The organism is Paenibacillus amylolyticus (assembly GCF_051136285.1).
GTDB classification, from domain to species: domain Bacteria; phylum Bacillota; class Bacilli; order Paenibacillales; family Paenibacillaceae; genus Paenibacillus; species Paenibacillus amylolyticus_F.
The window spans coordinates 5,014,598-5,072,268 of sequence record NZ_CP194938.1 but is presented as its reverse complement, the minus strand read 5'-3'; the positions used below and the strand labels follow the sequence as shown (position 1 = coordinate 5,072,268).

General features: G+C 45.3%; 57 protein-coding genes, 1 riboswitch and 1 other annotated feature (1 of these 59 cut by a window edge). Of the genes, 17 read left to right on the top strand and 40 right to left on the bottom strand.

Annotation, left to right across the window (positions count from 1 at the left end; translation table 11 throughout):
• Positions 1-274 precede the first annotated feature (274 nt).
• From ACR8BL_RS22085 to ACR8BL_RS22055, 7 genes are all read right to left on the bottom strand, one after another.
• A complete protein-coding gene (locus ACR8BL_RS22085) occupies positions 275-637 on the bottom strand; it encodes a hypothetical protein (protein ID WP_434749537.1) in 363 nt (120 codons plus the stop codon).
• 295 nt (positions 638-932) lie between these two features.
• Entirely contained in the window at positions 933-1,811 is an 879-nt protein-coding gene (gene rarD / locus ACR8BL_RS22080) for an EamA family transporter RarD (RefSeq protein ID WP_434749536.1), read from the bottom strand.
• Between the two features lie 62 nt (positions 1,812-1,873).
• Positions 1,874-2,800: a response regulator gene (locus ACR8BL_RS22075; protein ID WP_434749535.1), complete on the bottom strand. Its 927-nt coding sequence runs from the start codon at positions 2,798-2,800 to the stop codon at positions 1,874-1,876.
• A gap of 2 nt (positions 2,801-2,802) precedes the next feature.
• Entirely contained in the window at positions 2,803-4,620 is a 1,818-nt protein-coding gene (locus tag ACR8BL_RS22070) for a histidine kinase (RefSeq protein ID WP_434749534.1), read from the bottom strand.
• Positions 4,621-4,779: 159 nt separating this feature from the next.
• Positions 4,780-5,421, bottom strand: coding sequence for an NAD(P)-dependent oxidoreductase (locus ACR8BL_RS22065; RefSeq protein WP_434749533.1), 642 nt, complete (start codon positions 5,419-5,421; stop codon positions 4,780-4,782).
• A 162-nt stretch (positions 5,422-5,583) separates the two neighbouring features.
• Positions 5,584-5,712, bottom strand: coding sequence for a hypothetical protein (locus ACR8BL_RS22060; protein WP_434749532.1), 129 nt, complete (start codon positions 5,710-5,712; stop codon positions 5,584-5,586).
• Positions 5,713-5,819: 107 nt separating this feature from the next.
• Positions 5,820-6,176, bottom strand: a complete 357-nt coding sequence (locus ACR8BL_RS22055) for a HesB/IscA family protein (RefSeq protein ID WP_434749531.1) — start codon at positions 6,174-6,176, stop codon at positions 5,820-5,822.
• 443 nt (positions 6,177-6,619) lie between these two features.
• Between ACR8BL_RS22055 and mqnE the strand changes: the two genes are divergently transcribed.
• Positions 6,620-7,726 (top strand): aminofutalosine synthase MqnE, encoded by a 1,107-nt coding sequence (gene mqnE, locus ACR8BL_RS22050; RefSeq protein WP_434749530.1) that lies wholly within the window; start codon positions 6,620-6,622, stop codon positions 7,724-7,726.
• A gap of 277 nt (positions 7,727-8,003) precedes the next feature.
• A complete protein-coding gene (locus ACR8BL_RS22045) occupies positions 8,004-9,065 on the top strand; it encodes an NAD(P)/FAD-dependent oxidoreductase (RefSeq protein WP_434753209.1) in 1,062 nt (353 codons plus the stop codon).
• Positions 9,066-9,071: 6 nt separating this feature from the next.
• On the opposite strand, the gene ACR8BL_RS22040 is transcribed toward ACR8BL_RS22045, so the two are convergent.
• The gene (locus tag ACR8BL_RS22040; protein ID WP_434749529.1) at positions 9,072-9,326 is read right to left on the bottom strand and encodes a YuzB family protein; all 255 of its coding nucleotides are present in this window, start codon (positions 9,324-9,326) and stop codon (positions 9,072-9,074) included.
• A gap of 80 nt (positions 9,327-9,406) precedes the next feature.
• On the opposite strand from ACR8BL_RS22040, the gene ACR8BL_RS22035 reads away from it, so the two are divergent.
• Entirely contained in the window at positions 9,407-9,652 is a 246-nt protein-coding gene (locus ACR8BL_RS22035) for a NifU family protein (protein WP_053783253.1), read from the top strand.
• Between the two features lie 76 nt (positions 9,653-9,728).
• Here the strand turns inward: ACR8BL_RS22035 and ACR8BL_RS22030 are convergent, their stop codons facing one another.
• Positions 9,729-10,493 (bottom strand): SDR family oxidoreductase, encoded by a 765-nt coding sequence (locus tag ACR8BL_RS22030; RefSeq protein WP_434749528.1) that lies wholly within the window; start codon positions 10,491-10,493, stop codon positions 9,729-9,731.
• Between the two features lie 262 nt (positions 10,494-10,755).
• Here ACR8BL_RS22030 and ACR8BL_RS22025 point away from each other — a divergent pair, with 262 nt between their 5' ends.
• Positions 10,756-11,724, top strand: coding sequence for a DUF2167 domain-containing protein (locus ACR8BL_RS22025; RefSeq protein ID WP_434749527.1), 969 nt, complete (start codon positions 10,756-10,758; stop codon positions 11,722-11,724).
• 110 nt (positions 11,725-11,834) lie between these two features.
• On the opposite strand, the gene ACR8BL_RS22020 is transcribed toward ACR8BL_RS22025, so the two are convergent.
• From ACR8BL_RS22020 to ACR8BL_RS21995, 6 genes are all read right to left on the bottom strand, one after another.
• Entirely contained in the window at positions 11,835-12,671 is an 837-nt protein-coding gene (locus tag ACR8BL_RS22020) for a MetQ/NlpA family ABC transporter substrate-binding protein (RefSeq protein WP_434749526.1), read from the bottom strand.
• 36 nt (positions 12,672-12,707) lie between these two features.
• Positions 12,708-13,367 carry a methionine ABC transporter permease gene (locus ACR8BL_RS22015; protein ID WP_434749525.1) on the bottom strand — a complete coding sequence of 220 codons (660 nt, stop codon included), beginning with the start codon at positions 13,365-13,367 and terminating at the stop codon, positions 12,708-12,710.
• The gene (locus tag ACR8BL_RS22010; RefSeq protein ID WP_434749524.1) at positions 13,367-14,401 is read right to left on the bottom strand and encodes a methionine ABC transporter ATP-binding protein; all 1,035 of its coding nucleotides are present in this window, start codon (positions 14,399-14,401) and stop codon (positions 13,367-13,369) included. The genes ACR8BL_RS22015 and ACR8BL_RS22010 overlap by 1 nt, the downstream gene beginning before the upstream one ends.
• 121 nt (positions 14,402-14,522) lie before the next feature.
• Positions 14,523-14,662: riboswitch (SAM riboswitch) on the bottom strand.
• Between the two features lie 172 nt (positions 14,663-14,834).
• Positions 14,835-15,554 carry a Cthe_2314 family HEPN domain-containing protein gene (locus ACR8BL_RS22005; RefSeq protein ID WP_434749523.1) on the bottom strand — a complete coding sequence of 240 codons (720 nt, stop codon included), beginning with the start codon at positions 15,552-15,554 and terminating at the stop codon, positions 14,835-14,837.
• A 296-nt stretch (positions 15,555-15,850) separates the two neighbouring features.
• A complete protein-coding gene (locus ACR8BL_RS22000; RefSeq protein WP_434749522.1) occupies positions 15,851-16,828 on the bottom strand; it encodes a COX15/CtaA family protein in 978 nt (325 codons plus the stop codon).
• 738 nt (positions 16,829-17,566) lie between these two features.
• A complete protein-coding gene (locus ACR8BL_RS21995; RefSeq protein WP_434749521.1) occupies positions 17,567-17,911 on the bottom strand; it encodes a thioredoxin family protein in 345 nt (114 codons plus the stop codon).
• A gap of 142 nt (positions 17,912-18,053) precedes the next feature.
• Here ACR8BL_RS21995 and ACR8BL_RS21990 point away from each other — a divergent pair, with 142 nt between their 5' ends.
• Entirely contained in the window at positions 18,054-19,343 is a 1,290-nt protein-coding gene (locus tag ACR8BL_RS21990; protein ID WP_434749520.1) for a DUF2515 family protein, read from the top strand.
• 170 nt (positions 19,344-19,513) lie between these two features.
• Here the strand turns inward: ACR8BL_RS21990 and ACR8BL_RS21985 are convergent, their stop codons facing one another.
• The 11 genes from ACR8BL_RS21985 to ACR8BL_RS21935 all read right to left on the bottom strand — a co-directional run bounded on the left by ACR8BL_RS21985 (position 19,514) and on the right by ACR8BL_RS21935 (position 32,644).
• Positions 19,514-21,142 carry a putative polysaccharide biosynthesis protein gene (locus ACR8BL_RS21985; RefSeq protein ID WP_434749519.1) on the bottom strand — a complete coding sequence of 543 codons (1,629 nt, stop codon included), beginning with the start codon at positions 21,140-21,142 and terminating at the stop codon, positions 19,514-19,516.
• A gap of 61 nt (positions 21,143-21,203) precedes the next feature.
• Positions 21,204-21,644, bottom strand: coding sequence for a DUF456 domain-containing protein (locus ACR8BL_RS21980; RefSeq protein WP_434753208.1), 441 nt, complete (start codon positions 21,642-21,644; stop codon positions 21,204-21,206).
• Between the two features lie 54 nt (positions 21,645-21,698).
• A complete protein-coding gene (locus ACR8BL_RS21975; protein WP_434749518.1) occupies positions 21,699-22,448 on the bottom strand; it encodes a Cof-type HAD-IIB family hydrolase in 750 nt (249 codons plus the stop codon).
• Between the two features lie 300 nt (positions 22,449-22,748).
• The gene (locus ACR8BL_RS21970; protein ID WP_434749517.1) at positions 22,749-23,621 is read right to left on the bottom strand and encodes a metal ABC transporter permease; all 873 of its coding nucleotides are present in this window, start codon (positions 23,619-23,621) and stop codon (positions 22,749-22,751) included.
• Positions 23,622-24,581 (bottom strand): metal ABC transporter permease, encoded by a 960-nt coding sequence (locus tag ACR8BL_RS21965; protein ID WP_434749516.1) that lies wholly within the window; start codon positions 24,579-24,581, stop codon positions 23,622-23,624. It lies immediately after the preceding gene.
• 3 nt (positions 24,582-24,584) lie between these two features.
• Positions 24,585-25,343, bottom strand: coding sequence for a metal ABC transporter ATP-binding protein (locus tag ACR8BL_RS21960; protein ID WP_434753207.1), 759 nt, complete (start codon positions 25,341-25,343; stop codon positions 24,585-24,587).
• 97 nt (positions 25,344-25,440) lie between these two features.
• Positions 25,441-26,376, bottom strand: coding sequence for a metal ABC transporter solute-binding protein, Zn/Mn family (locus tag ACR8BL_RS21955; protein WP_434749515.1), 936 nt, complete (start codon positions 26,374-26,376; stop codon positions 25,441-25,443).
• Between the two features lie 277 nt (positions 26,377-26,653).
• Positions 26,654-28,627, bottom strand: a complete 1,974-nt coding sequence (locus ACR8BL_RS21950; protein ID WP_434749514.1) for a peptidoglycan D,D-transpeptidase FtsI family protein — start codon at positions 28,625-28,627, stop codon at positions 26,654-26,656.
• A gap of 261 nt (positions 28,628-28,888) precedes the next feature.
• Positions 28,889-30,919, bottom strand: coding sequence for a peptidoglycan D,D-transpeptidase FtsI family protein (locus tag ACR8BL_RS21945; protein ID WP_434749513.1), 2,031 nt, complete (start codon positions 30,917-30,919; stop codon positions 28,889-28,891).
• A 104-nt stretch (positions 30,920-31,023) separates the two neighbouring features.
• On the bottom strand, positions 31,024-32,169 hold the full coding sequence (locus ACR8BL_RS21940) for a transglutaminase domain-containing protein (RefSeq protein ID WP_434749512.1): 1,146 nt from the start codon (positions 32,167-32,169) through the stop codon (positions 31,024-31,026).
• A gap of 19 nt (positions 32,170-32,188) precedes the next feature.
• Positions 32,189-32,644: an ATPase gene (locus tag ACR8BL_RS21935; protein ID WP_434749511.1), complete on the bottom strand. Its 456-nt coding sequence runs from the start codon at positions 32,642-32,644 to the stop codon at positions 32,189-32,191.
• A gap of 214 nt (positions 32,645-32,858) precedes the next feature.
• Here ACR8BL_RS21935 and ACR8BL_RS21930 point away from each other — a divergent pair, with 214 nt between their 5' ends.
• Positions 32,859-34,070, top strand: a complete 1,212-nt coding sequence (locus ACR8BL_RS21930) for an MFS transporter (RefSeq protein WP_434749510.1) — start codon at positions 32,859-32,861, stop codon at positions 34,068-34,070.
• A gap of 115 nt (positions 34,071-34,185) precedes the next feature.
• Positions 34,186-34,533 (top strand): toprim domain-containing protein, encoded by a 348-nt coding sequence (locus ACR8BL_RS21925; RefSeq protein ID WP_434749509.1) that lies wholly within the window; start codon positions 34,186-34,188, stop codon positions 34,531-34,533.
• Between the two features lie 60 nt (positions 34,534-34,593).
• Here ACR8BL_RS21925 and ACR8BL_RS21920 read toward each other — a convergent pair whose 3' ends face one another.
• Positions 34,594-35,211 carry an SCO family protein gene (locus tag ACR8BL_RS21920; protein WP_434749508.1) on the bottom strand — a complete coding sequence of 206 codons (618 nt, stop codon included), beginning with the start codon at positions 35,209-35,211 and terminating at the stop codon, positions 34,594-34,596.
• 465 nt (positions 35,212-35,676) lie between these two features.
• Here ACR8BL_RS21920 and ACR8BL_RS21915 point away from each other — a divergent pair, with 465 nt between their 5' ends.
• On the top strand, positions 35,677-36,657 hold the full coding sequence (locus tag ACR8BL_RS21915) for a metal-dependent hydrolase (RefSeq protein WP_434749507.1): 981 nt from the start codon (positions 35,677-35,679) through the stop codon (positions 36,655-36,657).
• A gap of 101 nt (positions 36,658-36,758) precedes the next feature.
• Here the strand turns inward: ACR8BL_RS21915 and ACR8BL_RS21910 are convergent, their stop codons facing one another.
• Positions 36,759-36,980, bottom strand: a complete 222-nt coding sequence (locus ACR8BL_RS21910) for an alpha/beta-type small acid-soluble spore protein (RefSeq protein WP_056702318.1) — start codon at positions 36,978-36,980, stop codon at positions 36,759-36,761.
• A 119-nt stretch (positions 36,981-37,099) separates the two neighbouring features.
• On the opposite strand from ACR8BL_RS21910, the gene ACR8BL_RS21905 reads away from it, so the two are divergent.
• Entirely contained in the window at positions 37,100-37,297 is a 198-nt protein-coding gene (locus tag ACR8BL_RS21905) for a hypothetical protein (RefSeq protein ID WP_434749506.1), read from the top strand.
• Positions 37,298-37,455: 158 nt separating this feature from the next.
• On the opposite strand, the gene trpS is transcribed toward ACR8BL_RS21905, so the two are convergent.
• A complete protein-coding gene (gene trpS, locus ACR8BL_RS21900; RefSeq protein ID WP_434749505.1) occupies positions 37,456-38,448 on the bottom strand; it encodes a tryptophan--tRNA ligase in 993 nt (330 codons plus the stop codon).
• 94 nt (positions 38,449-38,542) lie between these two features.
• Positions 38,543-38,810, bottom strand: a binding site (T-box leader).
• Between the two features lie 249 nt (positions 38,811-39,059).
• Between trpS and ACR8BL_RS21895 the strand changes: the two genes are divergently transcribed.
• Together ACR8BL_RS21895 and ACR8BL_RS21890 are read left to right on the top strand one after the other, a co-directional pair.
• Complete coding sequence (locus ACR8BL_RS21895) at positions 39,060-40,037, top strand: aldose 1-epimerase (protein WP_434749504.1); 978 nt, start codon at positions 39,060-39,062, stop codon at positions 40,035-40,037.
• Positions 40,038-40,238: 201 nt separating this feature from the next.
• Complete coding sequence (locus ACR8BL_RS21890) at positions 40,239-40,472, top strand: small, acid-soluble spore protein, alpha/beta type (RefSeq protein WP_434749503.1); 234 nt, start codon at positions 40,239-40,241, stop codon at positions 40,470-40,472.
• Between the two features lie 112 nt (positions 40,473-40,584).
• Here the strand turns inward: ACR8BL_RS21890 and ACR8BL_RS21885 are convergent, their stop codons facing one another.
• Both ACR8BL_RS21885 and ACR8BL_RS21880 read right to left on the bottom strand, forming a co-directional pair.
• Complete coding sequence (locus tag ACR8BL_RS21885; protein ID WP_434753206.1) at positions 40,585-40,998, bottom strand: O-methyltransferase; 414 nt, start codon at positions 40,996-40,998, stop codon at positions 40,585-40,587.
• A 291-nt stretch (positions 40,999-41,289) separates the two neighbouring features.
• Positions 41,290-43,089: a M3 family oligoendopeptidase gene (locus ACR8BL_RS21880; protein WP_434749502.1), complete on the bottom strand. Its 1,800-nt coding sequence runs from the start codon at positions 43,087-43,089 to the stop codon at positions 41,290-41,292.
• Between the two features lie 119 nt (positions 43,090-43,208).
• Between ACR8BL_RS21880 and ACR8BL_RS21875 the strand changes: the two genes are divergently transcribed.
• Positions 43,209-43,379 carry a YycC family protein gene (locus tag ACR8BL_RS21875; RefSeq protein WP_434749501.1) on the top strand — a complete coding sequence of 57 codons (171 nt, stop codon included), beginning with the start codon at positions 43,209-43,211 and terminating at the stop codon, positions 43,377-43,379.
• On the top strand, positions 43,376-43,606 hold the full coding sequence (locus tag ACR8BL_RS21870; RefSeq protein WP_434749500.1) for a hypothetical protein: 231 nt from the start codon (positions 43,376-43,378) through the stop codon (positions 43,604-43,606). Before ACR8BL_RS21875 ends, ACR8BL_RS21870 begins: the two co-directional genes overlap by 4 nt.
• 17 nt (positions 43,607-43,623) lie before the next feature.
• On the opposite strand, the gene ACR8BL_RS21865 is transcribed toward ACR8BL_RS21870, so the two are convergent.
• Positions 43,624-44,355: a DUF2225 domain-containing protein gene (locus ACR8BL_RS21865; RefSeq protein ID WP_434753205.1), complete on the bottom strand. Its 732-nt coding sequence runs from the start codon at positions 44,353-44,355 to the stop codon at positions 43,624-43,626.
• A 42-nt stretch (positions 44,356-44,397) separates the two neighbouring features.
• Positions 44,398-44,775 (bottom strand): globin, encoded by a 378-nt coding sequence (locus tag ACR8BL_RS21860; RefSeq protein WP_434749499.1) that lies wholly within the window; start codon positions 44,773-44,775, stop codon positions 44,398-44,400.
• A 556-nt stretch (positions 44,776-45,331) separates the two neighbouring features.
• Here ACR8BL_RS21860 and ylbJ point away from each other — a divergent pair.
• Both ylbJ and ACR8BL_RS21850 read left to right on the top strand, forming a co-directional pair.
• Positions 45,332-46,582, top strand: a complete 1,251-nt coding sequence (gene ylbJ / locus ACR8BL_RS21855) for a sporulation integral membrane protein YlbJ (RefSeq protein WP_434749498.1) — start codon at positions 45,332-45,334, stop codon at positions 46,580-46,582.
• 102 nt (positions 46,583-46,684) lie between these two features.
• A complete protein-coding gene (locus ACR8BL_RS21850) occupies positions 46,685-47,488 on the top strand; it encodes an NAD kinase (protein WP_434749497.1) in 804 nt (267 codons plus the stop codon).
• 56 nt (positions 47,489-47,544) lie between these two features.
• Here ACR8BL_RS21850 and ACR8BL_RS21845 read toward each other — a convergent pair whose 3' ends face one another.
• Both ACR8BL_RS21845 and lipA read right to left on the bottom strand, forming a co-directional pair.
• The gene (locus ACR8BL_RS21845) at positions 47,545-47,973 is read right to left on the bottom strand and encodes a YutD family protein (protein ID WP_434749496.1); all 429 of its coding nucleotides are present in this window, start codon (positions 47,971-47,973) and stop codon (positions 47,545-47,547) included.
• A 14-nt stretch (positions 47,974-47,987) separates the two neighbouring features.
• Positions 47,988-48,887, bottom strand: a complete 900-nt coding sequence (gene lipA / locus ACR8BL_RS21840) for a lipoyl synthase (RefSeq protein WP_311282143.1) — start codon at positions 48,885-48,887, stop codon at positions 47,988-47,990.
• A gap of 179 nt (positions 48,888-49,066) precedes the next feature.
• Here lipA and ACR8BL_RS21835 point away from each other — a divergent pair, with 179 nt between their 5' ends.
• A complete protein-coding gene (locus tag ACR8BL_RS21835) occupies positions 49,067-50,161 on the top strand; it encodes a M23 family metallopeptidase (RefSeq protein ID WP_434756434.1) in 1,095 nt (364 codons plus the stop codon).
• A 152-nt stretch (positions 50,162-50,313) separates the two neighbouring features.
• Here ACR8BL_RS21835 and yunB read toward each other — a convergent pair whose 3' ends face one another.
• The 3 genes from yunB to zwf all read right to left on the bottom strand — a co-directional run bounded on the left by yunB (position 50,314) and on the right by zwf (position 54,251).
• Entirely contained in the window at positions 50,314-51,267 is a 954-nt protein-coding gene (yunB, locus tag ACR8BL_RS21830; RefSeq protein ID WP_434749495.1) for a sporulation protein YunB, read from the bottom strand.
• Positions 51,268-51,515: 248 nt separating this feature from the next.
• Complete coding sequence (gene gnd / locus ACR8BL_RS21825) at positions 51,516-52,409, bottom strand: phosphogluconate dehydrogenase (NAD(+)-dependent, decarboxylating) (RefSeq protein WP_434749494.1); 894 nt, start codon at positions 52,407-52,409, stop codon at positions 51,516-51,518.
• Between the two features lie 387 nt (positions 52,410-52,796).
• Positions 52,797-54,251, bottom strand: a complete 1,455-nt coding sequence (gene zwf, locus ACR8BL_RS21820; RefSeq protein WP_434749493.1) for a glucose-6-phosphate dehydrogenase — start codon at positions 54,249-54,251, stop codon at positions 52,797-52,799.
• Positions 54,252-54,677: 426 nt separating this feature from the next.
• Between zwf and ACR8BL_RS21815 the strand changes: the two genes are divergently transcribed.
• Positions 54,678-54,998 (top strand): winged helix-turn-helix transcriptional regulator, encoded by a 321-nt coding sequence (locus ACR8BL_RS21815; protein WP_434749492.1) that lies wholly within the window; start codon positions 54,678-54,680, stop codon positions 54,996-54,998.
• Between the two features lie 183 nt (positions 54,999-55,181).
• On the opposite strand, the gene ACR8BL_RS21810 is transcribed toward ACR8BL_RS21815, so the two are convergent.
• Positions 55,182-56,507, bottom strand: a complete 1,326-nt coding sequence (locus ACR8BL_RS21810; protein WP_434749491.1) for a glycosyltransferase — start codon at positions 56,505-56,507, stop codon at positions 55,182-55,184.
• Between the two features lie 41 nt (positions 56,508-56,548).
• Positions 56,549-57,671, bottom strand: partial view of an HAD-IIIC family phosphatase gene (locus ACR8BL_RS21805; protein ID WP_434749490.1) — the end only. It continues 4,436 nt past the right edge of the window; 1,123 of the gene's 5,559 nt are visible here — the last part of the coding sequence; the start codon falls outside the window, past its right edge — the gene reads right to left on this strand; its stop codon occupies positions 56,549-56,551.

Genomic DNA, 57,671 nt, shown 5'->3' with positions numbered 1-57,671 from the left:
AGGAGCTGCGGGAGGACGTTACGGGGACGGGGCGTTCTTTCGATCGCTGGTTGTCCTCGGATTTCTGTTTGAATTCCTCTCCATAGGGGGAAATCCGATGACAAACGCGAACGCTTCGCTTCTCCAGAATCGATCCCGCCCCCTCCACTACGCGCTGCTCCTCAAAGAAGGGCTTCTAAAAGCATGGTTTGGCTTTCACAGAGGTAAAGGAAAACATCGACAAAAGGCGCTGTCCCTTAAGGGATGCGCCTTTTATCGTTGAAAAGCGTTGTTTTCAAAGAAGTCCACTCGACATGAACCCCCAAACTACCACAAGAGATGCAACAAGGCTGAGGAAAGCAATGATCACTTGAATACAGCTAAATGATATATTTTCAATCCAAATCATGTGCTTCCTCTGTACAACATACGAAAATATAAATGCAGGAAGGATGATCGGAAGATATTGGTGGAGATCCGCACCATCTGTACTCGGTAATATGATATTGAGATATTCCAATGTCGTTTCGTTCACGATTAACCAAGCATAAAGAACGCCTATAATTACCGAAAAAAGAAATGGAGAAGCGAAGCGAATTACACTTCTTTGCAAAACAAACCAACCACGCTTATCATGCAACAGATCATCTTTTACCATATTCTTCACCTCTCTAATTCATCGTTTCGCGATGAGTAGTTTTATCTTAAAATCCCCATAATTAATCGAGTTGGTAAGATCCAGTACCATCACCGTAGGAGGATACGAAGATTTCATGCACATATTTCACCATTTCTATGACTGGATGAGAAAAAGCTCTACACCTTCCTGAAATCTCCACTCTCATCATTAGATCATACGTTCCAAAAGTAGTAAATAAAAAACAGCCCTCCCCATCTCAACGATGGAAAAGGACCGGTTGCAGTGTGAAACTCATATACTTTCGTCATTACAATCACGTCGTCTTCGCCAGTTTAGTAGCACGCATGGATGCAACAGCATAGACGATAAGCGCTGTCCATATCAGAGCAAAACCACTCAGTAGCACGGGTGAAACGGATTCCTTAAACACAAATATGCTCAGGATCAGCATAATGGTTGGGCCGATGTATTGAACAAAGCCGAGTGTAGATAGCGTCATGCGGGCTGCTGCTCGAGCAAAGAATAACAGCGGTAACGCCGTCACAACACCGGAAAGCAGCAATTCGAAAAACATAGGCGCTGGCAGCGTCCAAGCTGTTGTTTTGCCAACTATGCCAAGATAAATCCAGTAACCTAATGCAACAGGCAGGACAATTGCTGTCTCTGACAGCAAACCTACTGATGCATCTTGCTTGATCTTTTTCTTCGCCAGACCATATAAACCAAAGGATACAGCTAGCGAAATGGATATCCATGGGAAACGTCCATAATCGATCGCAATAATCAGCACCGCAACCGCTGCTATAGCAATTGCGAGCCATTGTCCCCGGTTTGGTTTCTCATGAAGGAAAACAACGGCAAGCAACACGTTCAACAACGGGTTCAAGTAGTAGCCAAGACTAGTCTCCACAACATGGCCGTTGTTGACTGCCCAGATAAAGATCAGCCAATTGATCGCAATTAACAGTCCACTAGCTGTGAGTGACAGCAGTAGTGTACGGCTAGTCCAGATTCGTTTTACATCACTCCAGCGGCGCTGAATCGCTACTATAATTCCCATAAATACAAATGACCAAACCACCCGATGTGACAAAATTTCACCTGACGGCACGTCGGTAAACAGCTTCCAATATAGTGGGAGAATCCCCCACATGATATACGCAATAATGGCATTAACTAATCCGTTGTTCATGAAAACGTACCCTCTCTTTTTATCTCTGTTGTGTATCTGTTACTGTCACTTTCACTATTGCTTTAGAACATTTTTTTCATCTCATAGTATTGGGCCTTTTTCTCATCAGCACGTTCCCTATAGAACAGAATCAAAGTATTCAATGCATTATCGAACATGACCTCGTAAGGCTGCTGTATATTTAACGTCCATGAATAAGGCTTATTTTCAAATAACAGCCCTCTGTACATTTCCACCATTTGCTCAAGGATTTCCACTTTATTCTTATCTTCTTGATAACTTTTACTAAAGTGATCGAAATCCCACAAATCTACTCTCATGTTTTCAAGGTTAAGACTGATATTTCCAAGTCTGCTCTTGAGCATTTTTTCAATGCCAAGATTGTGAAATCTCTTCTTCAAGTTATATTGTGTCGTGTATAAGTTGGCATATCCTTTATCCAACACCAAATCTGGCCATATGTCATTAATGATTCGTTCCCTGGACACGGACTTCCCGTTCATACATAACAAATAGGCGAGAAGTTCCTCTGTTTTTTTGGTTCTCCAGTTATCGTCAATCACTTTCCCATCTATCCATATGGTAAAATCACCAAAACACTTGATCTCGACTTTGTGTTTAATGCTCTTGCTTTTAATCTTCTTTATTCTTTCCAATGTAACATATAACTGTTCGAACTTCACCGGCTTGACGAGAAAATCCAATGCTTTGGTTTCCAGCGTGTCTGTTACATAGGCATGATACGCGGATGTAAATACAAAATCCATATCGGGTCTTATTTTGAACATCATCCCTAGCAAGGCTACACCATTAATCTCCGGCATTTCGATATCCAGTAATGCAAGGTCAGGCTGTATCCTGCTTAGTTCATCCAAGGCTAATGCAGGATCTTCGTACATTCCAACGACTTCGACACCAGCAATTTTCTCCAATTTGTTTTTCAAGTTCCGCAGCGCATAATATTCATCGTCTATAATAATAACCTTCATGGCTACTCCTTAATGGGTACGTCAAAATGAACTACAGTTCCTTTACCCTTCTCGCTAACGATTTGAAGTTGCGTTCCATACTCGGCCTTAAGCCGTGCATTTATACTAGCAAGCCCAATCCCCTTGCCCGCTGAGTATTCAAGCAGTTTATTTCTGTCTATGTCCTCAATGCCGACACCGTCGTCTTCTACTGCTATGAAATAGCCCTGTTCATGCTCTTTAACTTTGATCGTAATTGCTCCCGGTATGCTCCTCTTACGTATACCATGTTTAATCGCATTTTCTACTAAAGGTTGAATAACCATTCGCGGTACCTTCAGTTGAATACCGGAATCAATTTCATAGTTGACCACTATTTTGTTAGGAAATCTGGCTTGCTCAATGCGAACATAAAACTGGACTGCGTCCAGTTCCTCATCAATAGAAATATATTTTTCTGAATTGCTGTAATCCAATATATTTCTGAGATAATGAGATAAATCATTGACCAAGTTTCCCGCTTTTTCTTGGTCTTCAGCAATAACTCCTTCAATTACGTTCAGAGTGTTATGAATAAAATGAGGGTCCATCTGAGCCCGAATGAAAGCAAGCTCAAACTGTCTGGATTGAATTTCGGAATTTTCATACAAAACTTGATTACGTTGCTTTTCTTCTTTTAAATTATTAATGATCTCGGCAAGAGATAATGCAAAGGCAATAGCAGACACACTAGAAAGAAAAAATAAGTAATAATTCATAATATAGCTTTGTGGAATTACTGCAAAAACCATCAAATAAAACAGCACAACCGACACGATACACAAGAACCATGCCGTTATGAGTTGCGGTGAGCGAATCGTTTTGCTGCTTATTCCTTTAAACATAATGATGAAATACAATACATACATGATAAGCGATGCGCCTGCACCAAATGCTCCCAGCTCTTTACTGATAAAAAGAAAAAGCGCTAACGAGATGGGAAAGAAACCGATGAGCAGCTTCAAACAAAAATCAACTTTGGGAAAATAGGTCTTTGTCTGAAAAATCGCTCTCATAACAATGGCAATGGAAATCGACATAAAAATACCAATGCCTGTGGAATATTCCACAAGCCAATAGGCGTACTTGAAGCCCGTAATATTCACAAGTCCTGTCATTGTTAGATTCCACAACAAAGTGGTCAACACATAAAAGCACGACTTGATAAACGTTTTGTTTTTTATGGATATGCCCATAATCAAGTTATAGAAAAACAATGCTACTGTAAAACCGAATAAAGTACTTCCTACTCCGACATTGATCATGCTGGTTGTCCTGAAGATGTCTTCATTCATTAGCCCTACAACGAAGTTCTGTCCATATAACGATGTACTTGTCATATATATGTATTGATTAGGATCAAAATCAGACGGGATTTTGATGGCAGGGTAGACATAACCGATCTCATCGGAATTGCTCTTATATCGATACCCGAAATGCTTTGTTACGTAGTTGTTACTTGTCGGGAAGTACATCATTACATCTTCAAAAAGAGGGTTGTTGATCGTGAGGTAATGGATTTCCTTCGCATTATACCGGTTTATTTTAATTTTGAACCATAATCGAACCGGAGAATAACCAACCTTGGAATAGTTGCCAGGTAAAGCTACGAATTGTTTGCTAGCTTGAACATCGGACAAGGTCATGGTGCCTGAATTGTCTTCTAAAATCTCCATACGGACATCATCTTTGGATTTGTTCAAATCCTGAACGTAAATAACGAAAACAAATGCAGTACAAAGCGTTATGACAAAAATAATAGTGAATATTTTCATTATAAATATATTGGATTCTGATTTCATAAATATACTCTCCAGTAAACTCGAACGGTGTCGACTATCGCAATAATCTTACCATGGTTCCGTCCATCCTTCAAAAGGATTATTCAGAAGCATAAATAAACGGACACAGATCGTTTAAGATCAGCATCCGTTTATTTCATTTGCATATGTTTATAAGAATTATTTCGCTTCGCTTACCACGGTAAAGCGTTCATTTTGGTGCTGCGGTTTCTCAATTTCATCCACAAGCGCAATCGCATAATCAGCATAGCTGATATAACTGTTGCCTTCACTGTTCACAATCATAACATCCTGACCCGACTGATACTTGCCAGTACGCACGCCTTCCGGATTAAAAAACCCAGCTGGGCTCAGGAATGTCCATTGAATTCCAGAAGAAGCCTGAAGGTCTTGCAAGTTTTGTCCTTGATTCGTCGCCGTTGCTTTATAAGCATCAGGGAAGCCCGGGGAATCAACAACTCGCATTGTTTTCGACTCATCTGTGAATAAGCTTCCTGCTCCACCCACAACAATCAGACGAGTATTAGGGGTATCCTTCAAAATCTTGATAAGGGCTTGTCCTACTTCTACATGCAGGTTCTCTTTACCCGCTGGTGCTCCAAACGCATTAACAATGACATCAAAGACTTGAACATCTGAAGCCGTCAGATCAAATACATCTTTTTCCAATACATTCAGGCTTTTGTCTTCTAATTTAGATGCATTACGCACAATCGCTGTTACCTCGTGCCCGCGGTCTGCTGCTTCTTTCAAAATGATACTTCCTGCTTTACCTGTAGCACCAATAATTGCAATTTTCATCGTCAATCTCTCCTTCGGAATCTGGGTTGGATTTATTTTGTGTTTAGATCGTGTATTTAACTCTATAATGTAACTATATAAGTTACAACATAACTTGTCAACTCAACTCTTCCTGATCTCCTCCTTCCTTTTCGATACAGAAGTAGGCTGATAAGAAATTTCTTATAAGCGTTTGTCTACCTTCTTCGTGCTGATTACGAAATCAAGCGCCTGTTCTAACGTAAGCTCCGGGTACAACCGTACATCTCGCGCACCAACTGGAACACGCCGTTCTCGTTTTTTCAATACCATAGCAAAAAGCCTCCATAACGTTATTAGTACGAGACTAATACGCCATAGAGGCCGTGATCCTCAACCCTGAAAAGGCATTTCAAGGGCTGATAACGTTCATCGCCAGATTAACAATCTTTATCCGGTACCCCTGCTTCTTCACGCGTACGGAAAGATGAGCCGCAGCCGCAAGTGGCTACTGCATTCGGGTTATGAATGGTGAAACCGCCGGACATGCCGGATTCTTCAAAATCAATCTCGAGTCCATTCAAATATTTCACATTTTCTTTCTCTACAACGACTTTCATGTCCTGAATGTCCATATATATATCCTCATCGGACTCTTTATCATCAAAGCCCATGGCGTACGAAAATCCGGTACAACCGCCCGGTGCTACGCCCAGACGAAGGAACATTCCAGGAGTCTCTTGCTGTGCAAGCATCTCTTTCAATCGGTCAGCAGCCGTTTCGCTGATATTAATCATGCCAGGTCACTCTCCTTTTCATCACTCTTCCCTAAATTATACTCCACACCGTCAAGGGGTCAAGTCATGTTTGCCTGTTTCCGCGTTCCCCCTAAACTCCTTTTTCTTCCCAGTGTATTGAACCCCCGGGACACGAGGTTTATAATGGATAGGTGGTCACTCTGAAAATGTCAATATTTTGCCATGACTTGTTCGGTTGTTGGTCATATATAGAGTTGTAATTTTTTTCACATTTCGATGACTGGTTTTCAGTCCCCAATGCATATAGAGTCATTTGACTCATTTGAAAAAAAGATTTTTCGCATGCAGCACACGCTGCACCGGGTAATAAGAGTTAGTCTTTCACAAGAAGGCGGCAGTTGACCGCATCTTTGCTATGTAGTTCTGCTTTCAAGTCCTACACATCATAACTCGAAGTCCGGTAAAGAACAGGAGGAAACAGCATGTCTACATTGGTAACACCGTTCACAGACAAAAGAATGGCTGAAATCGTTGAGAAAGTACAGAACGGCGTAAGGTTGAGCGTTGAGGATGGCGTCTATCTGTATGAAACAGATGATCTGCTGACTTTGGGCCAGCTGGCCAATGAGGCCAATTTGCGGAAAAACGGCAAGAAAGTATATTTTATTGAGAACATGAGCCTTTATTTCACCAACGTATGCGAAGCTCACTGCGCATTTTGTAATTTCCGCAAAGACCAGGGTGAGGAAGGCTCTTATACGTTATCCGGTCAGGAAATGATCGATTATGTGGAACAGCATATTCATCCAGGTGTGCGTGAGTTCCATATCGTCGGCGGACATAATAACCATGTTCCTTTTCAGTATTATGTCGATTCCCTGCGTGCTTTAAACGAAAAATATCCGGATGTTACGCTGAAAGCTTACACTGCGGCAGAGATTGATTTCTTCACCCGTATCAGCGGCCTGAGCATCAAAGAAGTTCTGCAAGAACTGCAAAAAGCAGGTCTGAAGTCCCTGACGGGCGGTGGTGCAGAAATTCTATCGGATGAATATCGCAAAAAAATGCGTGTAGATAAAGCGAATGTGGATCGCTATCTTGAAGTACACCGTACCGCTCATAACCTGGGCATGCGTACACATACCACCATGTTGTATGGCTCCATCGAGTCCTATGAGGATCGTGTGAACCATATGGTACAGATTCGTGAATTGCAGGATGAAACCAATGGATTTATGGTATTCATTCCGTTGTCCATGCAGCCAAAAAGCAAATCCGCAAGCATTATGCGCCGTAACTCCGCTTATGAAGATCTCAAAACGATTGCGATCAGCCGCCTGATGCTGGATAACATTCAGCATGTAAAAGCATACTTCATTAACATCGGTCCACAGCTGACACAGGTCGCGCTGAGCTTCGGTGCATCTGACGTGCATGGTACGATTGTACGCGAAAAAATCAGCCATGCTGCCGGCGCACTGACACCGGAAGGGTTGACACGCAAAGAACTGATCTGGCTTGTCAAAGGCGCAGGCCGCATCCCTGTGGAACGTGATACATTCTATAATGAAATTCAGGTTTACGAGTAGACTTACTCGCACCTAGGGTATCTAACACAACAGTGGCAGCTGCATCACTCTTCCGAACGAAACTTATTTAAACCAGGAGAACGTTTTGCAACGAGTGATGCATAGCTGTGGCCATATATCTCAAATTTACACTTCCTATTTTTAAACTATGCAAATGAAATTCTTAATCTCATCTATCTTTTATTAACAACAACAAGCAGAGCAGCGATGTCCTAACATGGCTGCTTTACAGGTTGCAGCCCCAGCAGTGGGACTGATGCAGAAAGGAAGCCGAGTCATGAAAAATTTCGTCATTCTTGGAGGCGGTTATGGCGGCCTCACGATCATCAAGGAACTTTTGGAAGGTAAAATTCCGGCAGACACGCAAATTGTATTGGTGGACCGGAGTCCATTTCAAGGATTAAAGACCGAATATTACGCACTCGCAGCAGGAACGGTATCGGATTATGACCTACGTATCCAATTTCCGGTAAATGAGAAAGTGACACACCGTTTCGGTGAAGTAACTGCCATTAATCTGGAACAGCGTCAGATCGAATTCGAAGGTCAGGAACCGCTTGAATATGACAAGCTAGTGATTGGACTAGGTTGTACGGATCGTTTTCACAATACACCTGGTGCCGAAGAATACAGCTGTACCATTCAAAGCTTCAGCAAAACACGCGAGACGTATCTGCGCCTTAATGAAGTTAAAGCTTATGGTCATGTTCACATTGTGGGCGGTGGCTTAAGTGGAGTTGAAATGGCTGCCGAATTACGTGAAAGCAGACCCGACCTGAATATCAGCATTCTGGATCGTGGTGAACGTGTATTATCCGCATTCCCTCAGCGTCTCTCCTCTTATGTTCACGAATGGTTCGGCGAACATCAGGTTGAAGCACGAGGACATATTGCCATTTCTAGGGTTGAGCCCAATGCAATTTACAACCGCGATGAACAGATCCAGACCGATGCTGTTGTATGGACGGCAGGTATTCAACCGGTGAAAGTGGTTCAAGACCTCAATGTAACAAAAGACCCGCAAGGTCGCGTCGTATTAAATGAATATTATCAAATTCCGGAATATACTGACGTTTACGTGGTAGGTGACTGTGCGAGTGTCCCTTATGCACCAAGTGGTCAGGCTGCGGAGGTTCAGGGTGAACAGATCGCTCATATTCAGCATGCCCTCTGGAAAGGCGAAAAGCCCAATCCGCAACCTCTTAAGCTTCGCGGCACACTGGGCGCACTTGGCAAGAAGGCTGGATTTGGGCTGATGGGCAAAACGTCCATGATGGGACGGGTACCTCGTATTTTGAAAAGTGGCGTGCTCTGGATGTCGAAACGCCATCTCGGTTAATTGCGTTTAATCGAGATCCAGCGCTTCCCAGGCGTCAGCTTCGGCAATTTTGGCCAAAATTGCGTTATATAGATCCTCCACTTTGTCCGTGGTGACCACTTCACCATTAACTAAGGCAAAAGGCGTCATATAACATTGACCACAATTGGTCAGACAGCCGTATTCGATCACATCATAGTCTGGATTTCCATCCAGCTGATCCATGATTTCATCGGTGCCAAAATGCATATTGTTAGCACAAAATTCAATAATTGGTCTCATTTCAGTTCACCTGCTTTGTTTGACCATTTTAATTTATGGTCATTTGTAATATAATATAGGAAGGAAAGGAGTTGAACAATATGAGCGAAAACGCACAAAGCACCATGTATGATGAGGTATCTGATGTGCTTGATAAACTTCGTCCGTTCCTGCAACGCGATGGCGGTGACGTGGAACTGGTCGACGTGGAGGACGGCATCATTAAGCTGAAACTGGTCGGTGCCTGCGGCAGTTGCCCAAGCTCCACCATTACATTAAAAGCCGGGATTGAACGCGCCCTTCTTGAAGAAGTTGAGGGTGTACAAGAAGTCGTACAAGTATTCTAATCAATCCTTCACGAAATAAACCTCAGAGAGCCTTTCGCTTCGTCAGAAGCGAGAGGCTCTTTTTTTTGTAATTCCATCAGATTGTAGGCCTGATCGGATCAAGCCCGCCTGATACGTCCATAATGTTGCCTGTTATAAAATCCGAATGATCCAGACACAGATACGTGATCACTCGTGCAATATCTTCTCCACTACCCGGCCGCCCTCTCGGCGTTTCCTTATCGGGTATCCCTGCAATATCATCAATCGTTTTCTCTTTGTTCGCACCACGAATATCTCCGGGGCACACCATATTGACCGTAATCCCATAGGGTGCTTCTTCAACCGCAAGGGTCTTGGTAAACGAAACCAGACCTACCTTGGCAGCAGCATATACGGCACGATGAGGCCAGGATCTTGCTTCACCCGCATGACTGAAGCCAAAATGAATAATCCGTCCCCATTGCTTACGGCGCATTTCGGGCAGGACGAGCTGATCCAGAATCATCGGTCCCAGCAGGTTACCTTGCACCAGCATTTGCACTTCTGCTTCAGAATAGTCTGCGAACACCCTGCGCTCACGCACAAATGGACCCGCATTATTCACTAAAATATCAATATGACCCAGCTGGGCTTCCACCGCTGTAACGAGTGTATGAATCTCTTCCGCTTTGGATATATCAGCCTGAACGGCAATGCAACGTACCCCTTTGGCGATAATCTGAGCTTGTAGCGATTCCGCTTCCGATCTGCTGTGCACATAATTAAGGGCAATGTGACATCCCTGATCCGCCAGACTGAGGGCTGTCATTTTCCCAAGGCCTTTGGCACTTCCCGTTATGAGGGCAATCTTTCCCTTCACGTTCATCCCCCTCTTCAAAGAGCAGTCACTCATCCAGTATAAAAGATTTAGGCTTCCCTCACAACTTCCAGGTGCTCACAATCTGTTCCAATTATTTATTAATACAAATAAGTCCTGATCATCCAGATTTATCTTGCTTAAGCCAAACACCTATGATAATGTCTTAAAGTCGTTTCTTATCTAAAAAAGAATATTATTTTCATTTTTGAAAGGATCGTGTTCAATGAAGAAATGGTTCAAATCTGCTTCATTTAGGCTCACAATGGCATTGGTGCTAATGCATTATTTACTCTCAACCGGTGGTGGACTTGTCTCCGCTGACAATGAGAATACTACCTCATCCCATGAATACCAATGGGTGGACGGACCGAACACTGTATCCTTGGATGGGAAGGCCTCACTTAAGCTTCCAGCAAACTACTCATTCCTAAGTAAAACGGATACACAACGTTCGATGCTGGATACGGGTAATCAGCCGAACGGGAATGAGATCGGAAGCATGTACAGTAACGACCCTATGGGTTCATGGTCCGTCATATTCGAATACGTACAGAGCGGGCACATTCATGACGATGACGAAAATCAATTGGATGCTCACGAGTTATTAAGCAACTACATCCGTTGGGAAGTCGAACATAACCGTGATGCAACCAGAGAAAACGAGCTGCATGTAACAGGGTGGGAGGTTGAACCTGAATATAATCCTTCCAGTCATCAACTGATTTATGCACTTGGCTTCAAAGATAGCTACGAACAAGCCTTGGTCAATTATAATGTTAATCTCTTAACTCGCGAAGGTTATATCACTGCAATTCTTGTAACCGAAAAGGCTAATTTGGAGCAAAATCGTGCTGCTTTTGAAGATACAGTACTTCAGCACCTAACCGTGAATCCCGGATATAAGTATGACGATTATAATAATAAAACAGACCAGACATCGCGTCTTGGCCTGAACAGCCTCGTTCTGGGAGGCATTCCTTTTACCGCTGAAGACGAAGGAGTTTGGAGATTTTTGAAGCAGAGATGGTACTGGGGTCTGATTGGATTAATATTGTTATTTAGCTGGGTTAGATATCAGCAGAAGAGAGATGCACTTCATCAAGAGGAAACACAGTACCCGGTAACCCGAGAATATAACGATGAAGAACATGAGCAGCAACATAGTGCAGAACAGAATGAATTAACCTACTACCGTTCATCTGACACACGTTCAAAAACAGACAATACATAATATGTTCATGAACAAAACAGCAATGAGTAAAGGCCGCTATTCTCTAGATTAGAAAGTAACGGCCTTTGTCATAACATGAATCAGCAATATGTGTTTTAATTTACTCCACCTTAAAATGCAGGTTCAACTGCACCTTGGTAACGTTCTTTGATAAATTTTTTCACCATTTCCGAGTGAAGAGCTTCTGCCAGTTTTTTGATCGCATCTGCGTCTTTGTTATCTTCACGGGACACCAGAATGTTCGCATATGGGTTGCCTTGCAGGTCTTCGATCAACAATGCATCTTTAGCCGGATTAAGATTGGCTTCCAGAGCATAGTTTGCATTGATAAATACCAGATCGGCTTCATCCAGCTGACGAGGCATCATGGCTGCATCCAGTTCAATGATATCCAGGTTTTTCGGATTCGCTGTAATGTCCTGCTTCGTGGATGTAATATTTGTATTGTCTTTTAGTGTAATCAGGCCCTTCTTCGCCAACAGCAAGAGTGCACGTCCACCATTGGAAGGGTCATTAGGAATGGCTACTTTCGCGCCATCTTTCAGCTCATCCAACGATTTAATCTTTTTGGAGTAACCACCAAAAGGTTCAACATGGACCGGAGTTACAGCTACTAGATGAAATCCACGCTCTTTATTTTGCACATCCAGATACGGCTGATGTTGAAAAAAGTTCGCATCCAGCTTGCCGTCTTCCAGCTGTTGGTTAGGCTGTACATAATCATTAAACGTCACCACTTGCAAACGAATGCCTTGTGCTTCAAGTGCAGGTTTGATGCTTTCCAAAATTTCAGCGTGAGGTGTTGGTGAGGCACCAACTTTCAATTCAACGGTACGTGGAGCACCTGCTGCGTTATCTGCACCGCTGTCTGATTTTTTGTTGTTACCGCATGCTGCGAGTACAGCAATCATCATCACACTGAGTAGAACAATAGACCATTTTTTCATCTGTAAAACCCCTTCGCAATTTTTTTCTTCTATCTGTTATTTCCTGGTGAAATAAATGACCAGACGATCGCCGATCATCTGCAGAAGCTGAACCAGAATAATCATAGACACAACGGAAATGATCATGATCTCATTCTGATATCGATAGTATCCATAGTTAATTGCCAGTGTTCCCAGACCTCCACCGCCAACCATACCCGCCATGGCCGTATAAGACACCAGCGTAACGATGGTGATCGTAACTCCGGCAAGCAAGCCAGGTAACGCCTCGGGCAGTAACACCCGTCTGACAATCTGTCCTGTGGATGCCCCCATCGCCTGTGCTGCTTCAATGACACCGCGATCCACTTCACGCAAGGTATTCTCTACCAGACGTGCGAAATACGGAGCAGCCGAGATTACAAGCGGCGGAATGACACCAAGCACGCCTGTAGCCGTACCCACCAGCGTACGCGTAAACGGAATAAGAGCAACAATTAATATGATGAAAGGTACAGAGCGCAAAATATTAACAATGACAGATAATATAATGTAGGTTATTCTTGATTTCGGTGATGCCGAACGCCCTGTCATGAACAGAATTACACCGAGCGGCAATCCCAGAATGACAGTAAACAAGCCGGCAGCTGCTAAAATCTGCAATGTCTCAATGGAAGCCGTGCCAACCTCTTCCCAGGATACTTTGGAAAAATCCATTATCGCAGCACCTCCACATCAAGTCCTTCTGCGGTTAGTTCAGACAAGGTCTGCTCAATCGCACGGGAGTCACCTTCGAAACGCACAGTCAGTTGACCATAAGGAACCTGCTTGATTGTAGAGATCGTGCCTTGCAGAATGGCAAAATCCACACCTGTTTTGCGAACCGTTCTCGACAGAATCGCTTCATACGTTTTATTTCCGAGAAATGAAATTCTCACCAGTTTGGAAGAACCACCTGCTGGCAGCTCCGTTCCGGCATTCGCCAAAATCGTTTCTTCCAGTGCCAGTCCACCTTCGCTGTCACGTGACACAAAATCCCTTGTGATCGCATGCTGCGGTTTCAGGAACACTTCCGTTACTGGCCCTTGCTCCACGATACCGCCTTGATGAATAACAGCCACTCGATCACAGATATTCTGAATGACGTGCATCTCGTGAGTGATCAGCACAATGGTCAGATTATACTTCTCGTTAATATCCAGCAACAACTTCAGAATCGAATTGGTTGTCTGCGGGTCAAGTGCTGAAGTTGCTTCATCACAGAGCAACACACTTGGATCACTTGCAAGTGCCCTCGCTATGCCTACCCGCTGCTTCTGACCGCCGGACAGCTGTGCCGGATATTTGCTGCTATGCTGCTCCAGACCCACCAGAGCCAGCATTTCCTTCACTTTGCGATCAATTGCATCCTTAGGTGTATTCACCAGTTTTAACGGAAAAGCGACATTGTCGTACACCGTTGCAGAAGACAGCAGATTGAAGTGCTGAAAGATCATACCGATCTTGCGTCTTTGCCGCTGCAGTTCGCTTTTGCTAAGCTCGGTCAGGTTCATTCCATCGACCCACACCTCGCCCTCCGTCGGGCGCTCAAGTAAATTGATACATCGAATCAAAGTACTTTTCCCTGCACCCGAGTGACCAATTACGCCGAATATTTCACCCTTCTGAATGCTTAGATCAAGGTTTGACAACGCCGTCGTTGCTTTGGCACGTTTGCCATATGTCTTGGTTAATCCAACCAGTTCAATCAATAGTACTGCTCCTTCCCCATCACCTACATATATCTTTACCCGAAGGAAGGGAAAACTCCCCTTTCTATGCAAAAAAGAGCCCCTTTGCAGATACAAAGATGGCTCTTCACGTGAAATGACCTTCTCATCTGCCAAAATCATGTGCATCATGATTCTGTAGGAATTAGCACCTAACACCCACAATGAATGACATTCATGCCATCATCGCAGATCGGTTGCCGGGCTTCATCGGGCCTGTCCCTCCGCCACTCTCGATAAGAGAAATATAAAGTTGTAGGTTTATATAGGTTCATGTAGTTCATCATGTATAATGACGGAACTGCATCAAATGCTAAGTTATAGACACGATTCCATGTAAGATTCGATCTGGAACTCAGTATAATTCAAAGTATTCCGATTTGTCAAATGGTATTATTTAAAATGCAACATATGCTTAACGTCTCACAATCTGTTTCCGCCAGATTCGGTTGATGTATCGATACGCTGTATGCAGCGTTTCACAGACCATATCTACACCCTGCCGCATCTCCAGCAAATGCTGATCCAGATCCTCTAGCTTCACTTTTCCCTGCATCGTCTGATGTAACTGCCACAGATCATCTTGCATCTCAGAGTTCATATAATGTATTTCCATATTACGCCGCTTACGCAGTCTGCTCATCGGTTCACGGTAGGTGTCCTTAATTTGTATCAATTGCAAGGCCAATGCATGATGCTCCCGGTGATAATCAAACTGTCTGAGCACCGTATAATAAGAGAAGTGCACTTTCGTTTTGGATGTATCCAATTGAAATATTTCATTTAATACGGTACCCAATTTGTCCAGAATAGCGAAACACCGAATAAATGCATCTTTGTAAAAATAAACGTACCGAGCATACTCCGCTTTTTCAGCAGCATTCATATCCTCCACGAAGCCAGCAACCACTTTTTTGCGAAAATGTGCGGCGGCAAAATAACTCTGCTCCAGCTCATCCAACGAGGATATAAGTCCCTGTGTCCATACATACAATTTTCGATAGTCATGGTTCGGATCATGGTCTATATACATCTGTTTCTCAAAAGACTCGAGTGTGAACGCCATGGTATCCATAGCTTCCTTCAATTTCCCCTGATTCACTCGTGGCTTTTCACCTAATAAAGTACGCAGCATAGATGGCCTCCTCTTTCCACTGATGAAGCAAAATATATGACTTCACAGCTGTTGAACAGCTGAACATGCAGCTTAAGCCTAAACTAAGCAAGAGTTTCGAAATAGCGTTCATCATTCATTGGTCATTTGTTAATCATGACAACTTGGTTTAGGTTGCCCTGCAACCTTCAACATCAAACAAAAGTCCACCTCTCCAATGATCTACATCACCGGATGGTGGACTTTCCAACATGGCCCAGCGCAGCTTCAGGACAACGCACTAACCTTTCTTGGTAAACACAAAATTCATAAGCTGTTTAGAAACGGTTCGCCGGACGGTGCAGCTTGTACACAAGGAAGCTCATGTACGTGAGAATACCAAACAGTATGGCAATGTCCAGCATATGTGCCAGCGCCACAAACATGTAAATTTCCGGACGGCTGATCGTCCACATCATGATCATACCGATGACCACTTGCAACAGGATCAAACCGACGGATAACACACCCAGTGTCCGCAATTCGCGGTTATCCGGATGTTTACGATAAGCAAAATGTCCCAGGATCGCAATCACGATCACGAGCGACACCGCTGCCAGACGATGGGCAAAAGCAACAGCTACTCCGCCGGAGAGTTCTGGAACAACCTGTCCGTTACAGAGCGGGAATCCGGAACAACCGCCAGCTGAATTCGTATGGCTTACAAACGCCCCTGTGTATACAACCAGATACGTATAGATGGTTGAAAACCAGACCAGGTTGCGGAATCCTTTGCTGACGCGAGGATATTGATTCAGACGTTCCAAGCCGCCATGTTTCGCCTCCTGCCGAATGCCAAGAGCCATCATCAACGAGCTGGCGAAGGCAATGAGCGCGAATCCAAAGTGAAGTGCCATAACCGCTGAAGACTGCGAGAAAACAACCGCAAATGCACCCATGATTCCCTGAATGATCACAAATATAAGAGTGAGTAACGAGAATAATTGCAGATCACGACGCTGTTTGCCAAATCGTAAGAAAGCAACAAACGAAGCAATGGATAGCAACCCTGCCAGTGCACTGACGGCACGGTGGGAGTATTCAATCAGTGAGGCCACAGTATGAGCTGGCACAAGCTTTCCGTTACACAAAGGCCATTCGTTTCCACAGCCAAGACCTGATTCGGTTTTAGTCACAATTCCACCGCCGAAGGTAGCCAGGAACATGACGAGACAGGTTAATACGGTTAACCATTTAAATAGTGTTAAGTGCTTCAATTTTTTCTCACCCGCTGTTGGTTTAAGATGGCGAAGCATATCTTCGCTTGATTAGTATGCTAATTTCATTTCTTCACTACTTGATGCAAAAAACAGTCCTTGCACCAACTTGTTTGATAACATTGACACTAATTTCACAACTATTTCATTATACCGGATAAAATCATCATTGACGCCGCGCTTTGTGACAAAATGTTAACGTCTGTTAAAACTTTGACCCGGAGGTCATTATATTTGAATTTATTTATCTTAAATTAAATGATGTAAGCCACGAACAAACTCGGTAGCCTGAAACTTTTCATTTATTAGCTTAGGTTCGTCAAATTCAACACATCAACTGCCCGGTCTCAAATTTTAACGATCACCACGAAGCTTATTTTACAGAAAAAGCCCCTTTTCGGATTCTAACCATCCCCAGGGAGCTTGTATCGAAGAAACACTCCAATAAATGGTCAAAAAACACCCTTTAGTTCAAAATAGCGTCGCTGGTGATCGTTAAAGTATGAGTTACAAAAAAACAAGGCAGTCTTAAGCCCAATTATGGCTCAACCGACAGCCTTGTGTTTGCATACTTTGTTCACAGTTTACCCAACTTTAGGTTAATTCATTCCTAGCAATACTTTACTCATTCCCTTAATACGCTCAGTATTTTGCCAAAATGACTGAATATCCTTTTTCACGATGTAATTCAGCAGCATCATTACTTTCCTGGCACTTGGCACGGCTGAGCTTCGTAATTTCGCAGCTCCGCGTATCTACAACTCGATTTAGCTCACCTTACTTGTGAATTGTGTTGTACACCTCAACCGCGCGATCCAAAAACTGCTCGATCTCTTCTCTCGACTTGCGCAGTTTGTTCACGTAACGCACCAGTTCCCGTCCGTCCGTGTAGGCTACAAAACTCGGAATGCCCAGAATGTTTTGTTCCTGACTCACTGGTCCCACTTGATCTACGTCGACTTCAATCAATGTCAGTTCACGCTCATACTTCGTTTCCACCTCTGGCATAAATGGATCGATGTATTTGCAGTCCCCACACCAGTCTGCTTTGAATACGGCTACTGTCAAACGTGGGGATTGAATCGCCACATCAAATTCCGTTTTGGATGTAATCTGTTCCATTTGTCACATCTCCCTTTCTGTACCTTGTCTACATCTAAGTGAAGCAAATTGGTGATTGGAAGTCAAATGTTCGGCGCATACTTAGAATAACCACAAGTCCTGGCTCATCAAACACAGTTTTTCATGAAAGGATGTTCCATTCATGACTTCCACCAGAAGCGATTCTTCGGAAACGCATCACCATGGTTCCATTATGCAGATCGTTCGCTCCATTCCCGGAGCTGCCATGGAAGTATGGCGCGGTAAACAGGCTGCCTGGCATGCTTCCTCCCAGCTCAGACACCCTTCACGTGACCTGAACTGGAATGCAGATACTGCTGCTGCTCTGCAGGCTGAGGTAGAGCGTTTAATATCTACAACAGGCAAATCCTCTCCTACGCGCAACATTCAGGCACAAAGTGCACTGGTTTGTGAGGAAGATTGTATCATTCTCGAAGAAATCAAGACCTTAACGCAGCAGCAGAATCGCAGTAATGTGACCCGCACAGCTGCTTATCTGGAATGTTATGAGCAGTACCCCGAACTGCACTGGGCTCTGCTGGCGCACATGGTATCTCGCAACGGCGGATATCATATGACCGACTTACACAGCGACCTGATGCATAATCTGCAAAATCAGGAGGATCGCGAGCATATGTATCGCCTGCTGGAGCGGTGCAATGCCCTTATTTTCCAAGATGCATATCCTCAGTTGCAGTTGTATATGCACAGTCGGCGGCTTGGGCGAAGCTGCTTCCATCTGTTGTCGCACTTTCACGTATCGGCGTTTATGACGCCGTTCTGGGAACGCTTTTGGCTGGAACGATGCAGTTCCATCCTCAGTGTGGCCTTAATTATTAATGAGCAAAACTATATTGAGAGCCGGGTGGTACAGCATCCGTATTTTCAAAAAGAAGTACTTTCCAAGCCTGCTTTTCATCTGCATAATCTGGCTGGCCTGAACCACATCGTTTTCCCTCTTGGACAAGGAGGCGGACTTGCCGGGCGAGTCATCGAACATTTTGGCAAATTAAATGAACGTATCCAGTTCGGCAAAGGACTGTATGCCTTGTTATTCGGTGTCGAGCAAGTGCTCCAGCAAGTGTTGGAGTTCTCGCGAACCGTACCTCACGGCGGCTCACGGGCAGAATATTGGCCAGGCCTGTTTACCAAACACCACGAGGAGCCAGGAGACCATAACCTTTATACTGAAGCTTTACTGAACGAAGAATGGCTGCCGGAAGGTCAGCGTCTGTACTCTCCCGAGTTGCTTACCGTCTGGGGTGACACGCCCTATGAGCCCATTACAAGACATGACTGGTTTGAAACGAGAGATTGCCTTGGATACCTGACCGCACCACGCAGACCTTGGCTGTTTGAGATGAGTCATGAGCATCGGTACGGTATGTTAAAGACAGCGCTCGCCCATGATGTACAAGCAATCACCCACTAATCGACGGTGGAGTCATACTACAACATGGATCAAAAATTATCCAACGCACTCGCCACTGCAAAGCCACTGCAAGGATAAAGTTCACCGTCACGTATGCCAGCTCCTTATGCAATAACAATAAAAAAAGCGCCGTCCGCTACCAGAGCAGACCGCGCTTTATTTACCTAAATTTATCCCCGTTGTCCAGCGCCGCGTTGCAGACGCATAAGTGGACGAAGAATTTTTTGCAGAATTCGCGGATAACTACCCAGCTCGTCCTTACGCAAGACACGAAGCATCACCATCAGAACCAGGTATACCACAACGACCAGCACACCCACGACCATGCAGGTTAACAGGAACGCCACCCGTGCAGGCAAGAATGCACCGAAGATTTGATTCCCCGTCCAGTTGGTCGCAAACCCGACAGCTCCTGCCAAAAGCACCGTAAGAATAAATCCAAGCCAGCGATCTCCCATAATCGAGAAATCCACAATTTTGCGCAACACACGCAGGTTCAGATACGTGATGACCAGGAAACACAACGCAGTTGCGATAATAATCCCATAAATACCAAAGATCGGTGCCAGAATGAGACTCGCAATCAACTTCACGATAATACCTGCTGCCACACTAATCATCGTAATCCGCGGTTTACCCACCCCAAGTAAAATGGAGTTTGTTGTCATCATTGTAATCTGGAAAATGGTGCCGAATGTCAGCAACGTAATAATCGGCGTTCCGTCCAGACTACTGAACAGCAATCCGTTTACCGAATAAGCCGCTGCACACAATGCAATCACAATCGGCATCCCGGTCAGAATGGAAATGCGCATTGCCAGGGTAACCTGATTTTTCAGATGCAACTCATCCTTGCGGGCAAATGCTGCCGAAATGACAGGCACAAGGGACTGACTGAGGGCAATCGCCAGAATAGGCGGAATTCCCGCAATACTTTGAGCTTTCGCACCGAGAATCGCCAGTACGCCCGTTGCTTCGTCGAGACCAATCCGTCCACTAAGCAGCGGAACAACGAGGGAAGAGTCGATAAAATTGATTGCCGGAACAGCAAGTGAAGATAACACGATCGGAATCGATAATTTGAAAATATCCGTATATATACCACGCATCGGAAGCTGCTCCGTACGCTCATAGTGAAGCTGTGCCGCGCGATCACTCTTACGTTGCTTCAATGTGAAATACAACATCACGGAGAAAGCACCGATACTACCAAAAACACCACCGAAGGACGCCCCGGCTGCGATCGTCTGATCATCGTAATTCCATTGCAGCATCACATAGGCTACCAAAATCGCTATACCTACGCGCGCAAACTGCTCTACGATCTGCGAGATGCCACCTGCCGTCATATTACCGCGTCCCTGGAAATAACCACGCATCATCGCAATCGCCGGGAAAAGCAGCAAGGCCGGAGCCAGTGCCCGAATGGCACTTACCGATTCCGGCACTTTGGAAATATGGGTAGCATAGAACGGTGCCGCCAACCATAACAGAACAGACATGACCACGCCGGCCACCGCCGCAAAGATCAGGGCGGCACGGTAAATCTGCTGCGCTTCACCCGCACGTCCGAGGGCGTAACGTTCCGAAACCATCTTACTCAGCGTACTCGGTATACCCGCCGTTGCAACAGTTAACAGCATTAAATACACCGTGTTGGAGATCGTGAATGATGCGTTACCGATATCTCCGAGGATATGCTCAAGCGGCACGCGCTGCACCAAGCCAAGTACCCTTGCAATCAGTGCGGCAGCAGCCAGAATGAGCGTACCCTTAATGAATGTTTCCTTCTTAGACAAACGAATTCCCCTTCTTTCCCCCGCACCGGATCTCTCTCCGGCCCTAAGCTATTCCTGACGTCTATGCGAATCGAACCACCCAGATAATGAATAACACAATCATTACGAGTTGCAAAATAATTTTCATCACCGTGCTGGTAAACAGCCCGACGACAGAGCCAAACCCAACTTTCGATGCTTTGGACGGCGATGAACCACCGATCAGCTCTCCGATAAATGCACCGATGAATGGCCCCAGGACAAGCCCAAAAGCCGGAATCACAAACGGGCCAATGATCACACCAATGGTACTCAGCGTTGTCGATAGCTTGGAACCGCCGAACTTTTTGACACCCCAAGCACTCACTACGTAATCCGCCACAAACAGCACCACCACGATCAGAATCTGGATAATCCAGAACCGGACCCCAAACGGATCAAAGCTGAAGAACCAGCCGTAGACCAGAAACGCGAAGAAAATCGCGATTGCACCCGGCAAGATCGGATACACCGTACCTGCCATACCTACTGCAAACAGCAGTACAATTAAAATCCAGCCAACGGTTGCGAGCAAAGGTTACTCCCCCTTCAAAATATGTTCACGAATCAGATGAGCAATGCCATCCTCATTATTGCTTCCAATAATTAAATCTGCCGCTTGTTTCACTTGCTCCTGTGCATTTCCCATCGCCACACCCAGACCGACGGCTTCAATGACAGCCAGATCGTTCAGACTGTCGCCTACAGCGACCACCTCAGACATCTCGATGCCCAGCAGCTGGCATACTTCCGCTACACCGGTAGCTTTGGATACATTCGCCGGATTCACTTCAATGTTCACAGGGGAGGAATTGGTCATTTGTAGACCACCCATCTCTTGCAGTTCCATCATGATCTGATGACGAATCGTATCGTCCTCGGTGGTGAATCCGAATTTCAGCCATTCCAAACCTTCGATGTTATCCGTCCAACGATCACGGTTAAACAGTTCTTCCACGGAGTATGCCCAGTACCAGCTGTTATATTTCTCCCCGATCTCATGCATTTTGCGGATCAGATCCGGATCCATCAGATGACGGATGTGGAGATCATGCGGAGCTTTCCAGACCTCACTGCCGTTGACGGTTACCATTGGTGTCTCCAATCCAAGCTGCACCGCATATGGCATAGCGTGGTATACCGCTCTTCCTGTAGACAGGCACACATGCACCCCGCGGCGGATCGCAATCTGTATCCACTTGGCGGTCTCCTGTGTAATTTCATGATTATCATTGAGCAATGTGCCGTCCATATCCAGGGCGAGCAGTTTATACTTCAGTTCACTCATGCTGTAAATCCTCCTCCAGTATTTCTCTCTTTCTCTTAAACAACAAGATCGCCCGGTATCCGCCAATGGCGGACGCCCCGGACGTCACAACTAACGCCATTTTACCACAGATCGTGCATATGCAACAAAGTAACCCGTATTCGAATCTTTGACGCTGTATTTCAGCTTTTTTTGAAAATCGGAAATACCAAAAAACCGCCGGCAGAGCAAGCGGTCTGGTTAATCAACTGATTTGTGCAAATTCAAAGTACAAGTCATGTTTCATGTGATATGCCACTCCTGAGCCTTAATTACCAGTGCTCACCGAACCGCATATTTACGACGTACATAACGAAGCACGATGCCATGTTTTGGTGACAGCAGCAACGCAAGTACAAACAAAATGCCGGCTACAGCCACCATACATCCTGCAATGGAAGCATCCATTGCGTAAGCCATCAGGTAACCACCAACAGAGGAAGCCGCACCGATCAGGACAGCGTACAGAATCATTTTGCCGAGCTGATCCGTGAGCAGATAAGCCGCTGCCGCGGGTACAATCAACATACCTACAACGAGAATGGAGCCTACACTTTCAAAAGAAGCAACCGATGTCATGGATACCAGCCCCATGAGCAGATAATGGAACAAAACGACCGGAATGCCGCAAGCTGCCGCCAGAGCCGGGTCGAAGGCACACAATTTGAACTGTTTGTAGAACAGTCCAACAACCACAAGAATGACGAGTAATGTAATGCCCAGCATCCACACTGCTCGTGGTCCGACATCCATCCCCCATAGAGTTAACGTATCCCATTGCACATAAGCAATCTCTCCGAACAAGACACAGTCCAGATCCAGATCGATATGCTGTGCATTCAGACTGATCAGGATGACCCCTACGGCAAAGAGTGCCGTAAACACGATGCCAATTGAAGCATCCGAAGACAAACCTCCGGCCTGCAGGCTCTGAATGAAGAATACCGTCAATAATCCGAATACGGTTGCACCCAGGAGCATCCACAGCGAGTCTCTGGAACCACTCCACAGAAACGCTATCGCAATTCCCGGTAGTACAGCATGACTGATCGCATCTCCCACCAGAGCCATTCGACGCAAAATCAGGAAACAACCGAGGATGGCGCAAGCAGAGGATACTAATATTGCCGTTAAAATAATCCAGATTGTGGCCATCTACATCTCCCCCTGTTTCCGCATTTGGGTCTGTGTAGAACGCATCTGCAACGCAGCCTGCTCTTCACGCATATACGTTGATTTCGCCTGCATACTCCGCAGCTTGCGGGCGAGCAACCCGCGTCTCGGTGCGAACAGAACAGATACAGCAAACAACACCGTAGCCGCAAGCACCGTTACCGGCCCTGTAGGCAGGTTAGGAACAAACGTGCTGAAGATCGTTCCCGCTGCACCACTTAATGCGCCGAATAATCCAGCCAGTAGCACCATAAGAGCGAGCGAATCGGTCCAGCATCTTGCCGCCGCTGCAGGGGTCACTAATAACGCTGCTACCAACACCACGCCAACCGCTTGGATTCCGGCTACTACGGCAATGACAGTCAGCAATAGAATCAGCTGCTCCAATACCCCGACTGGCAGTCCCATACCTCTTGCAAAGCCCGGGTCAAAGCTCACGAGCTTAAATTCCTTAAACCAAACTAGGCAGGCCACCAATAGTACAAGGCATACTCCGCCCATCACATACACATCCGTTAACACCATCGATGCCGCTTGCCCGAACAGGTACTTGTCAAGTCCGCTCTGGCTTCCGCTGGCGCTATGTTGAATACGAGTCAACATTACCACACCGATACCGAAAAATACCGTCAGCACGATGCCCATTGCTGTATCCTGCTTGATCCGGGAAAATCGGGTGATCCACGAAATCCCAAAAGTTGCTACAATGCCCGCAATGAGCGCACCCAGCAAGAATAATGCAATCGATTTGGTTTCCGTCAACATAAACGCAATACAGATTCCCGGCAGTGCCGCGTGAGCAAGTGTATCTCCCATCAGACTTTGACGACGAAGAAAGGTAAATGATCCGATAATACCGCTACTGAAGCCAAGCAGCAGACAGCCCAGCAATATCCAGCGTGTGTTCGGATCTGACAGAATAGAGACCATCCAATTCCACATGGACTACACCTGACCTTTCTCCGATCGGCTGCCGATCATCGCGATCCGGCCTCCGTAGGTCTCCTGTAATGTTTCCGCTACAAATACTTCACTCGTTGGTCCAGCCGCAACCAATTGTCCGTTGAGCAGCAATACATGATCGAAGTATTCCTCCACTGTAGCCAGGTCATGATGAACCACCAGCACCGTTTTGCCCTGCGTTTTCAATTGTTCCAGCAGGGAAATAATCGCTTTCTCTGTTGTGGCGTCCACCCCTGCAAACGGCTCATCCATAAAATACAGGTCTGCATCCTGTACCAGTGCTCTGGCCAGAAATACACGCTGTTGCTGTCCACCGGAGAGCTGGCTGATCTGTCGATACATGTAATCTCCCATGCCAACCTGTTCCAGACAATGAGCGGCCAGATCCTTTTCCTTTTTCCCCGGACGGCGGAACCATCCCAGATGTCCGTATCTTCCCATCATGACAACATCTAACGCATGAGTTGGAAAATCCCAATCCACAGACTCCCTCTGCGGCACATATCCAATACGCCGCCGTGTTTCGCGATAAGACCGTCCGAAGATTTCTACTTCACCGTGCATTTTCGGCACAAGCCCCAGAACCGCTTTGATCAACGTAGATTTGCCTGCACCGTTCGGTCCAAGAATGCCGATAAGCTTTCCTTCAGGTATCTCAAAAGACACATTGCTCAGCACCGGCTTTTTGTGATAAGCAACTGCCAGATTGCTTACACGAAGAGGTGAAAGTGTGACCTTTATTCCTTGTCCGATCAGATCACCAGTTGCCTTCTCTGCTGGTTGTTGTGTTGCGTTCATATCATTCATTATCTTCGCTCTCCTCTCTTCTGGATAATTATTATTTCAAAGCAGCCGCGATGGTTTCGACATTGTGCCGCACCATTCCAATATAGGTTCCTTTTTCGGTTCCCTCGGCTCCCATAGCGTCAGAGAACAGTTCGCCACCAATTTTTACGGTATGCCCCTTCTCAGCTGCACCGGCAATGATGGCTTCCATCGCTTTGGCAGGTACACTTGATTCGATGAATACCGCTTTGATCTGATTTTCTACCAGAAAATCCCTCAATCCACTTACATCTTTGGCTCCGTATTCCGCTGCGGTACTGATGCCTTGAAGCCCCATCACTTTAATTCCATAGGCTTGACCAAAATAACCAAAAGCATCGTGTGCTGTAACTAGTACACGGCTAGCTTCAGGAATCTGTCCGATTTTCTCATGTACTTCCTTATCTAATGCATCCAGCTTCTGCAGATAATCTCCCGCCTGTGCCTTATACTGCTCAGTATGATCAGGGTCTGCTTCAATCAATGTGTCACGAACAGCTTCGGTGGCACTCATCCAGTGTTTTACATTAAACCATACATGTGGATCATACTCCGTCCCACCTGTCGCTTGACCGGAATGCAACTCCTTCTCAGGGATTTTTTCGGCAACTGCGGTGACAAGTTTACTCTTGGACATTTTCTCCAGAATATTTGTCATTTTGCCTTCCAGATGCAGGCCGTTATAGAAGATCACCTTAGCTTGCTCCAGTTTGCGAATATCCCCTTGTGATGCTTTATACAAATGCGGGTCTACTCCCGGTCCCATCAATCCCGTAACCTCAACATAGGCGCCACCCACCTCACGTGCTATATCCGCAATCATGCCCGTTGTGGCAGTGACCTGCACTTTGCCGTTGGCGTCCGTTTCCGGTGTGTTAGCACAAGCCGTGAGCACGATAACCAGAACAATGCATGCCAGGGTAATGACTCCGCGTTGGATACTCCTCATCTTAACTTGTAACAATTCTGGCCTCCCCTTTCCCTCCACTAAAATATTTGTCCACAACTAATTAAGTTGCACATGGTATTTAATTTTAAGCATGTCTAATAATGTTTCCCTTGTGCAAATTTTAGCCGATGGAAAAACAAAAGGCAAGGGATATTTTCCCTCGCCTGTCCAAAAGTTTATGAAGTTTATTTAATGCAGTTCATCAACTGTTTTTTATGAGCGCGCCATTGTTCGTTCTTCGTAGTTCGTTCTTGTTTTAGAGATTCGATAATTTATCTTACTCCTGATTCTGATCCTTCTTGCCCTTCGGAATGCCGTTCAGGCCATACACTTCATCATATGCATCAAAAATCTTGCGTGCGATAGGCGAAGCACTCACCGATCCAAACCCACCTTCAGGCACAACGACCGCTACAGCCAGCTTTGGATTCTCCCGCGGGGCAAAGGCGATAAAGACACCATTCTCCTTTTTATTCGGGCCGGTTCCTTGCTCGGATGTTCCTGTCTTTCTGGCAAAATCATAAGGGAACCCGTCAAAGGCACTCACCTTGGTGACCATCCCCTTATGCACTTCGTTCCAGTGTGCATCGGCAAACTGCACTTCATTAAGCACCTTTGGCTTAAATTTCTTCACCACATTGCCCTCTGCGTCCCGGATTTCTTTCACCAGGTGTGGCTCCATTCGTTTACCTTTGTTCGCCAGCATGGTTGTGTACTGGGCAAGTTGCATCGTCGTATATTTGGCTTGCTGACCAAATGACGCAAATGCAAGACGTGTCAGTGCAGATTCATTATTGTCTGCTTTATACTCCAACTGACCAAGAAATTCTTTGGGCAGATCAATGCCTGTCGAGACACCCAAACCAAAATCCTTCATGTATTCGTCCCACTTATCAAGGCCTTTTGTAGCACCATATTTGCTCAGCAAACGCTTGCCCACCATATCAATCATAAATGCATTAGATGACTTTTCAATCGCTCTCCGTGCGGTAATATTACCGTTGTAGGCCGAATGTGAGTTCTTCACTTGTCTTCCATCCTTGCCGAGTACAGCATAACCTTTATCAGGATAGGTCTGTCCTGCAGTGAACAGTCCCTCTTTCAGGCCGATGAGCACACTCAGCGGTTTAATAACCGATCCAAGCAGAACAACGGACTCTGCGCGACTTGGCTTATTATCGTTAGGCGGAAAAGACTCTGTCGTCCCGTTACGGAATACAAATTTGATTTTGTCATAATCCCAGTCATTCGGATCATAGTCTGGCATACTCGCCATAGCAACGACATTTCCTGTATCGACTTCCATGGCTACTGCATAACCGGTAATAGCTTTCGGTAGCTTACGTAATTCATCCGTAATAGCCTGTTGTGCCGCAAGTTGAACCTCCTTGTTGATGGTGGAGACCAAACTGTAACCTTTCTCTGGCGGGGTCAACTCCATCGCGCCCGTAGGCAAATTACGAGAGTCAATATCAATGGATTGATATGCGCTTCGTCCTCGAAGCTCCTGCTGGTATTGTAACTCCAATCCATCGAAACCAACCTTCTCATCCTGGGAGTATACCAATCCCGGATCACGTTGCGATGCCGACTGCTCTATGATGGTTTTGTACTGTTTGAGTGTCGTTGGAACTCGCTTAAATTCTCGTGTGTACCCAATGACCTGCACAGCGACCCGGTCGGGGTCATATCTTCGCACATTTTCTTCCAGCACCATCACGCCGGGATACTCCGTTTTTTTCTCCAAGAAAAATGCGATTTCCTGGGTCGTCAAATCTGACTTGACCAGTCTTGGAACATAACCGAATGTTTTCTGATGGTCCAGATCCAATCGTTTGATGATCTCCTCTGTGTCCGGTTGATTCTCGTCTCCCGGATTGAATCGCTTGAAGATATCTGCCAGTTCACGAGCCAGTTCCTCCGCTTCCTGCCTGCGGTCATCATTGCGATAATCCTCATACAGCAGTACATAGAGCGACTGTACTGGCTCCGAATAAGCAAGCGCCACTTTCCCCGTCGCATCATAGATCGGTCCGCGTACAGGAGCAAGCGGAATATCTTTCGTATTACGTGTCGATTCCATATATGTCAGTTCAGGCCCTTCAACAAACTGAATAAATGCCAGCCGAAAGATCAGAATGCTGAATATAACAAAAGCCACGAAAAAAAATATATTCAGCCTGGCGCTGGAAGCTCTATTTACCGCTCTCTCGTCTTCATTCGGCGGTTTATTCTTGAGTCGTTTAAACATATGCAGCCCCTCTCCGTGCGTTAACAAACTTTCACCTCTTAATCTTAACAAAAGGTGACTGTAACGTCTTTCTATTTTTGGTTACATTTTAGTAATATGATCCACTCATAAATAATACAGCGTTGTATTTCTCTAGCTCTCGGCTAGCACTCTTCCCTCTATATAACGTAAGACAAAGGATTGGGTTCCATAAAAAGCAACAAAAAGACCCCCATTCCGGGGGCCTTTTTGCTTATTGCGTGGACGATCTCCAGCACTGTATTACTGCGCACTCGTTGCAGTCTCTTTATTTTTATCCTTTTTCGGAATACCATCTAAACCAAACTCTTGATCGTAAGCATCAAAAATCGCGCGTGCAACCGGAGCGGCACTGTTGGAACCAAAGCCCCCTTCAGGGATCATAACAGCAACAGCCAACTTTGGATTGTTACGGGGGGCATAAGCGATAAATACCCCGTTATCCACCAGCTTCCCTCCAATATTCTGTGTTGACGTACCTGTTTTTCTGGCAAAATCATAAGGGAAACCGCCAAAGGAAGAAACCTCCGTGGCCATACCACGCTGTACCTCATTCCAGTATGCATCACTGAAGTCTGCTGTGCTAAGGACCTTCGGTTTCACCTTCTCCACCACATTGCCTTCTGAATCCCGAAACTCTTTTACAAGCTGCGGTTCCATGCGTTTTCCTTTATTCGCAAGCATCACGGTATACTGAGCGAGCTGCATGGTTGTATATTTTCCTTGTTGTCCAAAAGAAGCATAGGCTAGTTTGGTCAAGGAACTTTCAGTTTTGTTTTCATATTCTTTACGCCCAGGCCATTCATTCGGCAGGTCCACTCCTGTTTTAATACCAAGACCAAACTGCTCCATGTACTTGTCCCATACGCCAACGCCCTTAGCACCATATCGCGAGTACAGTTTCTTACCAACCTCGTCAATCATAAATACGTTGGAGGAATGACGAATGGCGTCACGAGGGTACATGGCACCGTAAACGTGCCCCGACGAGTTCTGTACGCGGCGATTATCTCCGCCAAATGTGGTTGAACCTCTGTCGATATACACCGAGTTAGTGGTGAAGAAACCTTCCTTCAAACCAACCAATACACTCAGTGGCTTAATCGTTGAGCCGAGCAATACGACAGATTCAGCTCTTTTCTTGGATTCACCTGGCAGGAAGCCTCGGATTGTACCGTTCTGGTAAATATATTTGATTTTATCGTATTCTTCATTGCTTATGCTGCCCGTTCTCCACACATTGGTATCGTAGTCAGGCATACTGGCTGCAGCTACAACTTTGCCTGTATCCACTTCCATCGCTACGGCGAATCCGGTTTTTGCATTCGGATGTAATTTACCGGATACCGGATTGCGATGTAGCCAGCTCAGCTGATCCATAATCGCCTGTTCGGTTTTCACCTGTACGTTTTTGTTGATGCTGGAGATCAGGTCATACCCTTTTTGCGGCGGGGTTGTACCCGCTACACCTTCAGGAAGGTTACGCAGATCAACGTCAACCGACGTATAACCACTTTTGCCTCGCAACTTATCCTGATACTGTAACTCCAGTCCATCAAATCCAACAAACTCATTTTCCGTATACACCAGGCCAGGATCAGTTTGTGTTTTGTTCGCTTCATCCACTTCTTTATACTTGTTCAATGTTTTGGAGCTTTTGAATTTTTTCAAATAGCCAATGGATTGAACAGCTACCGTGTCCGGATCGTAGTAACGTACACTTTCTTCTACAATCTGAATACCTTTGAATTCATCCTTATGCTGGAGAAAATAAGCAACCTCGCCTTCAGACAAATCACTCTTGATCAGACGTGGCATAAAACCATTCGCCTTGCGTGAATTCAAATCCATTTCCTCTATAATCTGATCCACGGTCAAAGATTCAGAATTGGGGGCTCTATACTTTTCAAACACATCATGTAGATGCCCGGCCATCTCCTGGACTTCCCCAATTTTGGGATTGGGCTTACCATCCACATCGCCATAGTTTTTGTACAATGTAAGATACAACGATTGAATTGGCTTGGAGTAAGCCAGCTTCACCGTTCCTGTAGAGTCATAGATGGTACCTCTAACGGTTGCAAGCGGTACATCTTTCGTAATGTTACTCGCTTCTTCCTGACTCAGCTCAGGGCCCTCAACGAACTGTAAATAAGCCAAACGCACAATAATAACACTAAAAATAACAAAGGAAGCGAAGAAAAATACGTTCATCCGGTAGCTAAAGCGCCGTTTGTCCGCAATTTCATCCTTCTCATGGGAATGTTTTTTCATTCATCCTACCTCTTTCATGACTTGATGCATACCGCAGAAAACATCTATTTCCGGCATGATAACCTGGCAACGTCATCATATTTCGAACCTTGTCCGGTATAATATCAGGCTGACTGATCTTTCAGATGGGTGTCGGCAAAATTGGGCGGATTAAACCAGTCTCCACTAACAGCCCACGTTGGATCAAGCGGAACCCAGCTTTGGGAATCACTCAAATACACTTCATTCCACGCATGAGGGCCGTAGCCTCCCTGACCGTTGTATCCCAGTCCTGTAACAACCTTGACATCAAGACCTTGGGAACGAGCCATCACTGCATAAAGACGGGCATAATCTATACATACCCCTTTGCGTGTATCCAATGTGTTCTGTGGGGTCTGTTCATGCCATATTCCCTTCTGTTCGTAATCATCGACTTTCCCATAATCGTATTGAACCCGGGTGCCAACCCAGTTATACAAAGCCCTTGCTTTCGCTTCATCCGTAGACTGCCCTTTGACAATCTCCTTCGCAGCTTGCTCAATATCAGCAGGGATATTGTGATCAATCACTTCATATTTCCGCTGTAGAATACCTCCAAGTTCCTTCTGCACGGCCTGTGTAAATACAGGAAGCTTGTCCTTAATAAAGGTCCCCGACAATGGCTCGATAACCGATTTAGCACCTTGCATATAGATTGGGGAAGCCTCTACATAACGGCTAAACATGCTGCCCGGATAGAGACTGACGACCATAAACAGTACCGCAATCACAATCATTCCGCGTACTGAACCAATAACGGTTCCAATCACGGCACCTGTCAGACGACTCATGATACCTTTAGGTTCAGCTTGTTCATGTCTTGCGTGTCTTCTGCTGAATAAGAAGGATGATACAAATCCAAGAATCATACGAATTATGCCATAACTTAGTACAAATAATACGGCGAACCGCATGAGCGGAAAATCTGCAATCGCTGTAACCAGCGTATAATACAACTGCTCCCACCGGCTTAACTCACGATTAGGCATGGACCCGGCATGGTCAGACAACCATTGCTGCACATATGGCGCGAGCCATAACGTTAAACCGATGGATAACAAAATGCCAATGACCGCCATAATACCGTCCATCAGGAAACCAAAGAGTCTCCCCGCAGAACGTGAAGCCCCTCTGGCCCATCCCTGTAATAAGGAAGCCGCTACGATCAGTAGCAGCAAAATCGTAATCCCGTTAAATTCCTTCAGGCTGTCCAACCAAGTTTGCAGCACGTCTTCATTCCTCCTTTAACTACGAAGCAGGTGCTGTTTTGTTTTTTTGTGCCTGTTCGACAAAGGTTTGGATCGTTTCGTTGCTCAGCTTCCATTCACCAACAGAAATGCCGCGGAATATGACATCCACTTTATCCGACTTCGTGCTCCCCTTGATCTCGACGTTAGGACTGGTAATCGTAAATTCACCGTTCTGTCCAGCCGTATAGGTTGCCTTGGAAGCTTCCTCCAGCATAATGCTTGTTGCCTCTTTCTTGAGTGTGTCCATCGTGCTCGATTGAACTTCCGTGACGGTCTGTTTGATCTGTTCAATGGAGATGCCGCTGTATATCAACAGAGCCGCAATAATGATAATAGCAATCGCCCATTTTAACATCGTTTTGACTACATTGAGAACAAAGAACAAAATGATCAGCGCAACAACGATCACCAGCCAGTTCTGCATGACAAACTCTTTGATTACTTCTATGTTCATGATTACACCTTCCGTATTAGAGTTCATTAATGACTTCCCGAATATTATACATGATTTCCGAACCTGCTGTCAGCTTAGCCCCCTCCAGCAAAAATAAACGGTCTAAGTTCGTCCTGCGGGGCGTACAAGTAGTACCATGAGGATTCGTTCAACGAACGTGGACACGTTCAAGACCTGTGAAAGAACAGGCATCGCCTAACAAGGAGGGGCTCTAGTGAAAACGGCCATCTGGCTATACCTGTTTTTGTTTCTAGCTGTGTTCGATTTGCATGCCCAGTATCCCATTCTTACGCCTTTTGCCATATCGCTCGGTGCAGCTCCCACCTTCATCGGCTGGATGATGGGCATTTATTCCTTAACCCATCTGCCTGGCAATCTGATTGCCGGAACACAGATCGATAAACACGGCAGCCGTCGATATATTGTGTTCAGTCTGTTAGGTGCAGGCATCATCCTGCTCTTTCAGGCTCATGTTCACACCCCTTGGCAGCTGCTCGCGCTGCGCTCCATCAGTGGATTTGTATTGGCTTTTCTGTCTCCCGCGTGTCTGGCGCTTCTCGCACAGCTCTCCAGTGATCCGGTGAAACAGGGCAAATACATGTCGGGTCACGGTGTTGTTCATACGCTGGCCTCCGTGGTGTCACCAGCCGCAGGTGCGGTTATCGTCGGCACCATGGGCTTTTCCGCCACCTTCTCCAGTCTCGGTTATCTGCTGATCCTGACAGGTGTCATCGCATTGTTAACTATGCCGCGAGGCCTTGTTCGCCAGCCGCAGCTATTGACGGAACCCGCGAAGCCTGCTCCCGCGACTTCTGGCTCTACTAACGCCAGTCCTACGTCAGCCGAGTCGGCCAAAGCGTTTCTGCCTGTGTCTTGGCGTTATTTTATCTTGCCTCTGGTTATCGCCTGCGCTCAAGGTATTCTGTTCTTTGAACTGCCTCTCCGGGGAGGCGGGCACTCATCTATGATGTCAACGGGATTGCTATTCTCCATCATTAGCATCGGTGCGCTGTTCACACTCAGCATGCTGTTCCTTAACCGTTACTCAGCCAAACTGCGTTTAGTTGCCGGGGTGCTGCTGATGTCCATGAGTTTTTTTGTTATGGCAGCCATACCGCAAATTTCGTTATCCATCGTATTATTTGTGCTCGGGATGTCCAAAGGCATTATTTTCCCAGCCATGGCTACCCTCTTTATCCATTTAAGCGGCGGCAGCAAGCTCGGACGCATTTTCTCATTGCAGTCGATTGCAATCTCTATTGGCTCGTTCATCGGCCCAATTACAGCGGGACAACTAAGGCTTGGCGTATCTCCTTACTTTATTGCCTTTATCATATTAATGGTTGGTATCCTGTTGCTCCCATATTATACGACCAAACCTACTGCATCCCTCTCATCTTCCGATGCCAAGAGTGTTCTCGGGTAACAAACTTTGCATCATTCCCCCATTTCCAGATACACTATAAGTACATTCAGTCGATTTTCGCTGTAACATTTCCCGGGGAATGTCGACACCAGCTCTCGAATCAGGGGTGAACAAGATGCCTATTCATGTCATCGTCGAAGGTAAGAATGATCGTAGTAAACTCAAACGTTTGGTTGGTCCAGAGATCAATATTTTGTGTACATTTGGAACACTGAACTCCCTCAAACTGGAGTCACTGCGCAAAAAAGTGGGGTATGATGAAGTTTATTTATTCATGGACAATGACAGCTCAGGTAAAAAAATAAGAGGTGTACTGCGTGACACTTTCCCTGATGCGGTACAAATGTATACCAGACGCGGGTATGCAGGGGTCGAAGGCACACCTGACGAATACATTATAGCCCAATTGGAGAAGGCCGGGTTAGAGGAGTATATCCAGTATCCCGACCAAAATTCGTATTAAAAAGCAACTAAAAAAGGCTGTTTCTGGTTAAATCAACCGGAGACAGCCTTTCATTTACCGCTATTCTTTAATCAGTCTGCGAATGTCCTCGGCAATAGCTTCCGGCTTCACATCTTCTGTATTAAAAGCATTATATACTTTGCGCAACTGGTTATTCTCATCCACCAGACCAATCATATTCATATGAGCAAAATCATCTTTGTTCTCGCCTTCAATCAGAATCTGAAAAGATTCTTTGGCGAATTGTTTCGTTTTATCCATATCCCCTCGCAGGAAATACCAGCCGGAATAATCTGCATGGAAGCGGTCGGCAAACGTTTTGATCTTCTCCTTCGTATCCACTTTCGGGTCAAAAGAAATCGATACAAAGGACGCCTTGTCCCCAAATGTGCCGTCCTCTTTCAACAAGTCCTGCACCTGAGATAGAGTAAATGTCGTAATCGGACAGACATCAGGGCAACTGGTAAAATAAAAGTAAAACAATCGCACTTTGCCTTGCGTATCCGCCAGTGAAACGTTACGTCCATCCACATTTTCCATGGAAAACGGTTGGATCTCACGAATCTCGGGTAATTTCTCCTTGCTGGCAAATGCCGTGTTCCACATTAAGTAAACCGCCATAATCAATGCAATGCCAAGCAATATCCATGTCCATTTATATTTCTTAATGACCTGCATCCTTTTTCCCATCCCCTCAACGTTATACTGGTGAATACGCATACATACTTAACCCCATATAAGCCCTCTGTTCAGCTGCATACCTCATGCCTTCAAGCGCAACGTAAACGTTGAATGTGTTACCTTCAATTTTGCGTTATCGCTTGGGTTCAGTGATACATATGTATAACATAGTGCCTTCGTTGCCGTACATACCTCGGTTTATCAAGAGTATGATGTTCACAAAAAAAGTCTTATTGCTACATGTTTGATCTCTTCACTCTGCTTCCGATATAAATTTTATCACAGGAATCGGGGGAATAGTTTGACAATGTTCGTACATTTGTTGGGAATTGGACAGATTGTTCCCAGAGCTCGGCATGTTTTGCATCCTTGCTGGTGGATAATATACACTAGATATGGGTATCACCTAGATAGAGAAGATTAATGTTTTGAAGACGATATACCTTATAAAGGAGACGTTTTATGGATACCTCTACACATTTTGTCATGGGCATTGGTCTGGCGGGTCTCGCCTATGTTGATCCTGTCGTTGCAGCCGATCCGATGCTCGCAGCCGCTGTTATGGTTGGTACGATCGCTGGCTCCCAGGCGCCAGACATTGATACTGCTCTGCGTTTTAAAAGTAATTCGCTCTATATTCGAAATCATCGGGGAATGTCCCACTCGCTGCCGTTTCTGTTGTTATGGGTACTGCTGCTTACGGGTGTGATCGGATTGATTTTTTCGGGAGTTTCGCTTGGGCATGTAGCCCTCTGGACTGCCGTAGCTGTAGGCGTACATGTATTCACCGACTTGTTCAATACGTATGGAACTCAGGCTGCCCGTCCTTTTACAGAACGCTGGATTGCCTGGAACATCATTCATATTTTTGACCCGTTTCTGTTTACAACTCATGTTATTGCGATTCTGTTATGGGCGTTCGACCTCATTGCACCTGCTCCACTCTTCACTACGTTGTATATCCTGATCGGAATATATTATATATGGCGTACCATTGCTCGCGCGCTGGTGGTTCGGAGGGTGAGACGTATGGATAACAGCCCGGAACCAGCCAAATACATCGTCATTCCAACCATTTCGTGGAGCCGCTGGCATGTTGTCAAAACGAATAAAGACGGAAGTTATGAGCTTGGTAAAATTGATGGGTCTGAGCTGACCTGGAGTCTTCATGCCGTATCATCCACGCATGCAGCTGTTGTGGCTTCACGCAAAGCCCCGGAAGTGAGCGCATTTCTCTACTTCACTTCATATGCTGTGGCCGAGGTAGAGGAGCTTCCTGCCGGATACAAGGTTCGCTGGGCGGATGTGCGGTATCGACATCGGAAACAGTATCCATTTGTCGCCGTAGTGATTATGGATCGAAACTTTGAAACGATTGATACGTATGTCGGCTGGTTGAGCGATGAGAAAATGGATAAAAAACTTTTATCCGCTCGCCCTTGACGCAGCTATGGATTGCAGGGCACAATCAGATATAGGAATGATTGCGCGGGAAAAGCCCGGGGCGTTATCCGCTCCGGGCTTTTCATGCTTTGGTTTATAAATTATTTGCCAGACCCAGCCAGAGACTGCTCAGCGATTTGTACCAGACGTTTGGTGATATATCCACCCAAAGATCCTGTCTCACGGGAAGTGTAGTTCCCGTAGTATCCGTCTTGTGGAATGGTTACACCCAGTTCTTGTGCAGCCTCCATTTTCAATTGTTGCAGGGCTGCTGTTGCTTGAGGTACCACCAAGTTGTTAGAAGAGCGAGATCCTTGAGCCATATTTAAAATCTCCTTTCAATCTGTGTCTGTAATGTATTGCAAGCTTGCAAGATTATTATGGCTCGTACGCTTCAGGTTATACGAGAATTCATAAAATTTGTACATGGAGGTTTTTCCCAATGAGCAAAGGCTTATCCTTATGGTTTGCATTCTCATCAATTGTGTTGTTAACGGTTACAGCAATCACGATTTCTTACAATGGCTGGCTTGCTGCCCTGCTGTTTATCCTGTCCATGGCTAATGTCGTTTGGGGATTTGTCATTCGTGCTAAAAAAGAACGTCAGGAAAACCGCTCGGCTTCCGAATCAACAACCTAAGCGGGGTTCCACACCATTAGTTAACAAAATTCAAAAAGAAGAGGCAGATGCTTTCATCCGTCTCTTCTTTTTTTCACATCCTATATAATTCCTGCTTTTCATGATAAACGATTCACGATCATATTAGGTTAGAAAACCTGCTCAATCCGTAGTACGGATTACAATTTGCGTCTAGGAACAAAGCCCATCCGTTCTTTCACTGCATCCAGTGTCTTCGCAGCATCCTCTTCAGCTCGGCGTGCCGAAGTTTCCAGTACATCTGCAAGCTCACCAGATGCTCGAATTTCATTGTATCTTGCTTGCAGCGGTTCAATTACAGATACAACCACTTCGGCAAGTTCCTTCTTGAATGGACCGTACATTTTGCCTTCATAACGCTCTGCAACCTCATTCAATGTCATACCCGCACATTCCGCATAGATACTCATCAGATTGCTGACTTCCGGTTTATTGGCCGGATCGTAGACAACTTCACGACCGGAATCTGTCGTAGCACGACTTATTTTTTTGCGAATAACATCGGGTGGATCTAACAGAGCGATATAACTTCCGGCGTTGGGATTACTTTTACTCATCTTCGAGGAGGCATCATCCAGTGACATAACACGAGCACCCACCTGTGGAATATAAGGTTCAGGAATGGTGAAATATTCTCCGTACCGATGGTTAAAGCGCCCAGCCAGGTCACGAGTCAGCTCCAGATGCTGCTTCTGATCTTCCCCAACAGGTACAAGATCCGCATTATACAGCAAAATATCTGCAGCCATCAGAGCTGGATATACGAACAAACCAGCACCTACAGAATCTTTGCCGGAAGATTTGTCTTTGAACTGAGTCATCCGTTCCAGCTCACCCATCGAGGTCAGCGTTGTCATCAACCAGCCGAGTTCCGCATGCTGCGGTACATGAGATTGCAAAAATACGTTTGATTTGCTCGGATCAATTCCCGCCGCGATAAACAATGCTGCTACCGCCTCGGACTGCTCACGCAGTGCCTCTGGTTCTTGTGATACCGTGATGGCATGGAGATCCACAACCATAAAGTGACACTTGTAATCATGCTGTAACTTCACAAAATTTTTAATCGCTCCGATGTAGTTGCCCAATGTAAGCTTACCGCTCGGCTGAATTCCTGATAATACTGTTTTCATCTTCAAACGCCTCCCTGATTCATCTTAAATCTCTGATTCTTCACCTACAACTCCACACAACCCCGCTCTACGAACGCAAAAAAGCCCCACGTCCGCAAGGGACGTGAGACCGTGGTGCCACCCTTATTCGCTCTTCTCTCCGCTGACCTGACATACAGGAATAAAGCAGAAAAGAAGAAGCCTTCATTGTTCCGTAACGTGGAATAACCGGTATATCCTAGTGAGATCGTCATGCACAGGTATGATCTGTTCAGCTATACACTCAGGGGTCCATTCAAAAAAGAGTTCACACCAGTTCGCATCAACCACTGGCTTTCTGAAGAAAATACTCCTCGCCTACTTGTCCCCGTCATCGCTTTAACATCATTCAATTCTTAAAAAAGACTTCCAGAATTCTATCTTAATGTGCACAAGCCTGAATGTCAAAATAGGATGGTTTTTTTCATGATCCACGAAAATCTGTTATGATGGTATTGCTTATCCTGTGGAGGCTTTGAAGTAACTTGCAGGATGTCACAAAAAAGTTGGCATGATCACAATGACACGCCTGCAGCGGTTCCGCAATTATAACTGCCTGCAGACAGATTTCAAGTGGGAAAAGGAGCATCGATATGAAACAAGTGACCAAAGGTCAATGGAATGGTTACGACACGTATATCCTACATAGCCGTGAATTGGAAATCACCCTGCTGCCTCGTCTGGGAAATAACATCATTTCGATTCGCGATTTGGTGCAGAACCGGGATATCGTTCGCCGTCCGGACGAAAACGATCTGGCTTTCTATTTGCAGAAACCTTATCATTTTGGAGTCCCGTTACTCATACCACCAGGACGGATCCAACAGGGACAATTTGAATATGAAGGCGTACGCTATCAATTCGATCAGAATACGGCGAATGGTAACCATATTCACGGTCTCCATCGCAGCCAGTCCTGGTGTGTCAGTGATATTGAAGAAGATGAAGATGGATGTGCAATTACAACGGAGTTATTAACTGAAGATGAAAAGCACTGGATGGAACAATTCCCCATTCCCCTGAAGCTTGAAATGACGTTCAGTTTGCAAAACACTGTACTTACCCAGCGGCTGCGTGTCACGAATTTAAGTTCAACCCCTGCTCCCTTCGGGATGGGATATCATACATGGTTTTTGCTGGACGGTAAGCCTGCTGACTGGACGCTGCAGTTACCTGTATCCGGATTGTACGCGCAAAATGAAGAACAGTTGCCTACGGGTAAAATAGAAGCGTTGCATGATGAATGGTCTTCCATTAGTGAAGGTATCAGTATGCAAGGACGGGACTGGGATACGCTGCTTCGTGCTGCGGAAGGTCAGCCTGCAGTCGCTCAATTGCGGAGAAAAGATGGATATACACTGAAATATTCAGTGGATGAAGCTTTTTTCAAGCATTGGGTTTTGTATACCAAAGGAGAATCCGATCAATTCTTGTGTATTGAACCTTACACCTGGTTGCCGGATGCACCTAATTTGCCAATGGAAGATGAAGTTACAGGACTGATTCGACTCGAACCGGAGCAACCTGTTGAGCTATTTTCACATATTGAGGTTGTTTCACCAACGGATTAAAAAAACCTTATTTTATGATATGAACGATCTCTTCCGTTGATATTTTTGCACCTGTTCAAAACGAGCCGATCCGCATTGGATCGGCTTTTTGAGTTGACATGTCATCCTTTGATCATCCATATATTCCCTTACACCATATCATGTATATTTCCTCACTCTCGATCCATACTAACATCACCAACCCACAAGGAGGTGAGACATATGTACGGAAGTCAAAACCAAGATGGCGGAAGCCGCTCCAACAATCTGGTTGTTCCTCAAGCGAACGCAGCATTGCAACAACTGAAAATGGAAGCTGCGCAAGAGCTGGGTGTAACAATCCCGCAAGATGGTTACTACGGTAACTATACTTCCCGTGAGACTGGATCTCTGGGTGGATACATTACGAAACGTCTGGTACAAATCGCTGAGCAGCAATTATCGGGTCGTTCGTAAGCTCGTAATTATTGCTTGAGTGTGGCTTGAAAAGAGAGGCGGCCTTCTTCGGAAGTGCCGCTTTATTTCTTTTCCAATGGGCTAAATAATATCGTTCTCAGGTTTTGCTAAATTATGAGCTTGATCCCGTTCCCGAATCCAGATATGTATTCGTTCTAGGATAGCGAATCATCAAGTTCGCCATGTTGTAATTAGATTCCATCGTTGCATCAATCATAATCATGCCTTGCCTTACAGTGAAGTCATAACTAATTTCGCCATGTGTCCAATTACGCTTGAATTTCAATGTCTCCAATGCCATTGCGCGGAAAGAAGTCCGCTGAGATTGATTAAGTCCATCTCCCTCCACCTCGATCCGACCATCTCTCCCCGATATCGGATTATGTCGAATTCCAAATTTCCCAATAATGTTATTTCGTATTTGCACAAAAACTACCCCTGAATCTAATCCTGACAACTCCTGATCTAGCTCTTTGAACACCAAATCTAACTGTCTTGCTAATGAAAGTTGATCCATTTTCATGATAACACTCCTCATAATATGCTTTTAGTCCTATACATCAAGGACTTACGACTCATTATATGACATCATACGAGCTTACTCAACAAATATAACCAATATTGGGTAATTATTACTACAATTTGCGCAATTAATTGCCATCCCTCTTCCTTAAAGCGAGTTTTTTCATTTATTTACGACAAAAAATACACACACCTCAAAAGAGATATTACAACTAAAAAGAAGCCATCATTGATGCCTGTAGGGCAGTTCATGATAGCTTCTTTTGTTCCTTCATAATGAAGTTGTTTTATTATGTTATTTTGCAGCAGCAGTCATTTCTAAAAATTGCTCTATATCGGCAATAACCAGATTCGCAGCATTTTGCCAGAAATCCGGTTGCGTCAGATCTGTACCCAAGTGTTTCTGAGCCAATTCTTCAACCGTCATACGTCCAGTGTCACGCAGCAAATCATCATATTTATCGGCAAAAGCTGTACCCTCCTGCTGTGCCCGGGCATAGATCCCCGCACTAAACATATACCCGAAGGTATACGGGAAATTATAGAAAGGTACACCTGTCAGATAAAAGTGCAGCTTCGACGCCCAGAAATGGGGATGATTCGACGCAAGAACTCCGCAGTATGCTTCCTCCTGCGCCTCTTCCATTAATCTACTTAACTCATCTGCGCTTACTAAGCCTTTCTTACGCTGCTCATAGAAGCGATTCTCAAACAGAAAGCGTGCATGGATGTTCATAAAGAATGCTACACTGCGCTGTATTTTATCTTCCAATAACGCCAGCTTCTCCTGTTCATCACTCGCGGTTTGAACCAAGGCATCGGCAACAATCATCTCCGCAAACGTAGAGGCCGTCTCAGCTACGTTCATGGCGTAACGTTGATTCAATGCAGGCAGCTCTTCCATAATATGCTGATGGTATCCATGACCAAGCTCATGTGCGAGCGTGGATACATTCGATGGTGTTCCCGAGAAGGTCATAAAGATTCGGGTCGCTTTACTTAGCGGCAGTGAGGTACAGAAACCTCCTGGACGTTTGCCTGGACGATCTTCGGCTTCAATCCACCGTTTCTCAAAGGCCATCTCCGCAAAACCGGACAGCTTGGGACTGAACCTCGCAAACTGCTCAACAATCGTCAGAGCCGCCTCGTCATACGTCAATTTTCCAACAGACTTGCCTACTGGTGCTTCTACATCGCTCCAGCTCAGTTTATCGATACCGAGCAGTTTGGCTTTTCGTTCCAGATACTGCACAAGCACCGGCTTGGTTCCATTGATGACCTCCCACATGGTATCCAGCGTCTGAGGTGACATCCGGTTAATGGCAAGTGGTTCCTTCAGAATATCCTGCCAGCCGCGTTTCTCGTACAATTTCAGTCGGAATCCTGCAAGATGATTCAACGTATCTGCACAAAAATCTTCAACATCTGTCCAGGCCTGCTCCCATGTCGCAAACACACGCTCACGCACTTCACGATCACTATCACTTAGCTTGTTGGCAGCCTGTCCTGCAGATAGCATGACTGTCTCTCCATCTTGTTCAAATGGAATATTCACTTTGCTTACGATCGTATTATAAAATTTGCCCCAGCCGTGATAACCATCCACAGCCAGATCGAGAGCAATCCCCTCCAGCTCTGGTGACAACTTCTCTTTGGCTTGTGTACGACTCTCGTTTAGAACAAAGGACAACGGCTGTATATCCGGACGCGCAAGCCACTCAGCCCATACATCCTCCGGTGTCTGGCTGAGCGTATTGTCGAATTTGGACTTACTGCTGCTGAGCATCGCTGCAATGGAACTGACAGCGCCTTGAAGCTGCGCCGCTTTCTTATCCTGCTGATTCTGAGCGGACAGACAAGATACAAACGCAGCCCCTTCAGAGATTCGCACATAACAGCTCTGCAGCAGTTCAAGAATAGGGTCAAAAGCTTCTGTATCTTCCAATGTCGTTGGAGTAGCCGTCTGATTTAAGGTATCCTGTAACTTTCGTACATCTATTTCGAGATCATTCAGATATGCGGCGAACGCTTCGGAAGAAGAACCCCCACTAAAGATGGACTCCAGATCCCATACAGGATGTAATGGCATTTTCATCTAATAAGGCACCTCTTTCTGTAGATTCGATATAAAGAATTGAATTAAAAACTGGTTTTATACGCAACGTATCTCTATACTAGAGAAATAATGTAGCAACTTTTTCAGGAGGTAAGTGTATGAAACCTTTACAAGTATCGGCTGAAACGGCCGTCAAATTAGCAGCATCTCTGGGCGTGCCTTTGGAACATCTGATGCATATGCCTCAACATATTCTCATGCAGAAGATTGCAGAACTGGCCAAAGAAGAAGCGGCTAACCCTTCTGACAAGGAAGGCAAGTCCGAATGATCCCTTTTGAGAACAGCTGGCCATACGATGTCATTATGGGCGATATCTATGTACAGCAATGCCCTTTTTGTGGTGCAAACAACGTTCTATTGCCCCTCAAACCCAAGGAACTCATCCGCATCCATGAAGGAAAAAAGAAATTACTTGTCTTTCCATGCTGTAATGGCAGCATGACCGTCATTGATACCGATAACGATTATCTGTTGTCCAGTCGTCCTGTCCGATAAATATGCTTAGAATAAATTTACAAGGGGCTGCGCTTTGCAGCCCCTTTGTCTGCTTCCAGCATCTCTTCAGGCAGCTCCAGATTTCCAGATATCATCTGTTCACGCAGCAGTCCCCACTGTTCCCTTGAAGCCCGAATCATCGCTGCATCCGTGATCCGCTTGTCATGAATGACCTTGCCGAACCACTGGACTGCCTCATGAAACCGGCCTATTCTGCGATTCAGTTCTCCGAGCAGATACAGGAGCTTGGCTTCATTGCCACCTGTCCCTTCCCGTTCAAAGACTTTGACATAAGCCCCCAGACTGAATTCAAGAAAACGATGCTCCTGTGTATGATCTTCCATATACCGGTATAACCAGGCAATATGATGAAGCAGACCAGCAACAACACGATCCTTTTCCTGAATAACCTGAGCACACAGCAAACCTAATTTGTATGTAGCCAGTGCCTGCTCCAGATTTCTTGCCCCACTATAATCCCGCTTGACCCAGCGGTTTCCGATCTGCTCGATAAACGCCTTGCGTTGTATCTCATTCAGATTCCCCAATGAATTTTCGGTTGAAGCGAAGCCACACGAAGGACAGATTCGGACTACATAAAAATCCGGATTTTCCTGTTTGTAATACGCACAAAAATCAGAATCTGTCCGGTAAGGCCGCTTCAAACTTGGTCTTACCCGTGAAGTTTCAAATTCTGCCTCGCAATAATGACATGTCACCTTCACCTTATACAGCGGCTCTAATTCCACTTGTTCCATCCCTCTCCCGTAAGGCTTTTCATATCTTTGGAACTATGGCGTATTCACAAAATGGTGAGCAGGCCCTGATAAACGCTGTAAAATAAACGAATGCAGAGGTTCCTCTACGCCAACTTGTGTTAATGCCTGATTCATACAGGCAAGCCACGCCTCTGCTCGCTCCACCGTCACCTCAAAATGCATATGACGAGCACGCATCATCGGATGTCCAAAAGCTTCAGAAAACAGCGCCGGACCTCCAAAAAATTGAGACAGGAACATGTATTGCTTGTCCATTACCGGCTTGATATCTTCCGGGAAGAGCGGTGCCAGCTTTTCATTTTGCATTACGATTGGATAAAAGGCCTCAACCAATGCACGAACACCTTGCTCTCCGCCAAGATTGTCATAAATACTTAAACTGGAATTCATGCTTCTTCCCCTTTCTACATGTCGAATTTTGCAATATAAAACACGTTACATGAACATGGTAAACAACAGATCAACAAGCTTGCCCCCTAAGGCCAGCATCTTCATTCTATCAAAAAAAACCAAAAAGTCCTATATCACATGAAAGATCAGATTTGACCAGATCCTTATGTATCAAGGCGTTTAGGTCTTGGGAATGACAAAAAAAGCGCCAACCCCAGGGCTGGCGCACCACATATTTCATTAATAACTTCGCCAATCTTCCTCTTCAGTACACACCAGCGAGGCGCGTATAACATACACAAATGCACAGACCAAGACTCCGGCGACAAGACTCATGATCATCACTCCATCCTTATTGATTCCACCTTGATAACCATTAGGTGACGTTCAGGCGTTTTTACCATTTTAGCATACATCAATCAAAAACACAGCCACTTTTGCAAGCGCTTACTCAATATTATTTTGTACTGTTTGTCCATTTTTTTTCATATATTGATGGCAGAAGCTCCATGTTTGACTGCGGATCAACCATCTTAACAATAAAGGAGAGAAACTCATGGCTGTTCCTCAGCGCCTCATGCAAATTCTGATTACACTCGCTCTCCTGATCCTCTGTGTTCTGATGGCTTTGTATCCGGCGGAGACCTGGCATGCAAGCGTGAGAGGTCTGTCCATCTGGTGGGAGGTTTTGTTCCCTTCCCTTTTTCCATTTCTGGTATTGTCTGAGCTGCTTCTTGGCTTTGGTATCGTACATTTCCTGGGAACATTGCTTAATCCGCTCATGCGCCCCATATTTCGCGTCCCCGGGAGCGGAGGATTTGTCTTTGCAGTAAGCTGTGCTTCAGGTTATCCCACCGGTGCCAAGCTTACGGCACAATTATGGGAACAGAAACTGGTCACGAGGGAGGAAGGAGAGCGCCTCGTCGCATTCACCACCTCATCTGATCCAATCTTTATGATTGGAGCCGTATCCGTCGGTTTTTTTCATAATACTTCCATCGCACCAATTCTTGTAGCATCCCACTATTCTGCTGCTTTTCTTGTAGGTCTACTTATGCGGTTTCATGGTCATTCCACTTCAGCTGCTTCAGCTCTACCACCCGAGCGCCCGAACGCCTCCCGAGAGCACCACAGCCGATTCTTACGCGCCATCTATGCGATGCACGAAGCGAGACAAGCAGATGGACGGGCATTGGGAGAACTGCTGCGGTATGCTGTATCCTCTTCCCTTCGGCTTATTATTATCGTAGGAGGGCTTGTTGTATTCTTCTCTGTCATTATGGAATTATTGGTTCAGACTGGCTCGCTTGGCGTATTATATGCACTGACGGAACAAGGGCTTCAACTTGCAGGTTTACCACCGTCCCTATCGCACAGTCTCGTCGGCGGATTGTTTGAGGTGACGCTTGGAGCCAAAGAAGCTGGATCAGCAGCCCATTCCGTACCCCTGGTCTTCAAAGTTGCTGCTGCCTCCTTTGTACTTTCCTGGGGCGGACTATCCGTCCATGCACAGATTATGAGTGTGTTAAGCAACACACCGATGCGATACGGCCCATTTTTACTTGCTCGAGCCATTCATGCTGTAATTGCACCACTGCTCGTCATTCTGTTATGGCCACTGTTAATGGGTAATACGACTTCACCTGCATTTTTGGAAACTACGATAATCCCCACCCTATCTACATACACACCCGGATGGATGCTTATCGGCATAACAGGAATAATGGTATTTACCAGTTCACTCATTGTCCTGTTATGTCTTGCCTGGGTTCGTTCGCAGTTGTTGCCTGAACGGGGCGAAAAATAGAGTCCTGTGCAAATAGTTTGCCCGGAAGTTGAATCGGACGTTGTGTTCTGGCCCGGAATTGATTATCATCGGTAGTATAATGACCACAAAGGAGCTTTCATCTTGAGATACTATGTTCAAGACCGCGGAGACCAGTTATCCATTGATCTCAGTCAACAGTTTCATGCGCTGGCGAAGGAAGAAGGGTTCACACTGGATGCAGAATCGCCGGAGATTGTCATCTCCATCGGAGGCGATGGAACGATGCTTCAAGCTTTTCACAATTTCATCGACCGCATTCCAGATATTGCTTTTGTTGGGGTTCATACAGGCCATCTTGGCTTCTATGCTGACTGGAAGAAAGAAGAATTACGGGAACTTGTTAGAATTATGAGTGGTAAAGGTGATCCCGGTCTCCTTAAACCTCGTATTGTACAGTATCCATTGCTGGAGCTGGAGATTCGTAAAAAGTCTGGTAACTCCTCTTACATCGCACTGAATGAATTTACGCTAAAAGGGGTAGACGGTACGGTCGTGGCTCAGGTCGACATTAACGATGTTACATTCGAGATGTTCCGGGGAGATGGCATCTGCGTCTCTACACCTTCGGGTAGTACAGCGTACAACAAGGCGCTTGGCGGGGCGATGGTACATCCAACGATTGAAGCGATTCAGATTGCAGAGATTGCTTCTATTAACAACCGTGTGTATCGAACGCTCGGTTCACCCGTCATTTTGCCCAAGCATCACCATTGTGATATTTTCTCACGTAAAGACCAGCGTTTGTTGCTGACCATTGATCATGTCAATGTGATGGTAGAGGATCTGATCTCCGTTCGCTGTCAGGTATCCGAGCAGAAGGTCAGCTTTGCGCGTTTTCGGCCCTATCCGTTCTGGAACCGGGTTCGTACTGCCTTTCTTGACTAGGTCAACAACGCTGATTTACCGAAACTTACTTAAACGCACCAAAAAAGCGGTCCTTCTCAGGAACCGCTTTTTGCTTTTGCTTGAGGCTGTTCTTTGCACTTCTGAAGCACAAAGTATGCACAGCCAAAGTTGCAATACTCATTGATGTAATCCACCATATAAGAGATGGTCGAATCCTTGGTTGCCTTGGGATGGTTATCGCGATAAAAGCCTTTAAGCCTCAGCTGGCTATATCCCCAGTCCCCAATGATGTAATCGTAACGCTCCAGCACTTCGCTGTACCGGTCACGAAATACCTCCGGGTTCCAACCCTCTTTATGGTTTTGGACGATTTCATAATTTTTGCCACCGACCTGTACAATGACAGGTGCTTTGGGTTTCTCCTGAACGGATTCCTCAACAGACTCCTGAACAGATTCCTGCACAGTCTCTTGCATCTGCTGCTCATTCTGTTGCTGTTCTTCCCTATTTTTATCCTGTTCCAATCCGGATTCCTCCATCACGCGTGTGTTGCCGCCTGTTCCGTATGCTGGTTCGCTGATTTTACCTGTTCATGCGCATGATAAGAACTGCGTACCATCGGGCCGGATTCAACGTGACTGAATCCACGCTTCAATCCTTCCTGTTTCAATGCTGCAAATTCTTCAGGCGGATAATACTTCTCAACAAACAGATGTTTCTCGGATGGCTGCAAGTACTGACCAATTGTCATAATATCACAGTTCACCGCGCGAAGATCATCCATCGTTGCTAAAATTTCATTATATTCCTCACCTACACCCAACATAATACTTGATTTTGTTGGGATGTTAGGCTGCATCTCTTTGGCACGAGCGAGCAATTCCAGTGAACGTTTATACTTCGCTTTGGCACGTACTTTATCTGACAACCGTTCAACCGTTTCGATGTTATGATTCAAAATATCCGGTTTGGCATCCATAACGATTTGCAGCGATTCCCGATCCCCCATAAAATCCGGAATAAGTACCTCCACGCTGCACAGCGGCAAACGTTTGCGTACTGCCTTCACGGTCTCGGCAAAAATCGTGGCTCCTCCGTCCTTCAAATCATCCCGAGCTACACTAGTGATGACGCAATGTTGCAAGTTCATCTGTTCTGCTGCTTCTGCCACACGTTCCGGTTCTTGTAAATCAAGTTCCGTTGGTAAACCCGTATTGACCGCGCAAAACCGACATGCTCTTGTACAAATATCACCCAAAATCATAAACGTAGCTGTTCGATTCGCCCAGCACTCATAAATATTCGGGCACCGTGCTTCCTCACATACGGTATGCAATGTTTTGGAACGCATCATGTTTTTAATTTCCTGATAGTTATCTCCGGTTGTCAATTTGATCCGAATCCAGTCCGGTTTCGGTTCTTTAACACGTTTAGCCAATGCATAAACCTTCTTTCTACTGAAGTTAGGCTGTTGCTCGGAACATATTATACCATGAAAGGCTTGGAAAAACCCCCATTTGTCACATCTTGTGCATTCGCATCGATACGGATAAAAACGGAACATTTGAAGAACTCTAGGTTATAGCTTGATTTATCGTGCACAAGTGCATCATCTTAATGGAAAGGGGCTGCTTCCCTGTGCGACAGCACCGGTCACTTCGTAACACCTACGGCTTATGGTTCAAAACCTTACTCGCAGGCGCTCTGCTTCTCCCGTTCCTGCCTGCTGATGTTTACAGTAAGTCTGACAAACCAACGGATACTGCAACACAGGCTGCGGAGCCAAAAGAAGCCGACATTTTTGCAGCACGTCGCCATCTGTATGAAAGCATTGGTCAGATGACCCAAATTCCATGGTTCAGGCTGGCCGCCATTGATCAGTATGAACGAACGATTACACGGGCTCATCCCAAGGATCGCAAACACCCTGAACGGCTGACTGGCATTTTCTTGACCCCTCCAACTTGGAGAGGATGGTTGAATCCAGATGAAACAGATCAGAATCCCCAGTCGATTCTTTTTTTCAATGGAAAAGGGCGAGATGGGTCAGGAGACGGGATTGCTGACTCTAACAATGACCTGGATGTGCTTTACAGCATGGCGTCGATCATAAAGCAATATGGAAACAAACAGGAAGACTTCAGCATCGGTCTCTGGGAATACTACCACAATTCGAGAGCGGTGCAGCGAATCCAGCAATTTGCGAAACTATATGAACATTTTGACAATCTGGATCTGTTCGGACATGCCTTTCCTGTTCCTTTAGGTACCAATTATTCCTATCGTAGCACATGGGGAACCAAACGCAGCTGGGGCGGATATCGCATTCATGAAGGAACCGACATCTTTGCTCCACACGGACTACCGGTTCGCAGTACCTGTTACGGCATTGTGGAGATTAAAGGATGGAATCCGTTCGGTGGCTGGCGAATTGGTATTCGCGATCTGAACAATCATTATCACTATTACGCTCACCTGTCCGGCTTTGATAAAGGGGTTAGAATTGGTGACGTGGTTACTCCTGGCCAGGTAGTCGGATGGGTTGGCAGCTCAGGCTACGGCAAACCTGGAACGCAAGGTAAATTCCCGCCGCATCTTCATTATGGAATCTATCGCGACAGCGGTCTGCATGAGTGGTCGTTCGATCCCTATCCACTGCTTAGACATTGGGAACAGGAAGAGCGCAGCCAGCGGAAGAAAAAGAGTAAATAAACTGCGTGCTGCTCAAACATCATGATTGTTTTGAGTAGGTGTTGTTCAGACTTGCGTTGTTGCATACTAGGCATAGATAAGGGAACCTCTGTAATTGCAGAGGTTCCCTTTTGTGTAGTTTCTGTGCTTGATGGCACACAACTCACTTGTTCCTAATTAGTCTGTCCAGACTGGAATTTTCCGTTCAGATCAGGTGGATCCAGTTCAAGCTCAAGCCCGTTCTGCTGTGTATTGTTTCCCGGCGCTTGCTGCGGGCTTTGGATCTGTGGCTGATTGCCAGATGTCTCGCCGCCATGGATCGCACCCATACCACTCCCGTTGCTACTGCCAGTACCGCCACCCCCGTTCTCTGTATGACCATTGCCGCCACTTGATACACCTGTCTGCCCCGAAGGTAGTGCAATCGCAGGAGCATTGCTGCCGTTGCTGCCAACTGGCTTGCCTTGATTATCGTAATAATACATCGGTACGTCACCAACAACGAGCAGATAGGAGATTGGGATTTCAGTATCAACAGTCTCTGGTTCCATATCAAAAGGCACAACCACGGCAACCTCGGCAATAATGTGGATATATACCTCAACCAGAATCATGTTAATACCCGCATTTTGCTGGCGGGTATTCAGGTCTACCTTCACCGCTCCCTGCGGTTCAATCCGAACGGGTATGCTCGGGCCAAACGAGGCCATTACAGGACTGCCCAGCGCCTGACCAAGCGGAATTTTTTCTTTCAACATATGCACGTTCTGAAGAGTAGACTGCACAACATTCATGGTACTTGCCGTGATGCGCATATGTTCGTTGTAGTTCAGCATAAAACCCGAAACTTTGCCCGCAGTATCAGTTTTCCAGTCAATTAACCCTTCTGTTGTCTTGCCCTCAGCGACCTGAGCCGTAATAGCTTTATTAATCGCCTCCGTGGCAATCTGCTTCACCCGAATCTTGGCCAGATGCATAATGGGCGGCTTCATTTTTTTGTCCACATATGCAAAGCCCTGCATCAAACAAAATATGGCTACGAGCAAAACAATCAACCACATCTTGCGCTTGCCACTAGGCGGCTTCGGCGGCCGCCGTCTTCGGCTTCGCCATCTTTTTCGCATCATCGGAGCGTCCCCCTCCCCTGCGGGATGAGCCATAGGCTTATATGTTATGCATATGCAATGTTGTCCTGAAAAAGAAGGACAGCACTCCGTATCGCACTTTGGAACAGCCTGATATGCAAATCGGAAGGAAGTGCGTATCAGGCTGTTCCTAAGCAAAAAAACCTTCCGCCCGTAGCAGATATACCATCTGCACAAGCGAAAGGTTTACTTTTCACCATAGAAAAATCTTTAGGTTTGTTCTAAATAGTTTAGTTTTTCTCAACCGCATGTCCACCAAATTCGTTACGCAGTGCTGCAACGACTTTACCTGTGAACGTATCTGTTTCCAGGGAACGATAACGCATCAGCAAGGAAAGCGCGATAACCGGCGTAGCCGTTTGAAGGTCAAATGCTGTTTCAACTGTCCAACGGCCTTCGCCGGAAGAGTGCATAACCCCTTTGATTTCATCCAAGTTGGCATCTTTGGAGAACGCACGCTCTGTCAATTCCATCAACCACGAACGGATAACGGAACCGTTGTTCCATACACGCGCAACTTGTTCAAAGTCGAAATCAAATCCGCTTTTCTCCAATACGTCAAAGCCTTCACCGATGGAAGCCATCATACCGTACTCGATTCCGTTGTGCACCATTTTGAGGAAGTGACCGCTACCCGCTTTACCCGCATACAGATAACCGTTCTCCACAGAAGTATCTTTGAAAGCAGGCTCAACGATCGCCCATGCTTCCGGATCTCCACCGATCATGTAACATGCACCGTTACGCGCACCTTCCATACCGCCTGAAGTCCCTGCATCCATGTAGTGAATGCCTTGTGGTTTCAACTGTTCATAACGACGGATAGACTCTTTGTAGTGAGAGTTGCCCGCTTCGATGATAATGTCACCTTTGGACAGCAATGGGCTCACTTCAGCCAGTACAGCATCCACAACGTTGTGAGGAACCATGATCCACAATACTCGTGGAGATTCCAGGGATTCCACCATTTCTTTGTAGGAAGAAACGCCTTGAGCGCCGTATTCTTTCATTTCTTTAACCGCTTCTGTATTCAGGTCAAAGGCAACCACTTCGTGTTTGTGATCAATCAGGTTTCTGCCCAGGTTCAAGCCCATTTTTCCGAGTCCGATAAGTCCAAGTTTCATGATAAAATCCTCCTGTTAAGCAATTGTTTTGAATAGAATCAGGATACAGAAAACATCCCGCATTTGCCCACCAATCGTTCCGGTTACGGATCGTTCTTTCGATCGCTGTTGTATTCCAAATTTTATGATTTCCTAGCTATAAGGGTAAAATTGTACTACAAAGACGAACACTTCGTTTCTGCAGAATCGATTCCGTCCCCTTCACTACGTTGTTAAAATGATTATGTGTGCTTAAGCCTTGATGCATCTGCAATTTATATATAAAATGTTTGCGGCCTTTCGGCTGCGAAAGTCGAAAGGGCTTATGCAAAATTGAATCGGTATAATGTTTAGTTGAAAATTAAACGATGCTTGCTGTATAACTTGTGGCTCGCAATAAGCTCGAGCTTACCACCAACGGAATCCATTCTCCGCAGTCAGACGATCTGCTGATTCTGGTCCATTCGAACCTGCACTGTACGTATCGAGTGGAATGGTGCCTGCCGCAAATGCTTCCTGAATCGGCTGTACCCATTGCCATGCCAGTTCAACTTCATTCCAGTGTGCGAAGAAGGTGGAGTCTCCACGCATCGCGTCAAAGATCAAGTTTTCGTAAGCTTCAGGAACCTTGCGTTCTCCTGAGTTAAAGGTCATATGCATTGGCTCCACCTCACCATGGTTCAGTGGATTCTTTGCATTTAATTGCAAGGAGATACTTTCGCCCGGACCGATTTCCAGCGTCAACAGGTTCGGAGCCATCGTATTTTCGGACTCATGTCCTGTTTTAAGCGGTGCCTTGAATTCCACAACGATTCGGGTTGATTTTTCAGCCATGCGTTTACCTGTACGAATATAGAACGGAACCTCGCTCCAGAAGGGATCATCCAGCCACAGTCTTGCAGCTACATAGGTCTCATTCTGTGAACCAGCCGGAATACCTGGCTCTTCCAGATAACCAACAGCATCGGAACCTTGAAGCTCACCTGCACCATATTGAGCACGAACCACTTCTGATGCCACATTTTCTTTGGTCAAAGGCCGCAAAGACTCAGCAATTTTTTTCTTCTTAAACTGAATTTCTTGCGGTGTGCAGCGTTTCGGCAAATGTAGTGCAATCATCATCAACAGTTGCAGCATATGGTTCTGGAACATATCGCGGAGTGCTCCACTTTGATCGTAATATGCAGCACGTTCCTCAACACCTACGGTTTCACTTGCTGTGATTTGTACATTCGCAATATAACGGTTAGACCATAGTGCTTGAATCACCGGATTGGCATACGTGAGAGTCTCAATGTTTTGTACCATGGGTTTACCAAGGAAATGATCAATGCGATAAATTTCTTCTTCCGCAAAAGTATTGCTCAACTTCTCGTTCAGTTCACGAGCAGATTGCAAATCATGGCCAAACGGCTTTTCAATAATTAGTTTCTTCCAACCTTTAGTATTGCCCAGACCGCTTTCTTGAATGTTCAGTGCGATTGGCTCAAAAAATTCAGGTGCAACTGACATATAGAACATGCGGTTTTCCGGAATATTTAACTCTTGTTCTCGCTGCTGCACCAGTTCAAGCAATCGGGTGTAATCCTCAAGCTTGGTATTATTCAGCGAGCAATAACGGAAAGCTCCGATGAAATCACGGATTTGTGATGCTTCCTCTGGCTGTTGGCGGGAAAATTCATGCAATGACTTTTCCACATTCGCCTGGAAATCTGCATCCGACAGTTCACGACGTCCCAGACCGATTACGGAGAACGCCTTTGGCATTTTCTGATCTACGTACAGATTGTATAATGCAGGGTAAATTTTACGTTTGGCTAAATCGCCTGTTGCCCCGAACAGGACAAATGTCATTGCATCCATTGGAGTGCCTCCTGTGATCTGTGCAGTATAGTATATGATGTTGCAAAATGGTCAAATCCAAGCATGACAAAAGACGGAATAAGTGGGCACGCCGCCCGCCTTGTCTCCGTTTATAAACACGGCCTGAATCCAATCATGGGAACATTCCTTCTCTCCACAACCTCAATCAACTTCTAATCAGGTTATAAAATGTAACCATTTGAATTAACGTTACCCATATTACACCTGTCGTCACAATTCGTCAACATTCTTGTCGAACCTGTGAACTCCAGTGTTTACAGGGGTTTAGTTGAATGTTAACGCTTTATGTGGTAACTTTAATAGCAATTGGATTGTGACATTATATACATATAACCTGTGGACAATAAGGTTACAATAAGTATACTAAGTATATTACAAGTGACAATAAACCAAAGGAGTACCATTATGAACGATGATGAGAATGCCAAGCAAATGTGCTCAAAAGTGGAACAATCTTATCAGATCATTGGCCGGAAATGGGTAGCTTTAATTATCCATGCATTGATGGAAGAACCGAAACGCTTTAGTGAAATTCATGCTTTTATTCCCGATTTGAGTAAACGTGTATTAAATGAGCGTATGAAGGAATTGGAAGAAGAGGGGCTGATCGTTCGGCATGTGGTTACTGAACGTCCCGTCCGGACTGAATATATGTTGTCCCGCAAAGGAACCGAGCTGGGGCGCGCGTTAAGCGCGGTAGAGCGATGGGCGGAAAAATGGTTATGAGTTTGAGGTCTTTAAATTTTAATTTTTATGCTCTTATTCATAAACATGCTCTTCTCCTTCTCCCAAATGAAGTGTGATATCAAAAAAAGATACCTTAGCACGTGATCGAGCCAAGGTATCTTAACAATTTCTTTTTTTTCACTATTCCTTCATAGCATACGAAGTATTCATGATTTCTTTCCTTTAGCGACGGATTTCCTTAAGCAATTGAGACCGCTTCTCTGCTGGTACCTTTTTCAACAACTCTATTAGTTCACTTGAAGTTCTGTTGGCAATTTGGATTTTTGCCTCCTCTGATGAATCCATTGAATAAATTCCAGATACATCGGGTAATTTAGTTGTGTTTAATACCGTATTTGCGACTTGCAATATCTGATCTTCCACATTCATCTGGCTCACCTTATAAGCTACCTCTTTACAGTTACTTTCAATAGAGTTACTTTTTATTAAGGCCTCTAATGAAGATATAACATCACCTTTAGTCCATTTCGGTAAAGGAAGGTAATCTGCTACTTCGAGTTTTTTAACATATAAGCCATTCAAAGGTCGATCAAAACCATTTCCTAAAATTAATTGAGGAACTCCTGCTTTCATCGCTTGTCCCATGGTACCAATTCCACCGTGATGAATTAAAAGCTTAGCTTGATCCATGACTTTCGAAAAGGGCAGAAATGCCTCGTGTCTAATCACAGATTGAAACATTGCAGGAATAACTTGTTTGCTCTTAGACACGACTATGCTTGGATACTCCAGTTCAACACAAGCCGAGATGCATGAAGAGTAAAACGAGTCGGAGATCGCAGGTGTTGTACCATGACTAATGATTACAGGGTTACTCTCCTCAAACCAATGCATAAGTTCATCTGAAACAGCTTCCAGATTATTATGCAACAAAAAACCAGCATAGGTGATGGGAAGATCTACTTCTGAACGATAATTTGCGAACCATTCCGGCCAAAAAGCGATTGCTTGATTATAATAATTCAACATTCCTCTCCAATTTTGGATTGGCTCTAATCCAACCTTATTCCGAAGATAATTCAACTCTTTAGCAAGATACTCCATAATATATCCCGGATTCTTGATGATGCTCTCGAGAAAGCTTGGAGCGAGAAATACTGTAATATAACGTAAACTTAACTTTTCCGATATCATTTGTGCTAAAGCTTGCGTTAAACTGTGGGCAATGACAATAGTATCCGAATCGCAAACCTCAATTATTTGTTTATAAGCTCTTTCAAGTTTAGGAAATAAATATCTCTTTGTGAACTCTACATATACCTTTGGATCTTGCATTTTCATCTGAAATTCATCATTCATCACTAGCTGGTATTCCAAAAGAGTATCAAAACCAACAAATTTGAATCCGTACTTTTCTGCATTTTCTTTATAGACGCAATGCGTCACCAAAGTGACCTCGTGCCCTTCCGAGATAAGGGCTTTACCTATCCTTAGAAAAGGATATAAATCGCCTCCCGACCCAAGCGTAAGCAGCAAAAATCGAGCCATCTTACAATCCCCCCTGACATAAATTATTAATTGTTCATTGTTTATAAAACTTTGTTCAATAACTCTTGCAGCTCTTCTTCACTTAAATTCTCAAGTTCCTGTACCAATTCAGCCAGCTCAGCCTCATCGGGCTGTTCCGATAAAATACTCTCCATAGCCTCAGCAAGACTCGCAATTGTGAAATCCGTTGAAAACATAATACTAGGCGGAAGCTCAATATGAAATTCTTCTCTAATTCGAAGAATAATTTGATGTGACATTAGAGAATGTCCCCCTAGAAAGAAAAAGTTATCGTATACACTAATACGATCAACTTTTAGCAGCTCAGACCAAATTTCAGCAAGCTTTTCTTCAATCAAATTACGCGGTGCCACGTATTCAGTCACGAAACGTTCGATATGCGAAAGGGATCTACTCTTTTGAATAGCAAGAGCTAGTGCATCGATATTCATAAGTTCCATAGTGAGTTGGGTGTGGTCTTTTTCAAACTTTAGATTTTTTTTCCTCTTGTTTTTATCCCCCTCTATCCCCTCTACATTTTTGCTTGCATCCATTTGCACACCTTTCCGCGCTACAGCCATTGCTTCTTCTATCGTCAATTCAATAGATTGAAGATCATGACTGTCATTTATAGATGGATCATTCGCAATGGAGTTAACAAATATCAAAGCCGGTGTATTTTTTCCTGTTCGAGTGAATTCAATAACAAGAGCAGCAGCACCCTCTTCTGATGCCTTTTCACCAATGGCTTCAAGTATTTTGTATTCAACACCTCTGCCTAATACTCGGCAACTTAGCAACCAGTTTTTTACATAATAATGATCTTCAACAATTTCGCAACATAGTACACCAACCAATCCATAATCACCGAATCGATCTCGAACACTCACTGCAAAATATCTAGTCTCATCTCTGCCCATTTGACTTAAAATTTCACGTTCCGTCTGTCTTATGCCTGTAAAGTTAAATTGATTGGTACGAAATGTTAATTGAGATACCCGAGATATATGCTCCTCTGATACGCTCTCTACGTTAATCTCAACATGAAGTTCATCAAGGAATGTAGCAAAGTTATATGCATTCTCATCCTCCACCAGATGGGTTAAAAAGCGTTCTCTGGCTCGATTCTCTTGATATAATTTAGTTCGATTCAAATCCTCATGT

Coding starts and splice junctions, on each gene's coding strand:
- ACR8BL_RS22085 (WP_434749537.1), bottom strand. CDS start 637: ATGGTAAAAGATGATCTGTTGCATGATAAGCGTGGTTGGTTTGTTTTG.
- rarD (WP_434749536.1), bottom strand. CDS start 1,811: ATGAACAACGGATTAGTTAATGCCATTATTGCGTATATCATGTGGGGG.
- ACR8BL_RS22075 (WP_434749535.1), bottom strand. CDS start 2,800: ATGAAGGTTATTATTATAGACGATGAATATTATGCGCTGCGGAACTTG.
- ACR8BL_RS22070 (WP_434749534.1), bottom strand. CDS start 4,620: ATGAAATCAGAATCCAATATATTTATAATGAAAATATTCACTATTATT.
- ACR8BL_RS22065 (WP_434749533.1), bottom strand. CDS start 5,421: ATGAAAATTGCAATTATTGGTGCTACAGGTAAAGCAGGAAGTATCATT.
- ACR8BL_RS22060 (WP_434749532.1), bottom strand. CDS start 5,712: ATGGTATTGAAAAAACGAGAACGGCGTGTTCCAGTTGGTGCGCGAGAT.
- ACR8BL_RS22055 (WP_434749531.1), bottom strand. CDS start 6,176: ATGATTAATATCAGCGAAACGGCTGCTGACCGATTGAAAGAGATGCTT.
- mqnE (WP_434749530.1), top strand. CDS start 6,620: ATGTCTACATTGGTAACACCGTTCACAGACAAAAGAATGGCTGAAATC.
- ACR8BL_RS22045 (WP_434753209.1), top strand. CDS start 8,004: ATGAAAAATTTCGTCATTCTTGGAGGCGGTTATGGCGGCCTCACGATC.
- ACR8BL_RS22040 (WP_434749529.1), bottom strand. CDS start 9,326: ATGAGACCAATTATTGAATTTTGTGCTAACAATATGCATTTTGGCACC.
- ACR8BL_RS22035 (WP_053783253.1), top strand. CDS start 9,407: ATGAGCGAAAACGCACAAAGCACCATGTATGATGAGGTATCTGATGTG.
- ACR8BL_RS22025 (WP_434749527.1), top strand. CDS start 10,756: ATGGCATTGGTGCTAATGCATTATTTACTCTCAACCGGTGGTGGACTT.
- ACR8BL_RS22020 (WP_434749526.1), bottom strand. CDS start 12,671: ATGAAAAAATGGTCTATTGTTCTACTCAGTGTGATGATGATTGCTGTA.
- ACR8BL_RS22015 (WP_434749525.1), bottom strand. CDS start 13,367: ATGGATTTTTCCAAAGTATCCTGGGAAGAGGTTGGCACGGCTTCCATT.
- ACR8BL_RS22005 (WP_434749523.1), bottom strand. CDS start 15,554: ATGCTGCGTACTTTATTAGGTGAAAAGCCACGAGTGAATCAGGGGAAA.
- ACR8BL_RS22000 (WP_434749522.1), bottom strand. CDS start 16,828: ATGCTTCGCCATCTTAAACCAACAGCGGGTGAGAAAAAATTGAAGCAC.
- ACR8BL_RS21995 (WP_434749521.1), bottom strand. CDS start 17,911: ATGGAACAGATTACATCCAAAACGGAATTTGATGTGGCGATTCAATCC.
- ACR8BL_RS21990 (WP_434749520.1), top strand. CDS start 18,054: ATGACTTCCACCAGAAGCGATTCTTCGGAAACGCATCACCATGGTTCC.
- ACR8BL_RS21980 (WP_434753208.1), bottom strand. CDS start 21,644: ATGGCAGGTACGGTGTATCCGATCTTGCCGGGTGCAATCGCGATTTTC.
- ACR8BL_RS21975 (WP_434749518.1), bottom strand. CDS start 22,448: ATGAGTGAACTGAAGTATAAACTGCTCGCCCTGGATATGGACGGCACA.
- ACR8BL_RS21970 (WP_434749517.1), bottom strand. CDS start 23,621: ATGGCCACAATCTGGATTATTTTAACGGCAATATTAGTATCCTCTGCT.
- ACR8BL_RS21965 (WP_434749516.1), bottom strand. CDS start 24,581: ATGTGGAATTGGATGGTCTCTATTCTGTCAGATCCGAACACACGCTGG.
- ACR8BL_RS21955 (WP_434749515.1), bottom strand. CDS start 26,376: ATGAGGAGTATCCAACGCGGAGTCATTACCCTGGCATGCATTGTTCTG.
- ACR8BL_RS21950 (WP_434749514.1), bottom strand. CDS start 28,627: ATGTTTAAACGACTCAAGAATAAACCGCCGAATGAAGACGAGAGAGCG.
- ACR8BL_RS21945 (WP_434749513.1), bottom strand. CDS start 30,919: ATGAAAAAACATTCCCATGAGAAGGATGAAATTGCGGACAAACGGCGC.
- ACR8BL_RS21935 (WP_434749511.1), bottom strand. CDS start 32,644: ATGAACATAGAAGTAATCAAAGAGTTTGTCATGCAGAACTGGCTGGTG.
- ACR8BL_RS21925 (WP_434749509.1), top strand. CDS start 34,186: ATGCCTATTCATGTCATCGTCGAAGGTAAGAATGATCGTAGTAAACTC.
- ACR8BL_RS21920 (WP_434749508.1), bottom strand. CDS start 35,211: ATGCAGGTCATTAAGAAATATAAATGGACATGGATATTGCTTGGCATT.
- ACR8BL_RS21915 (WP_434749507.1), top strand. CDS start 35,677: ATGGATACCTCTACACATTTTGTCATGGGCATTGGTCTGGCGGGTCTC.
- ACR8BL_RS21910 (WP_056702318.1), bottom strand. CDS start 36,980: ATGGCTCAAGGATCTCGCTCTTCTAACAACTTGGTGGTACCTCAAGCA.
- ACR8BL_RS21905 (WP_434749506.1), top strand. CDS start 37,100: ATGAGCAAAGGCTTATCCTTATGGTTTGCATTCTCATCAATTGTGTTG.
- trpS (WP_434749505.1), bottom strand. CDS start 38,448: ATGAAAACAGTATTATCAGGAATTCAGCCGAGCGGTAAGCTTACATTG.
- ACR8BL_RS21895 (WP_434749504.1), top strand. CDS start 39,060: ATGAAACAAGTGACCAAAGGTCAATGGAATGGTTACGACACGTATATC.
- ACR8BL_RS21890 (WP_434749503.1), top strand. CDS start 40,239: ATGTACGGAAGTCAAAACCAAGATGGCGGAAGCCGCTCCAACAATCTG.
- ACR8BL_RS21880 (WP_434749502.1), bottom strand. CDS start 43,089: ATGAAAATGCCATTACATCCTGTATGGGATCTGGAGTCCATCTTTAGT.
- ACR8BL_RS21875 (WP_434749501.1), top strand. CDS start 43,209: ATGAAACCTTTACAAGTATCGGCTGAAACGGCCGTCAAATTAGCAGCA.
- ACR8BL_RS21870 (WP_434749500.1), top strand. CDS start 43,376: ATGATCCCTTTTGAGAACAGCTGGCCATACGATGTCATTATGGGCGAT.
- ACR8BL_RS21860 (WP_434749499.1), bottom strand. CDS start 44,775: ATGAATTCCAGTTTAAGTATTTATGACAATCTTGGCGGAGAGCAAGGT.
- ylbJ (WP_434749498.1), top strand. CDS start 45,332: ATGGCTGTTCCTCAGCGCCTCATGCAAATTCTGATTACACTCGCTCTC.
- ACR8BL_RS21835 (WP_434756434.1), top strand. CDS start 49,067: ATGGAAAGGGGCTGCTTCCCTGTGCGACAGCACCGGTCACTTCGTAAC.
- yunB (WP_434749495.1), bottom strand. CDS start 51,267: ATGATGCGAAAAAGATGGCGAAGCCGAAGACGGCGGCCGCCGAAGCCG.
- gnd (WP_434749494.1), bottom strand. CDS start 52,409: ATGAAACTTGGACTTATCGGACTCGGAAAAATGGGCTTGAACCTGGGC.
- zwf (WP_434749493.1), bottom strand. CDS start 54,251: ATGGATGCAATGACATTTGTCCTGTTCGGGGCAACAGGCGATTTAGCC.
- ACR8BL_RS21815 (WP_434749492.1), top strand. CDS start 54,678: ATGAACGATGATGAGAATGCCAAGCAAATGTGCTCAAAAGTGGAACAA.
- ACR8BL_RS21810 (WP_434749491.1), bottom strand. CDS start 56,507: ATGGCTCGATTTTTGCTGCTTACGCTTGGGTCGGGAGGCGATTTATAT.